At 58.3% G+C, this 41,355-nt stretch carries 28 protein-coding genes and 6 pseudogenes; 19 read left to right on the top strand and 15 right to left on the bottom strand.

The genetic code is table 11. The features are described 5' to 3' along the window. Together groEL and IVB42_RS36485 are read right to left on the bottom strand one after the other, a co-directional pair. Positions 1-170: pseudogene (groEL, locus tag IVB42_RS36490) on the bottom strand (chaperonin GroEL); the annotation flags it as partial. 84 nt (positions 171-254) lie between these two features. After that, positions 255-569 (bottom strand): co-chaperone GroES, encoded by a 315-nt coding sequence (locus IVB42_RS36485; RefSeq protein WP_247282145.1) that lies wholly within the window; start codon positions 567-569, stop codon positions 255-257. 1,201 nt (positions 570-1,770) lie between these two features. Between IVB42_RS36485 and IVB42_RS36480 the strand changes: the two are divergent. Together IVB42_RS36480 and IVB42_RS36475 are read left to right on the top strand one after the other, a co-directional pair. After that, positions 1,771-1,968, top strand: a pseudogene (locus tag IVB42_RS36480) (transposase); the annotation flags it as partial. A gap of 1,877 nt (positions 1,969-3,845) precedes the next feature. Further along, positions 3,846-4,424 carry a hypothetical protein gene (locus IVB42_RS36475; protein WP_247472037.1) on the top strand — a complete coding sequence of 193 codons (579 nt, stop codon included), beginning with the start codon at positions 3,846-3,848 and terminating at the stop codon, positions 4,422-4,424. 73 nt (positions 4,425-4,497) lie between these two features. Here the strand turns inward: IVB42_RS36475 and IVB42_RS36470 are convergent, their stop codons facing one another. The 3 genes and pseudogenes from IVB42_RS36470 to IVB42_RS36460 form a co-directional block, all read right to left on the bottom strand. Next, complete coding sequence (locus IVB42_RS36470) at positions 4,498-5,559, bottom strand: pyridoxal-phosphate dependent enzyme (protein WP_247472036.1); 1,062 nt, start codon at positions 5,557-5,559, stop codon at positions 4,498-4,500. Between the two features lie 393 nt (positions 5,560-5,952). Continuing rightward, the gene (locus IVB42_RS36465; protein WP_247472034.1) at positions 5,953-6,564 is read right to left on the bottom strand and encodes a hypothetical protein; all 612 of its coding nucleotides are present in this window, start codon (positions 6,562-6,564) and stop codon (positions 5,953-5,955) included. A gap of 49 nt (positions 6,565-6,613) precedes the next feature. Beyond that, positions 6,614-6,861 (bottom strand): annotated as a pseudogene (locus IVB42_RS36460) (integrase core domain-containing protein); the annotation flags it as partial. A 207-nt stretch (positions 6,862-7,068) separates the two neighbouring features. Between IVB42_RS36460 and IVB42_RS36455 the strand changes: the two are divergent. Further along, positions 7,069-8,344 (top strand): annotated as a pseudogene (locus IVB42_RS36455) (transposase). 207 nt (positions 8,345-8,551) lie between these two features. Here IVB42_RS36455 and IVB42_RS36450 read toward each other — a convergent pair. Genes IVB42_RS36450 through IVB42_RS36440 form a run of 3 tightly spaced genes read right to left on the bottom strand, consistent with a single transcriptional unit; the run spans position 8,552 to position 11,733 of the window. Then, positions 8,552-9,454, bottom strand: coding sequence for an NAD(P)-dependent oxidoreductase (locus tag IVB42_RS36450; protein WP_247472032.1), 903 nt, complete (start codon positions 9,452-9,454; stop codon positions 8,552-8,554). After that, positions 9,451-10,134 (bottom strand): HAD hydrolase-like protein, encoded by a 684-nt coding sequence (locus tag IVB42_RS36445; RefSeq protein ID WP_247472030.1) that lies wholly within the window; start codon positions 10,132-10,134, stop codon positions 9,451-9,453. The genes IVB42_RS36450 and IVB42_RS36445 overlap by 4 nt, the downstream gene beginning before the upstream one ends. A 9-nt stretch (positions 10,135-10,143) precedes the next feature. After that, positions 10,144-11,733: a hypothetical protein gene (locus IVB42_RS36440; RefSeq protein WP_247472028.1), complete on the bottom strand. Its 1,590-nt coding sequence runs from the start codon at positions 11,731-11,733 to the stop codon at positions 10,144-10,146. A gap of 709 nt (positions 11,734-12,442) precedes the next feature. Between IVB42_RS36440 and IVB42_RS42420 the strand changes: the two are divergent. Next, a pseudogene (locus tag IVB42_RS42420) lies at positions 12,443-12,743 on the top strand (ABC transporter ATP-binding protein); the annotation flags it as partial. A 652-nt stretch (positions 12,744-13,395) separates the two neighbouring features. On the opposite strand, the gene nodU reads toward IVB42_RS42420, so the two are convergent. The 4 genes from nodU to IVB42_RS36420 form a co-directional block, all read right to left on the bottom strand. After that, positions 13,396-15,108 (bottom strand): nodulation protein NodU, encoded by a 1,713-nt coding sequence (nodU, locus tag IVB42_RS36435; RefSeq protein WP_247472026.1) that lies wholly within the window; start codon positions 15,106-15,108, stop codon positions 13,396-13,398. Between the two features lie 904 nt (positions 15,109-16,012). Further along, the gene (locus tag IVB42_RS36430) at positions 16,013-16,708 is read right to left on the bottom strand and encodes a hypothetical protein (protein WP_247472023.1); all 696 of its coding nucleotides are present in this window, start codon (positions 16,706-16,708) and stop codon (positions 16,013-16,015) included. 805 nt (positions 16,709-17,513) lie between these two features. Continuing rightward, positions 17,514-17,873 carry a hypothetical protein gene (locus tag IVB42_RS36425; protein ID WP_247472021.1) on the bottom strand — a complete coding sequence of 120 codons (360 nt, stop codon included), beginning with the start codon at positions 17,871-17,873 and terminating at the stop codon, positions 17,514-17,516. Between the two features lie 1,316 nt (positions 17,874-19,189). Beyond that, complete coding sequence (locus IVB42_RS36420; RefSeq protein ID WP_247371764.1) at positions 19,190-19,471, bottom strand: helix-turn-helix transcriptional regulator; 282 nt, start codon at positions 19,469-19,471, stop codon at positions 19,190-19,192. A 675-nt stretch (positions 19,472-20,146) separates the two neighbouring features. On the opposite strand from IVB42_RS36420, the gene IVB42_RS36415 reads away from it, so the two are divergent. From IVB42_RS36415 to IVB42_RS36385, 7 genes are all read left to right on the top strand, one after another. Then, complete coding sequence (locus IVB42_RS36415) at positions 20,147-20,464, top strand: hypothetical protein (protein WP_247472019.1); 318 nt, start codon at positions 20,147-20,149, stop codon at positions 20,462-20,464. A gap of 141 nt (positions 20,465-20,605) precedes the next feature. After that, a complete protein-coding gene (locus IVB42_RS36410) occupies positions 20,606-20,779 on the top strand; it encodes an ATP-binding cassette domain-containing protein (RefSeq protein ID WP_247472017.1) in 174 nt (57 codons plus the stop codon). Between the two features lie 28 nt (positions 20,780-20,807). Next, positions 20,808-21,140: an ATP-binding cassette domain-containing protein gene (locus IVB42_RS36405; RefSeq protein WP_247472039.1), complete on the top strand. Its 333-nt coding sequence runs from the start codon at positions 20,808-20,810 to the stop codon at positions 21,138-21,140. Then, positions 21,061-21,285 (top strand): hypothetical protein, encoded by a 225-nt coding sequence (locus IVB42_RS36400; RefSeq protein WP_247472041.1) that lies wholly within the window; start codon positions 21,061-21,063, stop codon positions 21,283-21,285. Before IVB42_RS36405 ends, IVB42_RS36400 begins: the two co-directional genes overlap by 80 nt. A 482-nt stretch (positions 21,286-21,767) precedes the next feature. Continuing rightward, on the top strand, positions 21,768-22,040 hold the full coding sequence (locus IVB42_RS36395) for a hypothetical protein (RefSeq protein WP_247472016.1): 273 nt from the start codon (positions 21,768-21,770) through the stop codon (positions 22,038-22,040). 290 nt (positions 22,041-22,330) lie between these two features. Beyond that, positions 22,331-22,918 (top strand): MATE family efflux transporter, encoded by a 588-nt coding sequence (locus IVB42_RS36390; RefSeq protein WP_247472014.1) that lies wholly within the window; start codon positions 22,331-22,333, stop codon positions 22,916-22,918. A 191-nt stretch (positions 22,919-23,109) separates the two neighbouring features. Then, positions 23,110-23,271 carry an MATE family efflux transporter gene (locus IVB42_RS36385; protein WP_247472013.1) on the top strand — a complete coding sequence of 54 codons (162 nt, stop codon included), beginning with the start codon at positions 23,110-23,112 and terminating at the stop codon, positions 23,269-23,271. 410 nt (positions 23,272-23,681) lie between these two features. Here the strand turns inward: IVB42_RS36385 and IVB42_RS36380 are convergent, their stop codons facing one another. Then, a complete protein-coding gene (locus IVB42_RS36380) occupies positions 23,682-23,939 on the bottom strand; it encodes a hypothetical protein (RefSeq protein WP_247472011.1) in 258 nt (85 codons plus the stop codon). Between the two features lie 821 nt (positions 23,940-24,760). Between IVB42_RS36380 and IVB42_RS36375 the strand changes: the two genes are divergently transcribed. From IVB42_RS36375 to IVB42_RS36355, 5 genes are all read left to right on the top strand, one after another. After that, on the top strand, positions 24,761-26,248 hold the full coding sequence (locus IVB42_RS36375) for a pentapeptide repeat-containing protein (protein ID WP_247472008.1): 1,488 nt from the start codon (positions 24,761-24,763) through the stop codon (positions 26,246-26,248). Between the two features lie 205 nt (positions 26,249-26,453). Beyond that, positions 26,454-27,338, top strand: coding sequence for a pantoate--beta-alanine ligase (locus IVB42_RS36370; RefSeq protein WP_247472006.1), 885 nt, complete (start codon positions 26,454-26,456; stop codon positions 27,336-27,338). 48 nt (positions 27,339-27,386) lie between these two features. Beyond that, positions 27,387-27,731: a hypothetical protein gene (locus tag IVB42_RS36365; RefSeq protein WP_247472004.1), complete on the top strand. Its 345-nt coding sequence runs from the start codon at positions 27,387-27,389 to the stop codon at positions 27,729-27,731. A gap of 1,421 nt (positions 27,732-29,152) precedes the next feature. Beyond that, a complete protein-coding gene (locus IVB42_RS36360; protein ID WP_247472002.1) occupies positions 29,153-30,064 on the top strand; it encodes a TauD/TfdA family dioxygenase in 912 nt (303 codons plus the stop codon). Between the two features lie 1,120 nt (positions 30,065-31,184). Then, positions 31,185-31,562, top strand: coding sequence for a transposase (locus IVB42_RS36355; protein ID WP_247454956.1), 378 nt, complete (start codon positions 31,185-31,187; stop codon positions 31,560-31,562). Positions 31,563-32,203: 641 nt separating this feature from the next. On the opposite strand, the gene IVB42_RS36345 is transcribed toward IVB42_RS36355, so the two are convergent. Beyond that, positions 32,204-32,860: an FAD-linked oxidase C-terminal domain-containing protein gene (locus tag IVB42_RS36345; RefSeq protein ID WP_247472000.1), complete on the bottom strand. Its 657-nt coding sequence runs from the start codon at positions 32,858-32,860 to the stop codon at positions 32,204-32,206. A 276-nt stretch (positions 32,861-33,136) separates the two neighbouring features. Continuing rightward, positions 33,137-33,400 (bottom strand): FAD-binding protein, encoded by a 264-nt coding sequence (locus IVB42_RS36340; protein ID WP_247471998.1) that lies wholly within the window; start codon positions 33,398-33,400, stop codon positions 33,137-33,139. A 1,689-nt stretch (positions 33,401-35,089) separates the two neighbouring features. Here IVB42_RS36340 and IVB42_RS36335 point away from each other — a divergent pair. The 3 genes and pseudogenes from IVB42_RS36335 (at position 35,090) to IVB42_RS36325 (ending at position 40,540) form a co-directional block, all read left to right on the top strand. Then, positions 35,090-36,967, top strand: a complete 1,878-nt coding sequence (locus IVB42_RS36335; protein WP_247471996.1) for an ABC transporter ATP-binding protein — start codon at positions 35,090-35,092, stop codon at positions 36,965-36,967. A gap of 2,177 nt (positions 36,968-39,144) precedes the next feature. Continuing rightward, positions 39,145-39,273, top strand: a pseudogene (locus tag IVB42_RS36330) (acetyl-CoA C-acyltransferase); the annotation flags it as partial. A gap of 406 nt (positions 39,274-39,679) precedes the next feature. Beyond that, positions 39,680-40,540 (top strand): MaoC family dehydratase, encoded by an 861-nt coding sequence (locus tag IVB42_RS36325; protein ID WP_247454962.1) that lies wholly within the window; start codon positions 39,680-39,682, stop codon positions 40,538-40,540. The last annotated feature ends 815 nt before the right edge of the window (positions 40,541-41,355 follow it).

Below are 41,355 nucleotides of genomic sequence, written 5' to 3'. Positions count from 1 at the left end.
GCGACGGTGACGCCGTCCTTGGTGATGCGGGGAGCGCCGAACGACTTGTCGAGCACGACGTTGCGGCCCTTCGGACCGAGCGTGACCTTCACCGCGTTGTTGAGAATTTCGACGCCGCGCAACATGCGGTCGCGGGCGTCTACGCCGAACTTGACTTCTTTGGCTGACATGTGGGTCTTCCTGAATGTTTTACTTGGTCTCACCCTTTACGACGCCCAGCAGGGCTCCTCAGGATGAGCGGTGCGAGCGATGGTTTAGGCGGCCTTCTTCTTGGCGGACGCGTCCGTGAGAACGCCCAGGATGTCGCTCTCTTTCATGATCAGCAGGTCGACGTTGTCGATCTTGACCTCGGTGCCGGACCACTTGCCGAACAGGACGCGGTCGCCGACCAGGACGTCGATCGGGATCAGCTTGCCGCTCTCGTCGCGGCCGCCGGGGCCGACGGCGATGACTTCACCTTGCGAAGGCTTTTCCTTGGCAGTGTCCGGAATGATGATGCCGCCAGCGGTCTTTTCTTCTGCGTCGATGCGCTTGACCACGACGCGGTCGTGAAGCGGACGGAATTCCATGCAGATCTCCTAAGCGTTTACTTCAGTTGAAGATTTCCCGATTGCTAGCAATCGTGGCCCGCGAGTGCCAACGCAGGCGCAGCTGAAATAGGACCGATTTTTTGGGGAACAAGTGTTTGTAGCAGGAAAAATCCGCTGGGCGGGCGGATCTCTGTTGGGGCTGCCCAGATCACTTTCTCGGCTTGCCGCCGAGCACCCGACCTTCTTCTGAGTGAGTCGTACGGCTCTGCGTCTCAACCCAATCCCGCCTAACCGTTCAATTCCTCTGCCCTAAATTCGAGGTGGTAAAGGCCCGCCGATCTGGTGCCGGTTCAAATGCGAATCGTCGGCTGACTTCGTTCTAAGATTGGGATGCGTTTAGAACCTGACGCAGAGGTCGCGAATTGGGGTATCGCTCCGCTTGATCGATGATCCGATACTCAGCACCTCGAGGCGAGGCAACACTGGCTGCGCGAGCTAGCGCAGGAATGTGCTCAGATCGTTCGGCACCTCGTCCAGTTTCAGATCACCTTTGCGCGCCGAGGTCGCTGCTGGACGGCTCGCCCGTGCTCCAGACAGCGAGCGCGCCGATGTCCCCGGTTTGCGCGAAAGGGCCTCTGCCCGCATCGCGACAGGTCTATAGGCGCGAACAGCTCGCCGAGCTGTCCCGCGACCATGACCTGGCCAACCGTTCAACTAAATGCTGAAGCGATGGGCGAGCTGTGAAGACGCCGCTGGCGGCGTGCTGATCAATACCGGAGCCAGCGTGGGTGTGGATCTCGACAGGAACAAGAGCTGGCACGAAATCTCCGCCCGGTCGCCCTGGTGCGCTTGTCGGCGCCTGGTGAACAGCAGGCTGTAAGCCACCCCGTACCGGCGCGCGAGGCCGCAGACCGTCTCGCCAGCCTGCAAATGGCGAACCTGCTCGTCGCAGCTCCGTCGCCACCGACGTTCGGCGCCCTATCGCTACGTGACCTCAAAGCTAGACTTCAAACTACACAAGACGGCCCCCGCCGGCTTTCAATTACCCACAAGTGCTTGATTCATTTGCGGGAGGCTCGATCGAAGAATCTTGAATCGGATGAATCGATTGTGATTCATTGTTGAGCACCTGAATCGCGACGGCGAGGTGCCTTCATGTGTTCGAGCGGTGCGATATCTCGTCGTTCGACGGGGCCCGGATGGTTACCAGGATAATCGTGATGAAAGCGCCGTCGCACACTGGACTGAGCGCGAGATCGACAAGACGGCTTTCAAGGACGCCCGTCTTGGTCAACGATTTGGCGAGCTGTTAAGGCAAATTGGTGATGGCATGGGCGGGAGCATACCGTTCGCGTGCCAAGACTGGGCGAACACGAAGGCAGCCTACCGCTTCTTCGCCAACGAGCGCGTGGAGGAAGCCGATATTCTTAGCGGCCACTTCGCCGCCACGCGCACCCGTTACGATGATTGTACAGGCTTTGGAGCTTGATAGGATTCATCTTGGACATCGTACACATACGGTGGCGCCTCGGATTACATGCGACACAGCCGCATTGTCCGAAAAGTTTCACACGATAAGCTATCTGAGGAGCTTGAATCGCACCCTACGTCAAGATGTAAGGTGTCGAAATGGGCGGTGACAGACTTCGGCACCCGAAGCCCGTCCTAACGAGTAACATACAGTGCGAATGTCCCAAATCCGAGGCTCACGCAAGGCGAGCCCGGTCATCGACGAGTGCCGTGAAGCTCCCTGTGTCTGGGTCACAGCAACGCGCGTCCGGCAGATGCGTTTGGCTCTCCGTCGGATCGTAAGACGCCGCTCACACGTAAGTAGAGCGGCTGATTTGCCTGTGAGCGACGCGAGATGGTGGCCCTCAAACCTGCATCTCAATGCCAGAAGGAAGCTGATGCTTCGTGGCAAGTGCGAACGGCTACGTGGTGCGGTACCGGAAGTTGAAGCGTTCTCCCGTTCCCGGCAATGGGAGTGGGAAGCCGTTCAACATCAACTCTCCGACTGTGAACGCCAGCGGTACTTCGAAGCGATTTAGCAGGTATGCCGGGCGTCGGTCCGAACCGCGGTTCATGTTGGGGCTATCATGTGAGACGCGAGTGAGGCTGGCATTCTGGTTGAATACTATCGCGAGCTAGCGAGGGTTCGTAGCATTCGAGCGTCGCCATCACTATGACGGCGCATGACCCACTTTGGCCGGATGCCCGGGTCGAGTGCTTTGAAAGAGGCGCGCGTCGCGCCACGGATCCACAACGGTGAAAAAGCGGCTGATCACAAAACAGAACCGGCTTGGCCGAGCGCGGATTTCCTGCCCAGGTCATTTTTATCTATCCAATGAATGACGCGGGTTACTCCCGGGAAGAGCCGGGTGCGGGAAAGCCGGCTCCCGGGTCTGTGAGGGCAAAGCCAAATGGCCGAGCTACTCGACCGCGATCGTCAGACTAGGGTACGTGACTGGCGGCATGGACGCGGTCAGCCGCCACACAAAGCCATCTTGGTGCCCGCCGCGTGCTGCCCACACTGTTGCGCCACAAAAACCAGAAACCCACGCATTCCGAAGAATTCCCCACCAATTCCATCGCAATTTGAAACGGCTGACACCTGATGGGCTTGCTCTAAGCTCGCCGCGAAAATGCCGCCGCGTTCAATGCAGGCTGTTAGGCTTGCAAGTCGAAAAGATAGGCCCACTCAGTCGCCAATCGATATTCCTTGTATTTTCGAGTAAGTCTGCGAACCGGGTGGTCACGCTTGAAAAATGCACCGCGTGCGTATGATGTCCTTGTGGCGGTAAGACGTGGCCCCGCTACGATGCCGATCTCGCGATGCCAGCCCATACACCGGTAAATTCCGGCATAGGGGAGCCGTGGCTCCTGGCTCAGGATCCTGGTTAAATGGCTCGCTGTTTAGAGTCGCGCAGATAATGCCCGTTCTTATAGATCGCGATTCGTCATCTCTCAGTCGGCTAGCTTTAACTTTGCCTGTAGCCATCGGTTCGGGCGCGGAGTTGATCTGAGAAGCTAGCTGAGCCCGCCGCTCTGCGAGCGTGCTTGTTTATCTTTCGACAACGCTCCCGGCAGATTGCCGCTGGTGCGGAGGAGCCCGCGCCATCGCGAGTGTACTTAGAGCTATGGACGCGATCGTATCGTGCGTGTTTTCGTTGCCCGTGCAGCGTTAATGCGCCGAGTGCCTGTTGGCGCTGGAAAACATCGATTCGTTGCACGAGCAGAGTCGTGCTGGACGCTGAAGCGGCATGATCTTTCCCGATATCTTTGTGCGCATGACCAATTAGTTTCGCATGGACGCTCTTGACCATCATCTACTACCGCGGCAACGAGAGCCAATATAGAGCGAGAGAAAGAATGATGGATGTGATTGATCAAGCGAACGGTTCGGAGTTGCCGCCCGTCTTGCAGACGTCATCAAAACGCCTTCCGTGGGTTGTTGGATTTGTCGCCATCTTCATCGGGCTATGCGTTGGGGGTCCATTTTACCGGCCCCATATCGACCGAATGATCGAGGCGCTAGTGGCACATGAAGTCGTCTCAATGCCGGCGTTGTCACCTGAAGACAAGGCGGCCCTTTCGGAGATTCGGTCGGGGCAACAGCAGGTGAGCGAGGAGATTTCAGCGCTCAACCGCAACATCGATGCGCAGCAAGCCGATTTGAAACGCATGTTAGATCAAATCGCAGCCCTGACCTCAAGAATTGAGTCTCTGCAGAACATTGCTGCGCATCTTCCTGCAGATATTCGTCCGCCAGTAGCCCAGGCCGCTTCAAAGCCGGCTACACGAGCCACTCGCCCGCCTAAAGCAGAAGGGCCCGTTTCCGTCGGGGGCGCGCCGCTGGGTTCTCGAGCCGGAGACGGACCGCCGATGATCCAGTGATGAAGCGTCGAGCCTGCCAGACATGGCGTGACTGAGAGGATGCAAGTCGAACTAGGAGCGAAGATTGCGGTGCTCACGTTCGGTCCTCCCAGGCGCGTTCGGTGAGGAGGACGAGAATGCGGCTCAACCGGTCGAGTCCGAGATCCCTTGTATGGCTCGGGTCTGCGAGGGCAGCCATGGCACCCGCCAGGCCCGCTGCACCGGACGGCGTGGTGGCAAGGCCATCGTGGGCGGAGAGTACGCGGACAGCATCCACCAATTCCGCCTCGGGCACGGTGATGGCGCGAGCGCCGTGACGCCTGAGCACCGCAACGGCGGCCGCACTCGCCTGGCCGCAGGAGAGCATCTCCGCGGATGTTCGGAGATCGCCCATCACCCGAATCGGGCGACCGGCCGCGAGCGCGGGCGCGAGACACGCTGCGGTTTCCGGCTCGACCGTCACGATGCAGCCCGGAGATGCCAGCCAGCCCGAGAGGCCCTCGGCGATGGCAGCGGCGAGTCCGCCGACCCCAGCTTGTATAAAGACGTGTGTCGGACGCCCAACGCCGGCGAAATCCACCTGATCACGGATTTCCGCCGCCGTGACGCCGTACCCCGCCATGACGTCGCAAACGATGGGGTCGTTCGGATCGTCGGTCGTGTCGCCGACAAGAATGCCGGCGCCTTGGCAGGCCGCGGCTGCGGCCGCATCAACTGCATTGTCGTAGGTGCCCGGCACCCATACGATCTCGGCACCCTGATTCTCGATGCGGCGCGCGCGCGCTTTCGGCACGCCCTCGTGCAGGAACACGCGGGCAGGCGCCCCGGCAAAGCGCGCGGCGGCAGCTACCGCGAGCCCATGATTGCCGTCACTGGCGCAGACCAGGGTCGGCTGCCCCTTAGGTCGGGCCGCGAGAAGGTCGGCCAACTGCATGCGCGAGGCCCGGGCGAGCGCGCGCAGCCCGGCATAGGTGCCACCAAGCGACTTGAAACTGCCGAGCATGCGGCGGCTCTCGTCTTTCGCTAGGACCTGCGCCACTCCGAGCCCCTCCGCAAGCGCCGGAAGGTTCAGGAGTGGCGTCGGCGCGTATGCGGGATCGAGGCGGCCAAGCTCGGCTGCGATCGCATTGACTGGTGAAGAGGAGGTGCTGTTCATGCGTTGATCTTGCCCGCTACAGGTGACGGCTGCTGCTGGACCGTTGCACAGCAACTGTTTGCGTCGATCATAATCAGCTGTATTTGCGAGCACCACCCTCGACGACTTCGATCGTCCGCTTTTCGCGGAGGCCCCTTTCGCGCTCGAGTCCGCCTACGCCTTAAATTGCGCATTTGCGCAATGATCTGAGAGGTTTATCCGGCAGGAAGTCTCTTGGAGCCGTAAGAAGTTTGCGAGCAGCACGCGCCCTCGTTGCGTAAGTATCGCGATCTTGCTGTACTATCCTATCGGGACCTTGCCTCGGACTTCACAATCCAGCCTTGGATCCATCACACTCAAGGAAGACGCTTTACAACAAAATAAAGAAACTGCGGATACTGGAATAGCCTACGATCATGTCTTGCGAATAGGTTGTTTTGAAGCCGTCGCATGCAAAAGCGAGAATTTTGGTGTGGACGACCCCTGTTGGTCGAGCCGGACTAATTCCATCTCGTCGCGAATCCTCAACTCAAGAGCCCCTTCGGGCAAATGCACAATACCTTTGAGATGCGAACCAAGTCTTCTCTCTGCCACTCTGACCTCAGAATCACTGACAGCAGCAAACAAGTTATTGAATCCCAAGCTAGCAAACCATTCCATACGCCGAAGTTCAAGCTCCAGTCCGGTGTTAACCCGCATGGTAGCCGAAGGCTGCTCGATGATAGATGCAGGTGGAAAATTTACGACACCGCAAATTCTCACCTCTTTTAATAAATCGGCAAAATCCTCCCAACAGGCGAAGGAATCGATCATTACCATTGCTGCGTAGGCATGAATGAACGTTTGCTTGCCGAGGCTGCGCAAATCGCGCAAAAGGCAGTCATTCCAGTCAATGACAGGCAAGGTCGCCATCACCAGCATGGAGCCTGCTGGAAGGCTTCGCAGGGACGGCGCGTAGATTTCGAAGGGCGCGCCATTAGGCGCAGCCGTTAACTGTGTAGCAAGCTTGCAGATGACTTTACCCATTCTTACGCCTCCGGCCGTATGGCCGATCTTATACACTGCTTTAGAGCAGTTAGGTGTTTCGTCCTGGCCTTTGCTGCAGCGGATTGAGTTTGAATCGTGCTGGCTGGGAAATCCAGCATTGAAGACGTATTCGCAGGGTGTGAGGCCCTTCAGGGTCTCCAGCCGCCGAGCTTAGTTTTAGGCGGTGAGAAAGTTGGCAAGGTGAGTTCCGAGCTGATCGTCTCGATCGTGATGGTAGCGTTGGACGGTCGCGTCCTTGATCGTGCGGTTCATGCGCTCGACCAGGCCGTTGGTCCAGAGATGCTGATCTTCGCCAGCGATGTTCGCCCCCATTTTCTTGGCATCGCACAGAGTGCTCTCGGGCTCTCTTGACTATTCTGTATTGCTCGACGGGAGGTTGTCCCGTGTTCTGTTGATTTTCTGAAGAGGTTGGCGTTGCCCACCTTGAGCCGGTAGGCTCGGGGTGCTGAGTCCACAAACGAGAGCAACGCCAAGACGGGAGATATCACACCGGCTGGTTCGCCGGCGACCGAGGCTTGTGGACGAAGCGTTCGCAGAAGTGCGGGCGAGCTTCGACCAGTCCTGCCTTCCGGCAGGGACGAGGCGCTCGGCACGATGATGGAGGCGGATGTCACGGCCGCCTGCGCGCCGCGCCACGGTCGCGACGCGGCGCGGCGGGTGAACCGTTGGGGCCGAACGCGGGGACAGATCGGCTTCCACGGCGGCAAGATCGAGGCGAGCGCCCGCGGGTCCGGGATGTGGACGGCCGCGAGGTGACGATCCCGAGCTGGAACCGGCAGCGCAGGAAGACCGGCTCGGTCGCTGGGCGATGAGCCTGACGCTGATCAATGTGTCGACGCGCCGATTCGGTCGCGCTGTCCGGCTGCCCGAGACGTGCCGGCACCGCCGGATCGCGGGCTTTCGAAGTCGGCGGCCTCGCGGAGGTTTGTGGCGTCGCCGGCGGCGCGGCTGGCCGACTCCATGGCTGCCGATCTGTCCGCGCTCCACCTTCTGTCGAAATCGACGCGCTGCATCTCGGCGATGATCTCGTGCTGGTCGACGCGATCGGGGTTGACGGAAGGCAACAAGCATCCGCTCGCGCTGGTGGAAGGAGCGACCGAGTACGCCGCAACGGTTCAGGCCATGCTGGACAACGTGGTCTCGCGCGGGCTCGCCCGACAGTGCCAAGACTGTTCATCGTCGACGGCGCGAAAGCGTTGTCGAAGGGATCCGCCGCACCTTCGGTTCGGCCGCCGCGATCCAGCGCTGCCAGATCCACAAGGCGCGCAACATCACGGAACGCCTGCCGAAAGAGCATCATGCGGCCACATGTCGCGTGCTCCGCCAGGCCTGGGAGCTCGATGCCGACAAGGCTGAAAAATTGATCCACAATCTCGCGCGTCGACTCGACCAGCAATGGCCCGGCGTATCGGCCACCATCATCCAAGGCCTCGAGGAAATCCTGACTGTCGTCCGGTTGAAGGTGCCAACGGAGCTGCGACGATCGCTCGCCTCTACCAAGATCGCCGAGAACATGATGGGCACCATTCGCCGCGTCACGCGCAACGTCAAAAGCTGGCAGGATGCCGGCGTGGCCTTGCGATCGGCCGCGGCCGGCATGATCGAGGCCAACAAGGGCTTCCGACGATTGAAGGCGCATAAGTAATTGTCGGTCTGGGTGCGACCATTCAAGCTTCACCACGATCGCATGACAATCAAGTCCGTTGCCCACGTCCGAGCGCCGCGTAACATCCATTCCGGCAACGTCGGCCCGACGTAGTTCAAGAGCGATCGGGACATCTCCCTCGACGGACTGCCTCGGTCGTGGTGGCGCAGCCGTGTTAAACAGTCCCATAGCGCATGCTTCGAATCGTGCGACAAGAATGCACCATCAAAGCTTGGGATTAAACAACATCGGAGAACGTCGGACGAGGCAAGGATCGATCTGGTCGCCACCGATCCTCATTGCGGTTCGATAGCCGAGAACTTATGGGTGAGACAAATGAGGTAGTGTCAGTTCGCCTTTACCCCCGGCAACTGCGTTGTTTAACTTGTGGGCGGTGGCAGCCAGGATCGGTACCGAAACAGCGCTCTCGCCCGCCAGACGCACTGCGCACCCAATATCCTTTGCAGAATTGGCAATTGAGACTGCCAGAACATCGGGTTTCTCGCCCAACAAAAAGGCCACGAAGGCTTGGAATATTCCACTATTAGTGGAACCGCGACTAACTAAAGAGCGGAGTGTTACAAGATCGATGTCAAGAGCGTTCGCGAATTGGCAGACCTCTGAGGCTACCGCCGCTATGCCCATAGTCATGCTGTTGTAAACAAGCTTGAGCTCATGACCTTGTCCGACATCTCCGACATGAAGAACGGTCTCACAAAAAGTAGCAAGAATGCCTTCAGCCACAGGAAAAAGCGTTTCGTTCGATCCAACAATCGCGTTGAGAAGGCCGAGCTCTGCTTGTTCAGGGCTCCGTGTTACTGGGGCATCTATAAAAGCGAGGCCGCGTTTTTGAGCCTGCTCCGCCAGTGCAACTGTCGAGCCAGGATAAGACGTGGTGCAGTCAATTATTAAACCTCCACGGGACATATGGACAAAAAGCCCGTCCTGCCCAAGGCACACTGCCTCAACCTCCCGGCTTGATGGCAGGGACAACACCACCGCACTTACATGCGGCGTCAACTCAGCGATGGAAGGATGCTCACGGGCGCCTGCCGCAGCCAATCGATCCGCACCGAAACGACTTTTGTTCGCTTTGATATGCAGCTCAACTTGGTGCCGCAACAGGCAGAGACCCATTCCGGTTCCCATGCGCCCGACCCCGATAAGGCCTATTTTCTGGTTCTCAGCTTTTGGACGTGCGTTGGGTAATAGCTCGGCGGTCATGATTTATGCATTCTGAAAGAAGCCGTGCCGTAAGATCGGCGATAACTCATGATGGTTGTCAATCGTGTAGTCAGGATTCGCCGCGTGCAAGCGCGAATCCGAAACAAAGCCGCGGGTGATCCATACGCTTTGAGTCCGAGAATGGCGTGTAATGTCCATTTGGACGGCATATCGCCGATGATGAAGATTGACGCCGGCTCTAGGTTGTTCTTCTGCATGTACAGACGAAGCCGCTCTCCGTTGCCCATCGACTGGTATTGAGTGGTGCGGCTTTCAAAGGCGAGAACCTCGTTAATGTAGTTGTTGATTCCAAGTCGTCTCAATTGAGATCGGAGCGGGGCGACGGTATGATTGCTCACGATGATGGACAAAGCTGCTTCGCGCCGCGCCAGCTCCAAGTGTCTATGTGGGCCCTCGCGTAGATCGGCCTTATCCGCAAGAGGTTCATAGGTCTCGTGAGAAGCGGCGCTCCCATCGCGACCCACCTCCGCAACCTCGTCCCGCGACATTCCGAGACTGCGATAAAGAAGTGATAGCAGAACATCGCAATGTTTCCGAAACGTGTCCATGTGGATCGTCGCACGACCAAAGCGGTCGAGAATGGCATTTGTCGTTTGGAGGAGCGCGTGCGCATCATCGAGCTGCGTTCCATTCCAATCAAAGACGAGGAGGGGATTCATGAACTGACCTCAAGCGCGGATTGATTGCATACAAGGAAGATCGGCGGTTAGTTTGCGTAAGTTCCTGTCCGCGCGCTGCTGTCCCGCCGGGGTTGGCATCTCGAATGTAAAAGGTGACAAATCGAAGTTCTCCAGTCTGCCGGGCAGCAACGATCCTAGGAGCGGGAAGGGCAGATACGTTGTCGTGGCTGCGTCGATCGATGCCGCGATATTGCTTTCGATTAGTCTGAGAACGTGGGGTTCCATCTTATGGAAGAGCATGCTTTGAGCACGCTGCTCGGACGGCAATCGCTTCCAAACCTGCCAGAATGCGAGCTCATCTAGTGTGTCGATGCCCATGCCGTAGTAGTTCGGAGCTACTATAGGCGGCGAACCGATCGCCCAATGCACGGCTTTGGCTCCAGCGGTAAGGAGCATACTCGTTACTGCTTGACAGGTATCGCCGCGAATGAGGGCTTCGTCGACAACTATTATGCTGGCCTTAGCAAGGTCGGTGTCCGACACGCGGTATTTTCGAGCTATGCGAGATTTTCGTCCGCCAGGTGTGCCGATGAGAGTCCGCTGAAGAAGTGTCGTCGCGACCACTTCGCGACGCTCGGCCAACAGCCCGTATTCAGCGAGAGATGCAAACAGGCCATCGGCGTACGGGCCACCAGTATGCGGCATGGAGGAGACAATTGTGGGCGCAGGGCCCGCTTCCGCTTGCAGTCGACGCGCAACGAGTGCCCCCAAGACGACCCCGATGTTGTAGCGGGTTTCGAGATGTGACTGGCCTTCGATCGATGTGTTCGGACTGCCCAAGTAGAGAGCTTCGTAGGTGCAGAGCGTGGCTTTATGTCGTCCGTTGCTCACCGAGTGATCAACGCTGCACCCCGTTTTCCCGTCCACATACTTTATGTGGCCTGGCAAGATTTGCTGCGTATCACCCTCTAGAGCGGCAAAGGCACAATTTTCAGAAGCAAAGAGCAAAAACCCGTCATCTGTTTGCATCTCCTCCAATGGTCGCAAACCGGTCCGATTGCGATATGCAACGAGATTTCCGTCTCCGTCCAAAAAAAGCGCGCTGATAGCGCCATCGATACGGTCATCAATCTCTCGAAAGACAGTTTCGTAATTAGCGGCTAGACCGTGGCGCCAATAATCTCGTTCACAACACCGTTCAATACACTTGAGCAAGAGCTCAGCATCTGTGTTGACGGTTGTTCGTTGTTGCTTGGAAAGGAATTCTCGTCTGAGTTCACGAGCATTGACCAAAGCGCCGTCCAGAGAAATTGCCAAATGGCGGTGGGTGCTCCCATTGTTGTGAATCGGCCGAATGTCGCCGCCATCGCTGAGTTCGCTGCACCCGCTACGGACCTGAGCGATCGCGACATGAGGCCGAAAGCTTCGATCTTGTTCGCTGGGTTCAATGCGCACTGAACCGCTCGATGATTGAAGCGCTCTCCCATATCGAAAACCTTGCTTGTGCATGAAAGCGGCAACCCCGACTCCCGCCTGCCCACGAAGTGCAAGTTTCGGAATCATGTGCTTGAGTCGATCATAAGCAGTCGATGGTGAATGGCTTGAGGGGCATAGAAAGGCTGCAGCAACGCCGGACATACCTTTACCCCTCGTGTTAAACGCCGATGTTCCGGCTGGCATCACAGGCGAATGTACTTAGCCGAAAGAAGTTGCTCCGCTCTATTTAAGCAAGCGCCATACCAGTCCTCAGGCGACCCGGCTCGCGCTGACGGAACGACGCAATTCGAGAAGCTTAAACAATTGGGCTGCCCGGGATGAGTGTTTGCGTGTCCGTGTCCCGACATGCTGACCGAATTGCGACGACTTCGTCCGAAAGCCGCCAAGCCCCGACAACTGGTCGGAGGCTCTCGCGCTCGCGGTTGCTTCGAGGTAGTCATCTCACATGAGCGAGCATGGCGAACTCGAGCGGCGCCGAGCCCGGCGAGGACTCATCCTGCAGGTCGAAGGTTGTGCCAGCTATAGTCGGCTGGCGAGGGCCGTAGGTACGAATGAGGGCGTGACCCTGGCGGCATGGATAACCTCACTGTCACGCTCATCGCGAACACGACAGCCGCTGCTCGTTCTCGCTTATTCCGGCCCTTGCGTGCTGCGCAGGAGGTTGCGGCACGTCGATAATTTCGTAGCTGGCCCTGAAGCGATCCGGACAGGAGCAAGAGCCGGCACCGTCTGGACATGTAAAAGGTTCCTAGCGCTCCTGCCGCAGGTAAACGGTAGGATCGCAAGCCGGTCACGCGTAGCCGGGCGGACGGTCCCAACAATTTGCAAGCCTCTTCGACCGGACGAACACCGCTTCGATCAGCCGGGTGGGACGCTTTCGGGCGGAGAGCGTAAGGTCCTGGCGATCGGCGCGCAGTATTGGGAAATCCAAAACTGCTGCTGCTGCACGAACCGACCGAGGGAGTTTGGATCGGCGTGATCGAGGAGACCGCCTGATTGAGCTCGCCAATGAGATTGCGGTAATCCTCATCGAGCAGCGCCCTTCGTCCCGCATGCACGTGGCGAACCACGGATATGAACTCGATCTCGGCCACGTCGCGCTGCGGGGTGCGGCAGGTGATTTCCGCGGTAATCCGAAACTTCTGCGCTAGCTCGCATCTTAAGTTTCTGGCACCAGCTCTGGAATAGTCCTGTTTGAGTGGTTGCTCAAGAAGCCGGATTTCAGGGTGCAGACGAGCGTCTGGCATACCAATCGCAGGAACCAGGAAGAGTTGTCTGAGCCAGGCGAGAGCGCGGCCAAAGCTGCCGCCTATGGCTGAGAGGACGACGTTGGCAGCACCGCCGGCACGGGCTAGCGGCGACTGAGGCGACCGTAGGCCTTGATGTGTCCGATTCGATCATGGGTGGGATGGCGGCGCCGCCCGTGCGGGTTGCGCCCGATCGACGTCGAAGACGCGGCGCAGTTCTCGCCGTAAACCGAAGCGATCTCGACGCCGATCCAATCCAGTCGAAGTTGCCGACAAGCAGAACCGGGCGTGCCTCACGGACACGATCTGAACCCAATCGCAGCCGTAACAGGCCATTCGATCCTGTCGTCTTGTGCATCTTCGGCCGCATCGGTCCCTTCGATGCAACATCCTCAGGCGGTGCCATGCCGACGACCACGCAATTGTGCGTTTGCCCGCACCGATCTTTGACCGGAGCACTCTTCCGCAACCATATCGACTTGCTCGACATGATGTCGCTACTCTGGAGATGCGTTCATCTTCGCGCGAGAGGCGCCTTCGGACGCCAATCGCTCGTTTATGGAGCTTTCGTCCACAGTATGCCGTCGGCCCATACGTGCTCAACGCGTCCCCACTCGCAAGCCGCTGCGACATCCGGGAAGAACCCATGTCCATGCTGATTGGCACTCGTATTGCAAAGCAGCGGGATGCCCGTGAGCTTTTCGTATTCGACGAGAAGCTCGGCGACTTTGTGCTGAGAGGTCCTGCAAATCGTCTGCAACCGCGCAGATCCGTCGAGATGTACAACGGCCGGGATTTTGTCCCGCCACTCTGTTCGTGTCTGGTGATCGAAAAGCATGTAAGGGTCCGGCGTTCCGGGATTAAAAATATCTGGCGCACGATCCTCTAGGCATATCGGCGCCACTGGCCGGAAGTGTTCACGAAGTTTGATGTCGTTGAGATGATCCTTCATTTGCGGCGAAGTCGCGGCTGCAAGAATGCTTCTGCTGCCCAATGCCCGCGGTCCAAGCTCGGCGGCGCCTGCAAGGAAGATCACGGGCTGGTTGCTGGCCAGAATGGTTGCAAGTTCATGCATACTGCACGGCGCAGCCTCCCAATCGGGCGGCACATCGCTAGGCTGCAGGGCTGGACCACTATATACCGACCATTCCAGCGGCACGAAGCCTTTGTCCGCTACCATTGCGCAGCAAGCGGCACCGATCGCCGAGCCACTGTCATTCGGAAAAGGGGGTACCCAGACAGCATCGAACAGGCCTGACGCACGTAGTGCACTGTTCCATTTGATGTTGAGACCGCAGCCACCGGCTATGCACAAATTGCGCGACGTAAAACACGCATGCCGCTGCAAAGCATTCGTCATTTCGCCGATTAGCAGGCGCTCGAGGAAGCAATGAAACGATGCGAGCACATCTTGGGGTGCCGTGACCTTCAACCGGAGCATGGTGGCATCGAAGAAGTCACGTACACTCGCAAGTGCGGATCCCATGCTCTCGATGTCCGTACGGAAAGCGGAAAGCGTCGTGTCCGCCGCAAAGCGCTCTTGGTAGAGTTCCTCAAAGACGGCGACGATGGTTTCACTAACACACCCGAGCGCGATATAGGCCATCAGCTTGCCGGCAATACCCAGGTTGAGCTTGCCGGCACCGCCCGGGTCCAGCTTGCCGGGATCGGCTAGATCCCAGTTGCCGCGGTTCGCTTGCTTGTAGGGTCCATAGTGAAGGCCCGCAGCCGCGTATACGTGTCCAATAAGCGGGAACAGGGATTCGAGGAATCGTGCGCCCCTGCGTTCTATATGATAGAGACGCGGAAAGGTGCCGCCGTCCCACACGAGGCAAAAAGCCGGCTGTCCCGCCTTGGCAAAGGGGCTGGTGCAGTATGCGGAAGCCAGATGGGCTGTGACGTGTGGATAGCTCGTATAAGGGAAATCTCTGCCGTCGAGCGTGAGGCCAAGACCGTCGCGCGAGGTGAGAAGGCCCTCTGCATGGCGTTCAACATACGGTGCCCCTTTGAGAGTGATAGGTGTCGTTCCGCTGAGGACCTGGAATTGCGATTCCACTTTCCCTGCCCAGCCGTCGATGACGAACTGATCAACTTGCTGCGGATCTAGACCGTGTTCCGCCAAGGCGAGGACGACTGCATCAAGGTTGCCGATCGACTGATAACGCGGATTATTGCTCCGCTTCTCCTGCTCGCCGCAAAAAACAAGCCGGTTGTCCTCGACAAGAGCGATCGCTCCGTCGTGCGTCAGCTTGATACCGCAGATGCGCATAGTGCCTCCATGTTTAACCCGGAAATTCGAGTGATTTGAAGATCAAGTCGGTCCGAGAGCATGCGAGCAAGCGGTCGTCGTAGCCGACTCATCTCCTGGTACTGCTCGTTCGATCTTGATCAACGTGTCATGCCGTATGTCGATGACTCGTTCGGCATCGGCAGCATGAGCTAGCGCGGAGATCTCATTACTAGATGCCGCGCGTAGCGCAGTGCATGATTTGCGCCAACGCCAATCGGAGCAAGCCAGCAGCAGACAGTCGAAGCATGTCGCCGATTTTGCGCATAGGTAATCTCGCTCGTGGCCTTTGCAGCGGAGCCCGGATCATGCGACGGGGCCCGTACACCCGTCCACAGGCCGGTCGCGATCGGCCGGAATGGGTGGTCTCGATCAATCGGAATGCCTGGTCGCGATTCGGTATACACAGGCCGAAGTGAAGAAAGTGCCGCACGCGATCCCTGGACCGGCTGGAGGCGCGCTAGGTCTCCAAATTGTCCGTCGTCAGCGGCGCACCTGTCGAGTCCTTGCGTGACGTGTCGCTGCGCCGGCGAGTTCATCGTATTGCCCGGGCGTTGAAGTCGGCAAAGAATCAGGCTGTTCCTTGGGAAGTTGTTGTCGGACAGGTGCGGCGATGGTCGATTAAGTCGTAGCCCTCCCCCGCAGCATTCAACTCCAAAGACATGGTCGTCGAAAACGAGTTCGAGCGGCAGCGCCGCGCGACAGCAACATCAATGAGAAGCCCCCGAGGTACTCAGGTTAGCGAAACAATCACACCTATCGCCATTTTCAACGCATTCACATTCCTGAGATGCAGGTTTGGAGTTTTGGAGTTCTCACCGGCGCAAGCCAAAACAGCCGCCCAGATAGGCAACTTGATGGCCCGGAAGGTTCAGTTGACTCCTTATTACTTTCCAAATCCCACCATCTTCATGGTCCAGCGGTTGACGCCCCCCTTGTCGTTGCGGTGGATGAACATCTTCCTAATTGTGGTCTCGAGGTTTCTGCGTTCAATCGCGGTCAGAAACGGAATGTCAAGCTGACGCGTCTGGGTGAACTTCTCCACTACCGTCTCAGTTGAATTGCAGGGCGGCAATCGTGTGGCAACCGCGTGCGTGGTATGGAGATCCTCGATAAAGTAAAAACCGCCAGGCTCGACGATGGGAAACAGCTTCGCTAGAGCAAGCTGCTGGTGGTAAGCTGCGTGTGAAGCATCCTCGATAATGATCCTTACAGGCGGGAGCGAACTCGCAAGGCGTTCCAAGGCTACCGCATCGCCCATGTCAAGGCGCTCGAAACGGAACCGATCCATCTTAAAGGCGCTGAAGTCAGCAATGTCGCAGCCGACGATCTCAGCTTTGGGAAAGAACTCCAACCACATTTTGATAGACGGAATATCGTCAACCTTTCGACCAACGAGTAAATCTGGATCGAGAGAGCCGTTCCCGTGCTGTAATCCAATCTCGACCATTGTGAAGGGTTCGTGGCGGAACTCCTCGAACAGAAAAGAGTAGAAGCCGGTGTAGCCATGGGTGTCGCCGACCTCATCACCCTTGTCGGTTCCGAGGGCATTTGCTCGTTTCGTCAAATTTGGGACGCTCATTAACACTACCTCTTTTTGACATGGTTCATCACACGACGGGATGTGCCTTCATTAATTTCAAAGAGCATTAGTTCAAAGAGCGTGCCAAACGGGCGCACTGATATCCATTGCCAATTCCCATTTGGCGCGTGTCGCGGGTAGGATGGGGTGTCGCGACTCCGACAATTCGTCGCGACCTCCATCTCGCTTCTTTTCGCCTCGGCGGCGCTCCCATTTAGGCAGTGCCGTCAGCGCGAACGCGCGCTGGACTTGTCGTCCTTCCGAACGCTACCGGAATTGGTGCTGTTGCGGACGCCATTTGCCAAGGCCGTGGTGCTGGCTGCGCCTGCGAGACCGCTGCTCGCGGTATTCGAGGAAGCGGATCGCCAAGTTGCTGGAAGGGGCGCGGCGTGTTCGGTGCGCGCACCTCCGTGGCCGGCGGGCTTGGCGGCCCAAGGTGTTTGCTGAGGGCACGACACGGAAGATTCATGCGCCACTGCGGCGCGGCATCAGAATAGAAGTGCGTACGACACGCAATCCGATGCGCAGGCTTGGGGCCAAGCACTTCGACAGCGTGTTGTGTAGAAGGCCCGCTTTCGCGCCATCGACGCAAGCGGCTCGCTGGCTTCGTCGGGACCAATAGGCGTCATCCTCGATGGCCACGATGTCCCGCTTCCGTGCGATCTCGCGACGGCGCCCGCGCTCGTAATCCTCGCCTTGGACTCTGCATGGTCGGAGGCGCGAAAACGCCCGCGCCGTCGGGCGGCGGCCGCCTTGTCGAACGGCCCCGCAAGCAGTCCTTCCCCGCCCGTCGGCCGCCGACCAGCTAGAGCTTGGCGAAAAGTGCGTACGACTTCATGCCATAGTAGGTGGCCGCTTCGACGAAGACTTTGTCTCCGGCTGGCAGATCGAACTGAGTGCCAGCGCTGTCCCATGCTGCGCTCCATAGGTAATGGAGTTTGTCCGAATTGGCCACGAAATCCTGTCTCGCGAAACAGGTTCGCCAGTTGCGCCCGGTGTTCTGAAGCACCCGAGTGGGATAGATACTCCACGTATTCCGAAATATCGCCCGTTGAAAAGTGATCGCCGCGTACATGTGGCGGCGCGCACCTTTGGAGACGTTTTGAAAATCTCGCAGCAGACAGTCATTCCAATCGATGATAGGCAAGGTGGCCACAACGAGCATGGAGCCTTTTGGCAAATTGCGCGAAGATCGTGCGTAGATTTCCGATGATGCGCCTTTACGGGCGGCCGGTAGAAGCGTGGTAAGTTTTCCGACAGCCTGTCACTTTCGCCCCATTGTACCCGATTTTACTCATCTATGGAATTCACCGATCTGATACGTGGTTTCAACTCCGTCTAGATGTGAGCACGCGCCGACCTGTCCTGGCTGCCGAATGTTTTCACTTAGAAACTGACCCCCGATGGGTCAACTCCGGCCAAAGCTCTATCGCCGGCTTCTCTGGAGTGCCGATCCGCTGGCAGGACCGGGCTCGTCTGCTTCCTCCCACGAATCAAGCCGCTCCTGGATTAGTCCAGCAGCGGCCTCTTTTTGGCTTCCGCCCAATGCGGGCCCGGCACTTCCTCGGCCGAGACCCTGATGAGGCACACCGGTTGAAGCCGCTCGGCGGGCAGCCGTCGTTCGGATCTTTGCGCGAACTGGCCCGCGTCGTCGGCAACGACTGTGCCATCGAGATCGACACGAACGCTGCCCTGCGGCCGTGTGGGGCGGCCGCCAAAAGCATGAGACGGGATGGCTTCTTCGAAGCAGCCCGCGGAAGAACTGCAGATCAGTCCCGGGGCCGACTGAACGCGTAGGGCGCCGCGAGCAAATCCTGGATGCTACCGAACGGCATTTGTGAGAGCGCGGCCAAGCGGCCTCAACTCTACGCGAAATTGCCACTCGTACGATGTGCATCACGCAAGTGAGCAAGGCTTCACGATCCCGCGCGGTCCTCTAGCTGGATTCGCTGGCTTGCGCATAGAACTATCTTAACTTGATACGAGTGCTTCAATTGCGGCGTAGAGAACCCATTTCAGCGGAAATGGCGCGTGCAGCGTCAATGATCAATTGGCCAAGTTGCGAATGCTCCGGCCCGCGGAGAAGCGGGGTGCACCGCCGATCGTCTTCGGCCTTCAGATCGCTATCGAGGCCGCGGTAGTCGCGCGGCTCGAAGTGACACGGCTACCATCGGTGCTTTCAGGAGACGGGCTCCGACTTCCAGGGCGAGATCATCACGCGAGCCTGAGGGGCCGGGCGACCGCATCGTCGCTGAGGCCAGCCGCTCAAACGAAAGCGCTCCCAGCCACTTGCGTCTATGTGGGCCGGGCGGTTCGAGCAGGGTCACCACAGCGGGATTGGGTCGAAACTTCCGCCCGCTGATGTATTGCCCGGTAGCTTCGGCGAATCTCTCCTGCGTGAAGCCTTCCGCTTCCGCAGCCTTTCAAAACTCCGATACACCAAATTGCAAATGTTTTCCGCGAACCCATGCGAGCAGCGCGCTATTTCTTCCTGTGATGTGAACGAGCCGGCTTGCGACCTTTGGGCAATGTCTCACGGGACGTTGCTCCTTTGGGCGGTTGGACAAAGAACTCAGATAAATGGACACCGAGTGTTTCAGCGACCCGATCGAGCAGATCGATTGATGGATTCGCGTCTTGCCTCTCAACAGCGCCCATATATGAGCGGTCAGTATTCGAATCGTAAGCCAGTTGCTCCTGCGAAATACCGCGATCCACGCGGATCCGCCGCACATTCCAGGCCACAATCGCACGAGCTTTCATGCGCCAAAGCAGCCATTTGGCAGGCAATCAAACCACTGGCTATAACCCGTGTATTGTCTCGAGTTCGACAAAAGATAGCGAACTTGCAGCGTGAGCTTACATGAATGAGCCGGCGTTGGACCTAGATGTCGGGCACGCGGCGCCGATTGACTTGGTCCTGACTTCCCATGAGGAACACCATCTGTTGACTTACTGGCGACGATGGCGCCAACCGGGAACGGATTGCTTGGATCGAATGGCTTCTCGCCGGCCCTGCCGCCCCGTTCACCTTCGGCGGCAGCAACGTCGTGGCCATCCTGGAAAGCGCCTGCAAGGAGATAGGAGTCCTGGCGACCATCGCGTCGATCAGAGCAGTGAGGTCGGGTCGCGCTATTTGAGCTTGGCCTGGGCCTAGCGGCGCGGCGTCACGCCGGCTTTCATGTGTGGTCAGCGCACTCGGCTATGAGGCTGTGGGCATCACGCACTCACTGCCTTCCACAGAGCATGTCGGCACCTCTTGGTGGCAAAAACGTGGCGAACTCAGACACCGCGGTGTGCAGGACCGGATAGGGGCCCTGAAGGCATTGCGAGCCACGAGGGTCCGATAGTGCTGCCAGTTGTCACGCAATACATCACAAAAAGAAGCGCATTCACTCGCATGATTTGATGTTGCCGTCGGATCCATAGTGCCCACGCTTGCAACTACGCGCTGGTGCCAAAGTTCTGCTCCACAGTGTCGATCCACGCATCCTGATCGCCGACGAGCCGACCACGGCTCTCGACGTCACCGTGCAGGCACAGGTGCTGGGACTGCTGGAAGAGAGCAAGGTTCGGGGCAAGGCGCCCATCTTCATCAGCCATGATCTGGCGGTGGTCTCCTGCATAGCTGACGAGGTCTTGGTGATGCATGAAGGCGAGGTCGTTGAGCGCGGATCGGCAGACCAAGTCTTCGAGGAGCCGCAGCACGCCTATACGCGCCAGCTTCTGGATGCAGTGCCCTCTGTTCGCCCGTGATGCTCTCGTCGTCACTATTGCCCGCTGCACGGCCGCCGCGGCCGCAGTCACGCTCTCTGGAGCAATTACCCGCGCAATTGCCATCGACATTGCCTCCGGTCGTGCTCAGCGCGACAAACCTTGTGAAGCGGGCCAGATGGCGTGCCGCGGACGATCGTCGACGATGCCTCCTTTGAGCTGCGATCTGGCGAGACTCTGGGCGTCGTCGGCGAGTCCGGAACTGGGAAGTCGACGATGGCACGAATGGCGCTGGCGCTCGACGTACCCGACGGCGGGGCCGTTCTGTTTCAAGGTCAGGCCTGGACCCCTCACTAATCGCGACCGCAGGACGTGGCGCCGGGCTATCACGGTTATTTACCAGGATCCCGTCAGCTCCTTTGATCCTCGCTGGACTGTGGGACGCATCATATCCGATAGCCTCGCCAATGACGTGTTGACCAGAGGCGAGCGCGATGCACGCGTCGTCCAGCACCTTGACCTGGTGGGACTATCCTCAGCGTTCTTGGATCGCCAACCGCTTGAACTCTCGGGCGGTCAGCGCCAGCACGTTGCGATCGCCCGCGCGATCGCTCCAAGGCCCGCCGTGATCGTCTGTGATGAACCGGGTCTCAGCGCTCGACGCCCTAATCCAGGCACAAGTGCTGAACCTGCTTGCCGATCTGAAGGCGCATCTTAACATGAACATCTTCATTTCGCATGATCTCGGCTTTGTCCGCCATCTCAGCGATCGCGTCATCGTCATGCGCAAGGGCGCGTCGTCGAGACCGGCACCAGGGACGAGATATTCCTCAATCCGAGTACCGACTACACCAGAGGCTTGATCGCCGCAGTCCCAAGTCTTGCGCGCGGCGGGCTGGCCAATCGTTCATTCAGCCGCTCTAAGAAGACGCTCATAAGTGCGCTCATTCCCGATCCTGTGATGAAGGCCGTATCGACGAACGGGCCACGGCCTTTGGCCATTGAAAACGCGTCGAAGCCATACCCTGCTCAGGCAAGCGACGCCTTTGTCTTGCGCGCAGCGATTATTGCAACCCGAGTCGAGAGTTCAGTCTAGCCGAATTGCGGCGCTGGCGAGCTCGGAGGGTCGTCATATCGGCATCCGTCTATTCGGATTCCTGGTGGATTTGCGGGATGTCTGGGGGCTTTGGGCTCGTCTTTGATGCTGACCGTGGGATTTGGGACATGTTGTCGGAGGAGGACACGCCCGGCAAAGCAAATAGCCATTACAAATTAAGCTATCGCAGTTGGCACGAGCCTTAAAATGGAGCTGTCATCCAGCATGGCATGCTCAAGGAATGTAGTGATGGCTCAGAAGATCATAGCCTCTCAGTTCACGTATGCGTCGCGTGCGATTGCGACTCCCGAGCGCCACTGTCCGACTCAGTGCGCGCTCGCGCACGCTTTCGCCAAGGTGATCGACCAAGCCTCGATTGCGGTCCACGCCCGCACCTATCGCGCTGCCGATGACCGCCAGCCACCTGCCGCCTTTGCGCTTAAAATGCGACTCGATGCGCTGGCGGAGGCGCTGATGAAGCCGCGCATCAGCGCGCGAGCACTCGCCAAACCACAGGGTTAACGGTAAGCCCAGGCCGATGCGCGCCTCCTCTGTGAGGCGCAGCTGCCCGGCCGGACTGATCCCGCATGGGCAGGAAATCGCGACTTCAGGGCGAAAAAGAGCATCATCTCGGCGGAACAAGAGTCGTTTGCGGCCGGGGCAAACAAGTAGCTAGATTTCCAGGGACAAAATAATCGAAGCACAACCAGTATCAGTTTTGCGGCAGGGCACGAGACGGGCGGCTGGCCAACACTTCACGATCGAGCTCAACGAAACTGTGAAGCTCGCGTGGCCGATGGTGTTGACCCAGCTTGCGCAAGGTCGCGATGATGACGGCGGATCTTGCCTTTATCGGGCACATCGGGCCTGAGGCACTCGCTGCGGCCGCCCTGGCCGTCACGCTCTATCTCGTCAGCTTCACCGTTGGCGCGGGCCTGGTGGCGCCGATCGCACCTTTGGCGGCGCAGTCGTATGGGGCCGGTAATCTTGCTATGGTACAGCGCGCACTGCGCACGGGCCTATGGACGGCGCTGTTACGACCGTTCCCGATCGTGGCGTTTGCGTCTCGTGGAGAGCAAATTCTGCTCGCTTTCGGTCAGGCCCAGACGCTGCGCGGCTCGCTCAGCAATATCTGTTCGGACTGGCCTTGTGGCGTAGTGCCGGCGCTATGGCTGCAGGCCATCCGTAATTTCATGGTCGCCGTCAACCGGCCGGAGCCGATCTCGTGGATCACGCTGGCGGCAATCCCTCTCAACGCGGTGCTCGTGTATCTGCTGGTCTATGGCAAGTTCGGGCTGCCCCGGCTTGAGCTGTTCGGTGCGGTGCTTGCGAGCACGCTGGTGAACTGTGCGATGTTCCTCCGCTTTGTGGTTTGCCACAATGCGTCGTCCTTTCCGTAACTACCACGCGCTTGCAGATCTCTGGCAATTGGATTGGCCCTTCTTGCACAGCTGATCGTGATCGGAACTCCTATTGCAAGCGCCTCCCTGATGCAGTACGGAGATTTGTCGGTTGCTGCGCTCCTGGCGGGCCTGATCAGCACCAGTGCACTCGCGGCTCATCGGCGCTTCAGATCACCGTGATGACATCCATGATCGCTTTCGGCATCAGCATGGCGGCGGCCGTACGCGTTGGCCATGCGGTCGGCCGCAACGACGGTCCCGGCATCAAGCGGGCAGACCTGGTCGCGATGCTGCTCGGTACGCTCATCGCTGCCTTGCTGACAGTTGCGGTGATCGTCGCGCGTTTTTAGATCGCCGAGCTGTTTTTGGACAAATCGGTCGGAGATGCCGACGCAACGATCGGACTGACTGCAGAGCTCCTTATAGTCGCCGCGAGCCTTTTTGTCACTGATGCCGCGCAGAGCATTGTGGCGGGCGGTCTGCGAAGGAAACTCGGGTGCCGCTTCTGTTCGTCGGCATTGCCTACTGGGCAATTGGCTTCTCACTTGGCCACGTGCTTGGTTTGAAGATCGGGCTTGGTGCGACCGGCGTCTGGACTGGCTTGTCAATCGGGAAGAACATCTATACAGGGCCCCTCGTCCTCCGTTTCCCGCTGCGGGCGAGCAGGTGTGCATTCAGAGCCGTCACTTGATTGCGTAATGGCGGTTCTTGGCGAGCGGGAATCCAGGAATGCGAGGCGACTCCGCGGGTCCCTCCGCCTTCAAAGAGGGCAAGGCGTCCGATTGGAAACAAAATTCTTGACCGCGCAGTCACCAGCAGTTCCGTGCCTTTGCAAAGGCACATCGAAACCAATTTGCCGGCCCAGTTTGACATCCATCTCGTCCTTGGCAACCACGCGACCACAAGCATCCAAGGAGCTGTCCTGCCCGAAGTCCAGGCTGGCACATTCTCTCCAGCCTATGCTTCCTGCCTCAACCAGGTCGAGCGCTTCCTCAGGCTCATCACCCGTCACGCCCATCCGGCATCGCCGAGCTCGTCAAGAAAGTGCGATAACCGACCCACGCATGTAATACAATTGTACGCCCTGCATGTGAACTCCTGACCCGAACACCGCCCCCGGAACCTCGCGCGACGTTGTTGGCGGATTTCCGGAACGGAGCTGCGTCGCCGGGACGGAAACTGAGGAACACAGGCGGCGAATTGTGGCTCAATAATACGACATCTGGAGAATGCGCCAACGTGCATTGAAGGCAACCGTCACTCGACGGTCATGGAGAGGGACATCGCACTTGTCGTCGAAGCGATAGAGAACAAGCAGGAGCCGCCGTTGCGAGCGTCGGGAATGATTGTACGGTTTGTGACAGGACGCAAGTCCTTGTCAGTTACCAAAGCCCAGACGCCTTCTGCCGAGCGCCGTTTCTAGACAATGATTCAACGTCTGACAGGATAGATGAGGGACTGGCACAGACGTTGCTATTGAAGTGCATCGTGAGGCCGACTGTTAGAAGCACGAACTCGGGGGTAGCCGAAGTTGCGGCGTTTTTCGCTCGACTGTCGACAGATCGATTAAGTACCCAAGGGTGACGTCCTGGGAGATCAACTCCGTCTGCTGCAACTTGCTCAGGCTTTTCGTGCGTGTCGGTTCGTGATGGCGCAATTCAAGAGGCCCGGTCAGGTAAGTTAGATCCTGATGAGGGATGATGCTTAACTCGCAGAAAGAAATCCCAAGAGGCGCTCGCGGCAAAGCTTGGCGACTTCAAACAGGCGGGCCATGCAAAAAGCGCCCGGCAAACGAGGCTGAGAAAGTGCGCTCGTCATGGAGAATGGAAGACCCCGGCAATGACGCAAGCTATCGACGCCACTAGCCATCTCAGCGTGCCTGAGGAGTTGGGTATCCGTGCAACAGCGATAAGCCAATCTTCGGCAGATGGCGACTTTGTCCGCTACTGGAGCCGAAACGGTGATCGGGCGTCTGCGTTGGCTGCGGTGGGAAGGCGAACCGAGGACGCGATCAAGAAGACCGGCATCGGCCTTCGGCTATCTTCCGAGAACTTCAACGGTCACGATCTATCTGGATTTCCGTTGCGGCGATGCATCCTCAATCGTGCGCAACTTCACGGAGCGAAGCTGGATGGAGCCGATCTGTCCGAGGCCAACCTCATTTGCCCGGGATTAGAGCGCGCAAGTTTCCGCGGAGCCAAGCTCGACTTTGCGTATATGCATGCTATTGCCGCACAGGTTTGCAATTTCGACGATGCAAGTCTGCGCAATCTCATCGATGCAACGGGTAGCCTATTCCACGGGTGCAGCATGCGAAGGACCCGTTTCGACAACGCAGTGCTAAGTGGCGTCCTCTTTTATCAATGTGACGCGAGCCAGGCTGTCTTTGATGGCGCTGAACTGCAAGGATCGACCATCAATGAATGCTACCTGCCTTGCTCGTCCTTTCATTTTGCCAAGTTAAACCAAGTTACGATGACGAAGGCGCATCTGACCGGCAGCTCGCTCTTGCAGTCAAGGGGGGAGTATCTATCAATCCTGCGCCCCACTTCGGTCGATGATCTTGTCCTAGAGAACGCTCATCTTCCTTACTTCAGGCTTTCAAAGGCGAGCGGTCGCATCCTGGCCAAGGCGCTGAGCGCCCCCTTTGCCGATTTCAGCCTCTCAAATCTCGCGAAGGCGGAGCTCGAGGAGGCAGATCTATCGGAGGCGCGACTTCTGTCGGTAAACCTCGCTAATGCCAACCTCGTCGGCGCGGTGTTGAACGGAGTATCCGTTCGTTCTTGTCAGCTCGATGGAGCTGATCTATCTCGCGCATCAGGGGAAGCCATTTCGATCTTCGAGAGCACGATGCGATCCGCCCAGTTGCGCGGCTTCCGTGCGCGCTGTGCGTTTATACGCGATTGCGATATCGATGAATCAGATTTTTCGCAGGCCTACCTATATCGCTCAATGATTACCGGTGATCCTCCGCAGTCCATGGCTTTGAACCGCGCCAATTTCGAGGGAGCCAACCTTGTTCAGTCCTATATTGCGGCAGGAATGACTGGCAGCAACCTGGAAGCGGCCCGTACGGCATACGTTCGAATGAATCAATCCTCGCTCTGCAAGACTAACTTGAGTGGAATTTCACCTTTCCAGGCAAGCTTTGTAAAAACAGACTTCTCGGGTGCAAGGATAACGACCTTTGAACCGCCCTTCTTTGCAGACAGATGTCCTGGGCTCCAGGCTGCTTTGAAGGACGTGGAAGATCAGAAATCCGAACCTTCAGGGTATCTGGCTGAGTTCTCATCGCTAATGAGGCGCGGTCGAGAAGGATCGACCTGATGGGGCTAAAGGACGCATGACGATCTGGGCCCCTGTCATCACAGAGAAGGAAAATGGAGAAGCGGGATGCGCTCCCGTTGTGGCCGGCTCCAGGCGCTCATGAGCTCATTCGCCGCGCGGTCAATGTGGCCGGTAGCGCTCGCCAAGCGTGATGTCTGATCGAGCAGCAGGGCTGCTGGGCAATCAACAAGACGGAGTAGGAAGCATGCATCTTGCGTCTCTTTCAGCTGGCAAGGCCTTCATTACGGACGTAGCAAGAAGAGGGCAGACTATCGGCACAGTACACACTTTAGGAGCGTTGCATCTGGGACACGCGGAGTTAATCAGAAGGGCCGCAGCCGAGAACGATGTGGCCATTGTCACAGTGTATCCGAACAAGATTCAGCTTAGCCCAGGTCCTGAGTACGAGTTCAATTTGGAGGGCGACATTGCGCTTGCGTTGGGAGCGGGCGCTTCTGCCGTCATTTCAACGACCGACGCGGAGATGTTTCCGCCAGGATATCGTACCTTTGTGTCTCAAGGGGATTATCCGCTGCGTGCGAGCGGGCCTCATGGGCTCCTCAAGGAAGGTATCACCGGATGCATCCGCTGGATTTGTTTTGCGCGACCAACTCGCAGCTATTTCGGTTTGAAGGATATTGGACAGGCCCTTCTGGTGAAACAAGCGGTCGCAGACCTGCTTGTTGATTGCGAGATACGATTTGTGCCGACAGTACGATACAGGAACGGAGTGCCCATTTCGTCGCGTTTGCGACACTTCAATCGTTGTGAGCTGGACGAGCTTTCGTCTCTCTTCATGGCGCTGGACCACTTGAGAAAAGAGGCCGCGCGGGGAGTATCTTGCGCCAAAGACCTGATAGCGTCGGCAAAACCGCTGATGAAATTCCGACGGTTTGAACTGGAAAGTCTCCGAATTGTTGGCGCGGACAGCTTTGAAGATCAAGAGCAGATCGAGCTTCCCTTTGTAATCAGTGGAATCGCCGTTGGTCACGGTCTCAGAGTCCCAGATAATATCTATGTGCCGGATCAAGATACGCTTTTGGATGGTCCTGCAGATATATGGATCGATTTGCCCGAAGCTAGGATCTGATGTCCCTGCACAGTCGCAAGCTTGAAGAGACGGGCTGCGGTTCGCGCATTGGGCTCTGATCAGGAAAGACTCTTTTTAGGAAAACTCCTCGGGCCAGCGATAGACCGCATTTCCCGTGATCTGGATGACCGTGCCGGCATTCACAACCGGCTCAGCGTCACTGGCATCGAAGTCCGTAGCGCGGCGGATGCTTTGGCAGGCGATATCCACATCGGCGTGACGGGGCCACTCGGCGCGCTCTACTTCGGAGCCATGCGGCGAGGTTGGCGTCGTTTTCTCGACGAGTTCGGGTTGTCGGGGGCACTCCAAGGCAATCCTCGCAGCGTCAATGTCAAACGCGCGCTGCAGGGGGCATTTCGTCGCTTCGAGAGTATTTATCGACGAGCCCATTGACGAGGTCTTTTAGGTAGGCGCCCGTTTGCCGCAAATGAAGTCCGGGTCCTGGCTAAAGCGCTGACCGCCATAGCAGAAGCGTAGGCGGTGCCCGCAAAAGAGCATGCTAGAGAACATCAGCTTCGTGGTAACAAAAGATGAGAGTGAATCGCCTCCTTCATCCGACTCTGATCTATCTCCGCGGTGGTGGAGACGTCGATTGCGCTCTTAAGCCCCTCGCTTTGTTGCCCATCTTGGCGCTTTCCTTGAAGATCGCGATGGCAAAAGGCTCAAGGTTGATTAAATGAAGACTTTCTGCCGACGCGGCGCAGATCGCGAACAGGCAAGCGGATCCATAATTCCAGCGAAGGCGCCGGTAGGGTGGCTAAGTGGAGCTTGCACGCGGCGGCGCGCCAATCGACCACCGCGGCAAGCATTCGTAAGAGAAAAACTCCGGATAGGACGCTCATTGAGACGAGACTGATTGCCTCTTTGTTGGGTGTGTTGCGCGCACGAATTACTCGCCCAGGCATTGTCGTTGGCCGCTTCGCGGTGCTTGGCCACTCCCGACTTCTCGAGGGAAACATGTGACGGCGCTCACCTTATCGTGACATTTATTGCGAGTGGGCGGATCCTCGTCAGCTATACGTTGCTCCAATGCTTGATCATGATGTTCCCAGCTTAAAGTAAGTCCGACGTCAGGTTGCATCTCGATGTTCCTCGTGTTTGGAAAGCTGATCCCGCAAAACGGGTGATATAGCCCGTGTTAAACCGTGGCGGGAACTGCTAAAGCATAGGGCGTATCGATCTCTCGCTTCGCGAGCAGTCGGCACCTGCTCCATGTGAGACAGACGGGTGAAACAGCCGCACACATTGAAACTACGGCGAAAATCGTGCCCTAACGCGGAAAGTGCGCGTGAAGGTATCCACAATCGAAGGTGTAATAACTTTAATCGCGCCGATTGGTCAAGACCACGAGCGATCCATCTCGTCCTGACCACCGCGATCGTACCTATTGCGATGCGTCAGAAATCGTCTTCCTAAAAATAGCTCGGTGCTTGGCTCGCCGACAAAATGAACATTTCTCATCGTCGAAAAGAAAGCTGGTTTCGTTTCATGGACTAGACATCGATTGACCGTATGATTGAGATGTAAGAGCGAGGTGATTAATCATGCTGCAGGTCAACCTCGGCAGTGTTGCCGGCCTTTTCCGTCGTCTGATCGGAGACGATGCGAGAGTGGCCCTGATCGCCGCAGAGCGGGGCACATGATGATGGTGGTGCGTGCCGACGACCCGGCGCGGCTCTTTGTGGCGGATGCTGGAGCGCATTGCGGCCGAGTAGGATCCGCCAACAAACCGATTTCCTTGGCCTCCCTCAGTAGTCTCGCGACGAAATATCGCGCAGCTTTGTTTTAGGCATCACGATAGTGAGAGCATGATCATGAGCAACGTGACGACCATGGATAATGTCATTCCGCGATCGGACATCGTCAAGTCCGCGGCCCGGCTTGGTGCCGAGATCAAGAACATTAGGCTATCGGACGGATTGTCCGACGAGGTCATCTGCGCCATTAGCCAGTTTCTTCTCGAGCACAAAGTCATCTTCTTCCGTGATCAGGGACATCTCGATGATGCCGAACAGCAGCGCTTTGCCGTCCGCCTCGGCTCTCTGATCCCGCGTACCAAAAAGGGAACATTGCCCCCGGACATGGCGCCGGGCCGGGGCAGCGGTCGTGCCGACCGGATGCACATGGATCTCAGCTTCGGTGAGTCATGTCCGAAAATCTCGGTACTGCGCGGTGTCGTGATCCCGCCTGATGCCGATGACATTATTTGGTCAAACACTGCGGCTGCATATCGGGATCTTCCCGAGCCGCTGCGAATGCTGGCCGACAACCTCTGGGCGGTGCACTGCAGCGCCGTTGATTGCACCGTGACCAGGCACGCCATCGAGATGGACACGCAGCAATTCGATAATGTCTTCACCGGAACAATCTGCGAAACCGCGTGTCCGGTTGTTCGCCTCCATCCCAAGACGGGCGAGCGCTTGCTCGTGCTCGGACATTCTGTACAAAGCTTCGTTGGCCTAGAAAAATATGCCAGCCAGAAGCTGTTCGACCGGCTTCAATCCTACCTCACGGCGCGGGAAAATACCGTGAGCTGGAGCTGGAAGTCGGGCGACGTCGTAATCTGGGATAACCTGGCGGCCGAGCGTCGCTCCCTCAAGGAATCCAGCGATCGAGATCGCGTGGTGAGCCGCATCGCCATCGATGGCGATGGGCCGCTCAGTATCGGTAGTCCTTGCAGCCTGGCGCGCACCAGGTCAAAGCCGCAGGCCGCCAAGGCTGCCTAGTTGGGCCTGATCTGGTATGACGCGACAGACGGAAGTGATTTGAAGGTGCGTCGCAAGACGGCATCCTGTCTGGCAATAAGCTACAGCGCCGAGCTCGTCGATGCGAACTGCCGGCGCGGCATTCTGATGCAGGGCATGGGTCGCCTCGATCGTGCTCCATCCTCGAGAACGACCTGGTTCGCACCTGTTCGACGAGCATTCTGAACACCAACCCCTGCGCTGCGGCGGAGATAAGTAACTAGGGCGATTTTCACTGAAGCCAATGAGTGCTGGATGCTCACCATCCCACCCACCAAGCCGTAACGAGCTCGGCTTGAACGGCATGGCCAACTCCCTCGAGGAACAGTGACGAATATCTGATCTCAAAGCATTGCCGTTCGAAGATCGCATCGACGACTGCTGGTCGACCGAAAAGCCGCAGAGCGCATAGATTACCAAGCCGCGAAGCAGCGGCAATGTTGAAGACAAAGGACTCGGAATTCGAAATGAAGCAGACGTTTCGGACAAATGCGTCAGTGAATCGCTGCGCGGTGACGAGCGTCTTCTCGTATTTGGGCCTCTTTCGACGTCGCCATTATTCGACATCTGCATGAAAACGGCCAAGTTCTCGTCGATTGTGATCAGTTTGGTCGCAAAATATCCATGTGCCCCTTTAAGCTGATGAAAGCAGAGCGTCCCCCAATGGACGTCTCGAATTTCCATCGATCGCAATTGTTGGCGCGCCCCTAGTGGAGCCGCCGGGAAAGCAAGCTCGAAGCAATATTTCGGAGTGGCACAGCGGACCGAGCCGCTGGTCAACGCCCTCAGTGGGCGAGGTCCGGCCTGGCTAATCCGCGCGTACATGCTGAACTTGGCTCGGGATCGTCCTTCTTGTTCGCTCACCAGACCTCGTTCAGAGTTTGCCGGACATTCATTCAGCATGCGCTGGCGTGAGTCCGGTAGCGAACCCCCGGAACATTGGTCGCGCAGTCTTGGGCCGCCGCCCCGAACCAGGGCGCCTTGTTGCGCCATCGAGCGACAGGGCTGCTGGTGCGCGGGAGAGCTATGACGGCTTACGCCATCCGAGCTCATTCTGCTTTAAGCGGGTTCTTGGTTGGCAGGGCTAGGGAGGGAGGGGGCGGTGGCCGTGCTGGATGACGACGGGCTGCCGCTGCCATGCAATGCCCGTATGACACTGGATGTTCTTGTGAACCAACTGAAGGAATTGGACCAGCAAGTGGATGCCATCGAGCGAGAGCTGGCTCAGATCCACAAAGTAAATCCGGTGGCGAAGTCGCTTTCCTCCATTCCCGGAATTTGTGCGATAGCGGCCACGGCTCTCGTTGCGACCGCGCCCGATCCGACCATGTTCAGCGCTGGGCGAGAATTCGCGGCCTGGCACGGCCCGACGCCTAGCAGAATTCTACCGGTGGGAAGGATCGGTTCGCGGATAGGAAATAGGGCGAATACTATCTCAGACACTTCCTTGTCATCCAATCGGCGTAGCGGCGTCTGGTAAACAAACCCGCGCTCCCGAGCCGGAGGCGGATCGAAGCTCTACTTTAACGGCGTCGGCGCATGGGCGTCGGCCAGTGCCTCGCGCCGCAAGACGGTGGTTCGACGCTCTAAGAGGGCCTTCTTTGGAATTCACCGTCTCATTCCCTTCAGGAGGTTGGAAGGGCAAGCCGCTCGATAGGTTGAATGTGGCGCACGAGACGGTTACGAGCCTGATCGACGTTGCGCGATCGCAGTGCTTGCAGGATCAGGCACTGATTAGGCCGTGCTCTCCAGCCGCTACTGCACGCCATCGCGACCAATAACTGAGAATCTGCAAGCTGTAGCCCGTGGCGAGCAGGCCCGACATCGCGGAAGGTGCCACGATGGCGCAAAGGCAAGGTTAGCCTCTCAAATTCCTGAACTGCTTTGCGCCTTGTCTCCTTCAATCAGGGCGAGCTCTATCCGCGCCAAATGGTGAGAGACGCCCGCGACCAGTTCGAGCGCGTCGCCCATCCCGGCGATCTCCTTATGGGTATCGAACGCAGCAACCCGTCCACCGCGAGGAGGCAGGGCAATGACAAGGTGTTGGGCCTCCACTTGCCGAAAGGCCTCACGCACGTTCGACCGTTCCGACCGAGATGCCCGCGCCGTCCTCGCGTCCTCTCACATCGTGAAAATTCGTCCCGGGTTCAGGATATTGTTCGGATCGAGCGCTCGTTTGAGCGTACGCATCGTTTCAATTTCCTCCCGTGTCCTACTCATTTTCAGATACGGCCGCTTAACTATGCCGATGCCGTGTTCCGCTGAGATTGATCCGCCGAATTCGCTGGTGATCTGATAAGCAAGCCTCTCCAACTCCTGCCGCCTGTCGGGCGTGTGCTCGTGATGTGGCTCGACATGCAGGTTACCATCGCCGGCGTGACCGAAGACGATCGTGAATGCGCCGGGGTTGATCTCCTTAATACGCGCGACAATTGTCTTCACATATTGATCCATCCGGTTGATGGCGATACTGACGTCGAGGGCGATACGTGCAGCATAAGGAAACGTCCGGGCAAGTTGTAAGCTGCAATCGCGGATACGCCATATCGCTGCTGCAGAGGCATTCGACCTCGAGAGCGCCGCGTCAAGGATCATGTTCGCGCGCATTGCCCTATCGAGCAGCTTTTCGAGATCGGCGTGGACACGATGGGCATCGTCGCCAGAGGCCTCGATCAAGACATAAAAGGGATAATCGACCGGCAGCGGCCGAACCATGCCGTTCACGCGCTCGAGCGCGAGGCGGTAGTACTCGTTCCACATCACCTCAAATGCTGTCAATTTTCCGCCAGATGTTTTCGCGCCATTCCTAAGACCGAGATGAGTTGCGTAAAAGAGGGCGGGCGCAAAGCGCCACTTGCCGCTCCCTAGGGGCGGGAAAGATGCGCAAGGCGGCTCGCGTCACCACGCCGAGAACTCCCTCGCTGCCTATGAAAAGCTGCTTAAGGTCGATGCCAGTATTGTTCTTCATGTATTTGCGTAAGCCCTGTAGCACCCTGCCATCGGCGGTAACGACTTCGAGGCCGAGGATCAAGTCGCGCGTCATCCCGTACCGAATCACGCGATTGCCGCCGGCATTGTCGAGATGTTGCCGCCGATAGTACAGCTACCGCGCGCGCCGAGATCGAGCGGGAACATGTACCCTTCCCGCCCGACCCGGTCCTGTATCGTTTGCAGCGGCGTGCCGGCCTGCGCCACGGCTGCGCCTGACGAGATGTCCACCTCCTCGACCGCATTCATCAGTTCCATCGACAGCACAATTTCATGGGGATTCGGCAGAGCGCCGCGCACCAACCCGGTCATGCCGCCCTGCGTCGTCACTGGCACTTTTTCGCGGTGACAGAGCCGAAGCAAGGATGAGACATCTTCCGTCGTCCTTGGACGGACGGCCGCTCGCGGCTGGCTGACCGGTTTCCCGGCCAAATCTTGCTAAGAGCGCGAGGCAATGTCCGTGCCGGTCAGCACCGAACCCTTGCGGAGCGCCTTGCACAGTCGGTCGATGAAGCTGTCGGTCATGTCTCTCACTCAAGTCAATCATGATGGCATGGCCCCTTGTTAGAATGCTGCAGCGTTCTCATTGGCCTACGGGGCGAGGTTCTCAGCAGCCATTTTGCTGTTTCGAGAACCACAAAGTCGTTCGCGCATTCATGCACCCGTGTAGCAATCTTCATCGACGCCCCGGGAAGAACCCAACTGCTCTCGGGCTGCGGTGTTTCCCAGTAGCAATCGACGTGCCACTCATGGAATCTTATGCGCCTTCGTTGGCAGAAGAAACCACGCGTACCTCCCAACACAGCCGCGCTTGATGCGCTGTACTTGCATCGGCCAGAGTGAATTTCGACGTTGGTTGCGTCTGCCGCTGGGGTAGGTCAGCCGTGCTCGACAGTAACCGCAAGGCATTCTTTCGGGCGCAAACGACCGCCGATCCTGTTCGGTTTCTGACGGCGGTATGTCGGCCGTCGCGCTCAAAACACCAGCCAGCGTCTGGCGGCGTACGGTTTTACAATCCCAAACAACAACTTAACAGGTTTCAAACGTCCTGGCACGGGTGTTGCTAAGTAAAGGCAGCTACAGAGGCGCCACAAGACCGATGCTCTGTTTTCCGGTGTTCGAGTCGTGAGGACATTCGTGCTGCAGCCGACGCCACAAAGAAGTTCGGCCGCGCTGTTGTATGATGCTGGAGCGAGAGACGGGAAAATGGCCAATTCGAGAAAATCGGTTGCCGCCGGAAAGCCGTCGCGTGCACAGCGCGTTCTATCTGAAAGGGAGCGCGCGCAGCGGCGTAACAGCGTCAGGCCATTCCAGCGCGTCTTTTATGTGAGCTGACGCCTAGCAGGGATGTCGCACTTGTTCCGTCAATGGACCTGTGTGCAAGTCGGGAATATGCACGCTATGAAAGTTTGTGATGCGAACTGAAGTGGGTTTTTGGCGTGACGACACAACGGTTACGCTTGCTTCAAGCGGTAGCGCCAATTCAGCGGATCTCGAGCCTGCGGTGGAGATCCCGCCTCGACTCTGGAGGTGGACCGCAGGATCTATTGGCGTGCTCGTCGGCGGCGACTGTGGCCGGAAATCCTTCGGAGACTACGGTCCATCAATCTACCGCAACGTCACCGATATCCGTGTGGTCTTGCAAGACCGCCAGATCGGCTACAAACGAGGCCGCCACCGTGGCGGCGTCATTCGACGACGTGCATTGACATGGATGCGCTCACGGGCTTGCCATTTGGCAGATTGCACCCAATACATCCGTAGGCTGCGCCTCGCCACTCCAACGGACGAGGCTTTTCGTGGTCATGCCTTGTTCAACGATCGCGCACCTACGCCCGCTGTTCTTGGTGGGTTTTCGTCCGTGCCGTTGACCGCCGGCGTTGATCCGGACCAACGTGCCGCTCGCCCAAAGCACCCCACGACCTACTGTTTTCCGATGACACTTCTGTCGTTCCTTGCGTCACCGCGCGTCAATTTAGATGGAGTCGGCTCACTCTGTGAGTGCGGCCGGATTGCGCCATGATTGTTTCCGACGACAAACGACCCGCCGCGATCCGCGAGGTGATCCCTTTCGTGTTCCAGCAGTGGCTGAAGCAGCCTGTCCGCCTCACGATCGTCTTCGTCGGCTTCTTAGGTGCATCGGTCGCCGACCTGTTCATGCCGGTCTATTCGGGCCATCTGGTCGATGCATTAACGTCAGGCCCGTCCGATTTGGCCGCACGGCATGCGGCGCTTGTTGCGTTCGGCGGCATCGTCGGGCTGGGGCTCGTCTCGCTCATCCTGCGGTTCGCTGGCCTGCAGGCGATTGTGCCATTCACGCTCAAAACGATCTCCGGTGTGGTGCGCGAAGCCTTTATGCGGGTGCAGCGCTTCTCGACCGATTGGCACGCCAATTCCTTCGCCGGCTCGACCGTGCGCAAGATTACGCGGGGCATGTGGGCGCTCGACCTGCTCAATAGCATCATTCTGATGGCATTGTCGCCGTCGCTCGCCGTGCTCGTGGGATCGATGATCCTGCTAGGCCTGCACTGGCCCGCGCTAGGCGGCGTGATCGCGGTCGGCACCGTAATCTATGTCGTGATCACTCTCGCAATGACGATCGGCTACATCGCTCCGACTGCACGAATAGCCAATGCCTGGGATACCAAGGTCGGTGGCACGCTGGCGGACGCGCTCACCTGCAACGCCGTGGTGAAATCATTTGGCGCGGAGGCGCGCGAGGATGCGCGGCTCAACGGTGTTATGAACCGGTGGCAGGCACGGGTATCGCGCACGTGGCTGCGTGGCAACGCCACCAATGTGTCGCAGCATGTGATGCTCTTGTGCTTTCGTGGTTCGGTAATTGGGGGCGCTATCCTGCTGTGGTTATCGGGGCACGCCTCCCCGGGCGACGTCACCTATGTGCTGACGAGCTATTATCTCATTCACGCCTACTTGCGTGACTTGGGCATGCACATCAACAATCTGCAGCGTTCGGTGAACGACATGGTGGAACTTGTTACGATCAGTGGCGAGCCGATCGGCATCATCGATGCACCCGGTGCCAAACCGATCGATGTCAAGGGCGGAAGGATCACATTCGAGGATGTGACCTTTCACTATGTGGGGCACCGCGCGCCGCTCTACGACGGATTGTCGATCGACATCCGTGCCGGCGAACGCGTTGGGCTGGTCGGCCGTTCTGGCTCGGGCAAGACCACGTTTGTCAAGTTGGTGCAGCGGCTCTATGACCTCTCCGGCGGCAGGATCCTGATCGACGGTCAAGATATTGCTAAAGCGACACAGCAATCGCTGCGCAGCCAGATCGCGATCGTGCAGCAGGAGCCGATCCTGTTCCACCGCTCCCTGGCTGAGAACATCGCCTACGGCCGCCCCGGCGCCAACATGGCGGCCATCGAGCAGGCAGCGCGGCTCGCCAATGCGCATGACTTCATCCTGCGGCTGCCGAAGGGTTATGGCACGCTGGTCGGCGAGCGCGGCGTTAAGCTGTCGGGCGGTGAGCGGCAGCGGATCGCGCTGGCGCGGGCGTTCCTCGCGGACGCGCCGGTGTTGGTTCTGGACGAGGCGACTTCGAGCCTCGATTCGGAATCCGAGGGACTGATCCAGCAGGCGATGGAGCGGTTGATGAAGGGACGCACTTCGATCGTGATCGCGCACCGGCTGTCGGCGGTGCGCAACCTCGATCGCATTCTGGTGTTCGATCGCGGTGAGATCGTCGAGCAGGGCACCCACGGCTCCCTGACTCGGGCCGACGGCATCTATCGATGGTTGTTCGAACGGCAAGCCAGCGATAGGGTCTCGGCGACAAGCGAGCCGGTCACTCCGGACCCCTGCGACGCATCGAAACCCGACAATCGGACGCCTTCTGGTCACGTCTATATGGTGGGTCAAACTTGAGTACTATTATCAGGAGTTGGCAGGCCGTGTGCCCCGCGGAAGTATCCGGATGGGTGTTCGGTCACGATGCAAGTGCAACAACTCCTAAGGTGTTGTTGCGATGGGACGATGTTATGGCTAGCTCAGCCTTGAAGAGCGCGTTGAGATATACCGCCTGCAGGCAGGCGGTATATCTCAAAATCAGATTGCGTCTGTGGTTGGCCGGGCGTCATCGACGATCAGTCGGGAACTTAAGCGTAATTCGAGGCCGAGGAAGGTTTGGGCCGGCGGCTACGAACCGGTCCGAGCCCAGCTATTGGCCGATCGACGCAGGCGGTGGGATTGACGCTTCAAGCTGGTACGCCAGCCAGGCCTGCGAAACCGCGTGAGCAAAAGCCTTGCGATGGGACATTCGCCGGAGCAGATCGCTGGCCGACTGGCGCTGGAGCATGGTCGCGTTATCATAAGCCATGAGTCAACTATCGTTATATCTATCATCGGACGGCCCAGAAGGATTACTGGTACCGTCTTCTGCCGCGTCACAAGAAAATATGAGGGCGCCGGCGACGGGGCGGCAGCTCCGCGAGCCTGATAAAAAACCGGCGCTCGACCACCGAGCGGCCTGCTGAGGTCGATGATCGCAAGGCGCCGGGCCATTGGGAGGCCGACTTCATGATGTTCTCCCGATGTGGTCAGGGGCTGATGGTTCTTCACGAACGACAAAGCCGCTTCAGCATGGTTTGCCGTCCGGCCGATCGAAAAGCTGTTCCCACCGCCCGGACCATCGCTCGTCAGCTCGGCAAACTGCCACACGTCTGCGCCGGACTATCAGCTTCGACAATGGAAACGAGTTCGCCGAACACCACCAGCTCCACATGACGCTCGGTGTCCAGACGGTCTTCTGCGATCCTCATAGGCCTTGGCAGAAAGCAAGGCGGCGTGGAAAACTTGCACTTCAAACGTGAATCCATCGGTGTTCCGAACGACGTTGTTCGTACTTGGACGCAAACGCCTGCGACAGGGGTCGCTCGCCCAACATGAACATTCGTCTTAGCGAGACGGATCATCATCCTCTCGGACGAACGGGAACGATCCTAGCCGCGTCACCGAGCCGTGCAGAAGCTGCAGGCTATTGCCATCCGCCCTCTGATCCGCGCGACCTGTTCGGAGAGCCTGTTCAACGAATGGCAGTGGAGTTGCACCACCTGATCCGGCTCGATTATCATAAGAAAGTACGGAGCGAGGGGACTTTGTCCGATAGCTTCATCCCGTTCCGCGCCTCCGTCTGGGTCCATGTGTTTTGGTCGCCTGCCAAACATGTTTGTCCGCTCAGTTACTGGAGAGGGCGCGCAGAGTGGGTGCAACTTGCCGTGGACTGCGTCTGCAATTATCCGCGTTCGTCATTCGCCTCCGCTTGCCGCGTCTACGCTACGGTCGGTTTGCCTCAATCCGGGTGCCCACATTTCGGGACCGCGATGAGGTTGTCCGATTCGTCAATCAAGATCCATCAGCTGCATGCATGTGCTAAAGCTTGAGGGAAATTCACTCCAATTTAGACGACCAACTGGAAACAGAATTCAGAACCATGGGCGCGCTCGGCGGACGGTGCGATTCGCGCCCGGTCGCCCCAGGTAGGAAACGTCAGTATACTTCGCGTACGAAGGCCAAGGCTGCGAGTTTTGAACGTCGGCAGCTGGACTCAAAGTAGCCTAGCACGGATTGGAAAAATGCGCCGGGAGAGCGGCAGAATATTGAAGCCGAAATCCATTCTGCTGACCCTTTAAGCTGCGTCCTGGCGGCGCCGAGCGCTCTGTTCTTGTCCAATTTCTGACAGGCACAAGCCCCGGTCAGGTTCAGAACACTGCGGATTTGGATGTTGTTGGGGTTTCGAATGCGTGATCAGAGGCTTAGAAGCGGTGAGACCTTGGCACGGCCGTTGCTATTGAGATCAGCAACACTCGGTTGGGGCGCCAATCTCGCACGGAAGACGATGGATGCTGTTCCCTTCAAGCTCTGTGTCGCCTGTCCTGAACAAAAAAACTCACGCACGAAACCGCGCAGCTTTGGCAACAGCTTCGGAGTGCAACATGATGCTGCGCCTGGAAGCGCTGGTTCATTCCATTAAAAGCGGAGAGTCGGCCAAGAGGCCAGCCGGTGGCGGATTTCCAGCCGGCAAAGTGTATAACGTGAACGGCAACGCCCGCTTCGTGGCGCTGAAAGTGGGACTAGATGCGGGCATCCCTGAGGTGCAGATCAACCTGTTCTGCGCCTTCGGCCTCGATGCGGTCGATCCCGCCGAAGTCCAGATGATGAGCGGCCAGCATGAGCATCGCGGTCCGCGCACGCGCTTCGCGCGACTATGTCGATACCTATGCCGTGGAGCGCCAGCGAGCAGCCAAGCCTCGAATTGGGTCCGGTTCAACTCCGCCGTGAGAGGCCTCGCCATCGCCGCATGCAAAAACACGCTGTCAGCCAGCGCCGATCTTGCGACGCCCGGGCGCATGAGCCGCAATTATGCGCGCGTATTGAGAAGGGGCGAGGTCGCGATAATATGTTGCTATTGGAGCAGAGCCGCCGCTTCTCGCTGTCGTTGCGACATAAACCTCGCGAAAACCTTGGGCCATGGCCATCAACGGCCGGCTCGCATGTACACAAAAGTTGATCGAACGTGGACCTCCACTGCCGCGCTGTAAGGTGGCCTGACGTCAAAGGGAACAACGAGGGAGCGGCCCGATGCCGATCGACTATCCCGCCATACTCGATCTCAAGTCCGAAGCCGCTCCCTATTCGTGGAGCGATCGCGAGGTGATGCTGTATGCGCTTGGCATAGGCATGGGCTCCGATCCGCTGAGCTTAAAGGAGCTGCAGTTTGTCAACGAGGCATTTGCAATATCGAAGCCGCTGAAGGTGGTGCCCACCTTTGCGTCGGTCTGCGTCTGGGGGGCGCGACCGGGAGTCATCGACATCGACCGCGTCATGGTCGTTGACGGCGAACGGGACATCACATTTCACAAGCCGATGCCTGTCGCGGCCAGCGTTACGGCGGATGCGCGCGTGCGCGGCGTGTACGACAAGGGCGAGGAGAAAGGCGCGATCATCCAGAACGAAGTCGTGGTCAAAGATGGCGAAGGTGACAAGATCGTCACGATCGCTTCTTCGATCTTTGCCAGGGGCGACGGTGGCTTCGGTGGACCATCAGAGGGAATGCCCGAGCCGCACCAAGTACCTCGCCGAGCGCCGGACAGATCAGTGGATATCCCGATCCGGCCCGACCAAGCACTGCTCTATCGTCTATCGGGTGATCGAAATCCCTTGCACAGCGACCCGGAATTCGCGCGTAAGGCCGGTTTTCCCAAGCCCATTCTCCACGGTATGTGCACCTATGGACTGACCTGCAGAGCCGTGTTGCAGACGTATGCTGACTACGATCCCTCTGCCTTCCATCGTCATCGCGTCCGCTTTTCTGCCCCGGTGTTTCCGGGTGAGATCATTACGGTGAATCTCTGGAAAGACGGCGATTCGGTTTCGTTCGAAGCTCATGTTCGGGAGCGCCAAGTTATCGTCGCCAGAAATGGGCAAACGCTGCTGGGCTGAGCTGTCTAGGTGAAGATGCCAAGGAATTGGCGAGGCGCCCGTGCGGCCTTAGGCGCCCGGGAATCGACGCCTGCCGGTATGGCGAGGCGGCGCTTGGTGCGCCAGCGTTGCTTTGCCCAATCACGATCCCGCAAAGGCCAAGGCGCAAAATCTGAAAAGAGCCTTTCCCTCTGCTGCTGCCTGGTGATCCGCCTGAACGATCCGGCCGCGCTTGGTGGTCCGCCAGGCCGCGGAAAGTGGGATGTGAGCGGCTATCTAATACTCATATTTCTCCGCGCGCGTGCTGCGAGTGTACTGCAGTACTGCTTCAGAGCGCGCTGACGGTGTGAGCGTCCGTAAGGAGAACAGCCGCGCCGGCCATCGAGGATGGAGCCTCCGCCGAGCGCATTGTCGCAACACTGACCTTGCTGGCCGCACTGCGTAGCCGTTGCCAGATGCAAGCGGCGCGGGTGGCGCCAGCAAGCGCGCACCTTTGGCGCGGAGGATGAGTAGACCATAGCGCTCGTCAGCTGGGCAACAGCTCGCCCAGCGGAGAAGCCGGATAGAAGGCCATCGAATGCAACGATCGACCTGGAAGCTCGTTTCCCGGATTGCCTTGGAGATACAGGGAGCAGAAGGCGCTTGCGAGATTAGAAGCCGCTGTAGGCTTATTTCTGCGGATGACAGCGCGGACGCGTTTCTTCGTTCCAATTGCGAAGGTTCACGGGACGTCGATCTAGCACTACTTTGGCAGATTGTTGATTTTGCCGCGATTTATAGGATTCCCGAATCAATTTTTCAATGATTCATGGGTGGTCGGCTCTTGGAGGGCTGAC

The sequence above is a fragment of the Bradyrhizobium sp. 45 genome (assembly GCF_023073155.1).
In the GTDB taxonomy this organism is placed as follows: Bacteria; Pseudomonadota; Alphaproteobacteria; order Rhizobiales; family Xanthobacteraceae; genus Bradyrhizobium; species Bradyrhizobium canariense_D.
Note: the sequence above shows the minus strand (reverse complement) of the source record. Positions and strands in the feature narration are given on the sequence as shown.

What these genes read in the sequence shown, in the direction of transcription:
- IVB42_RS36335 (WP_247471996.1), top strand. Translation starts at nt 35,090, where the DNA reads ATGATTGTTTCCGACGACAAACGACCCGCCGCGATCCGCGAGGTGATC.
- IVB42_RS36445 (WP_247472030.1), bottom strand. Translation starts at nt 10,134, where the DNA reads ATGAATCCCCTCCTCGTCTTTGATTGGAATGGAACGCAGCTCGATGAT.
- IVB42_RS36375 (WP_247472008.1), top strand. Translation starts at nt 24,761, where the DNA reads ATGACGCAAGCTATCGACGCCACTAGCCATCTCAGCGTGCCTGAGGAG.
- IVB42_RS36440 (WP_247472028.1), bottom strand. Translation starts at nt 11,733, where the DNA reads ATGTCCGGCGTTGCTGCAGCCTTTCTATGCCCCTCAAGCCATTCACCA.
- IVB42_RS36425 (WP_247472021.1), bottom strand. Translation starts at nt 17,873, where the DNA reads ATGCTCGTTGTGGCCACCTTGCCTATCATCGATTGGAATGACTGTCTG.
- IVB42_RS36395 (WP_247472016.1), top strand. Translation starts at nt 21,768, where the DNA reads ATGGCTCAGAAGATCATAGCCTCTCAGTTCACGTATGCGTCGCGTGCG.
- IVB42_RS36420 (WP_247371764.1), bottom strand. Translation starts at nt 19,471, where the DNA reads ATGAAAGCTCGTGCGATTGTGGCCTGGAATGTGCGGCGGATCCGCGTG.
- IVB42_RS36465 (WP_247472034.1), bottom strand. Translation starts at nt 6,564, where the DNA reads ATGGGTAAAGTCATCTGCAAGCTTGCTACACAGTTAACGGCTGCGCCT.
- nodU (WP_247472026.1), bottom strand. Translation starts at nt 15,108, where the DNA reads ATGCGCATCTGCGGTATCAAGCTGACGCACGACGGAGCGATCGCTCTT.
- IVB42_RS36360 (WP_247472002.1), top strand. Translation starts at nt 29,153, where the DNA reads ATGAGCAACGTGACGACCATGGATAATGTCATTCCGCGATCGGACATC.
- IVB42_RS36450 (WP_247472032.1), bottom strand. Translation starts at nt 9,454, where the DNA reads ATGACCGCCGAGCTATTACCCAACGCACGTCCAAAAGCTGAGAACCAG.
- IVB42_RS36400 (WP_247472041.1), top strand. Translation starts at nt 21,061, where the DNA reads ATGAACCGGGTCTCAGCGCTCGACGCCCTAATCCAGGCACAAGTGCTG.
- IVB42_RS36380 (WP_247472011.1), bottom strand. Translation starts at nt 23,939, where the DNA reads ATGGGCGTGACGGGTGATGAGCCTGAGGAAGCGCTCGACCTGGTTGAG.
- IVB42_RS36385 (WP_247472013.1), top strand. Translation starts at nt 23,110, where the DNA reads ATGATCGCTTTCGGCATCAGCATGGCGGCGGCCGTACGCGTTGGCCAT.
- IVB42_RS36325 (WP_247454962.1), top strand. Translation starts at nt 39,680, where the DNA reads ATGCCGATCGACTATCCCGCCATACTCGATCTCAAGTCCGAAGCCGCT.
- IVB42_RS36370 (WP_247472006.1), top strand. Translation starts at nt 26,454, where the DNA reads ATGCATCTTGCGTCTCTTTCAGCTGGCAAGGCCTTCATTACGGACGTA.
- IVB42_RS36470 (WP_247472036.1), bottom strand. Translation starts at nt 5,559, where the DNA reads ATGAACAGCACCTCCTCTTCACCAGTCAATGCGATCGCAGCCGAGCTT.
- IVB42_RS36485 (WP_247282145.1), bottom strand. Translation starts at nt 569, where the DNA reads ATGGAATTCCGTCCGCTTCACGACCGCGTCGTGGTCAAGCGCATCGAC.
- IVB42_RS36430 (WP_247472023.1), bottom strand. Translation starts at nt 16,708, where the DNA reads ATGAGCGTCCCAAATTTGACGAAACGAGCAAATGCCCTCGGAACCGAC.